Origin of the sequence: Paenibacillus sp. FSL W8-0919 (genome assembly GCF_038003785.1) — a bacterium.
GTDB classification, from domain to species: domain Bacteria; phylum Bacillota; class Bacilli; order Paenibacillales; family Paenibacillaceae; genus Paenibacillus_AQ; species Paenibacillus_AQ lactis.
This window is the reverse complement of record NZ_JBBOPV010000001.1, coordinates 807398-865068: the sequence shown is the minus strand read 5'-3', so window position 1 is coordinate 865068 and position 57671 is coordinate 807398. Positions and strand designations below refer to the sequence as shown.

Here is a 57671-nt window from a genome sequence, read left to right as displayed (position 1 = left end):
TGAAATCGCAAATGTTTTTCGAGAGAAGAAACTTATAACAGTTGCGAATAGCCAGCAAGAGATTCAGACCATCATAGAACATATGGACTCCATCCATCTTCAAAATTATGTCAGACCAGAGTCTGAGTTAGTTCTAGCGTTAAAACAATATGTGGATCAATTATGACGAAACAGGCGTAAGGAGGCATTTATGTCTAAGCCAACTGTCGTAGTCGTCGGTTCTTCTTTGAAAGATATGGGCGGCATCGTTACGGTGATTCAGAACATAGAGCAATCAGCCATATCCAGTTTTTATAGAATGTTTAGAGTGGAAACTTATATTACAGGAAATGTATTTCATAAGATAGTTTACTTTTTTTCTGGGCTTCTAAAGTTTCTGAAAATTCTTATATTCAAAAAACCGGATATTATTCATATTCATATGTCTGAGAGAGGGAGCTTTTACAGAAAAGCCATCTTTTTATTAATAGGAAAAACATTCGGAGTCCCGGTAATTATTCATCTTCACGGTGCAAATTTTGATGATTTTTATAATAGCAGCTCAGCACAAAGAAAGCTTTGCGACTATATCTTGAACAAGGCCGATAAACTTATCGTATTGTCTGTCCAATGGAAAAATTATTATTCCAGTATAGTGCCTTCCGAGAACATCGAAGTCCTATACAATGGGGTTTTTACTGATCCAAATAAGAGGACTTACAGGAGAAGCAATGCGCAGCCCATCTGCCTTTTCCTTGGAAGGCTTGGAAAGCGAAAAGGAACCTACGATCTGATTGATGCTGTAGACATCCTGAAAAATAAAGGGGTTAAGGCTAAATTTCTATTGGCAGGGGACGGCGAGATTGAAGAGGTCAAACAAACAGTGGAGAAAAAGTCCCTTCAGGATTATATCGAGGTTATGGGCTGGGTGAACAGCGAGAGAAGGGAAGAGCTTTTGCAAAGATCCGATGTTCTGGTGCTCCCCTCCTATAATGAGGGGTTGCCAATGGCCATTCTTGAGGCGATGAGTCATTCCCTTCCCATTGTTTCCACATTTGTGGGGGGGATTCCTGAAGTAATATCCAACGGAAAAAACGGATTTTTGATTCAAGCGGGGAACGTCCACGACCTTGCAAGATCTTTAGAGGAGCTAATCCATAATGAACAACTAAGGCAAAGTATGGGGGAAGAAAACAAGAATATAATTCATAACCGATTTGACATGAAGATGATTACCCAAGAATTGAGAGGCATTTACCAGCGTTTAATTTGCTGAGAAAATGACGATCAAAAAAGCAGGGCCAAGGTGGTGGTATTGTATCTTACATATAACAAATCAAAAGAGATTGATGTTCCTTTCATTATGCGCTGCCGCAGTTGTTGGATTTGCTGCACCGGATAATTTGAAGATATTGCTGTTAATCTTAGGTTTGATCGGATATGTGATTCTTGTTCTGGCAGCTACCCGCGAGAGCAACATTAAAAGGTGCATACCACCTTTTCTGCTGTTCATTCTTTTCCAAGACACGATTATAAATCTGTTGGGATCAATGGGCGTAATTTTCTCTTATTTGGATGAGTTGTTTGTCCTCATATGCGTACCTGCACTGATGATTAACTTTCTAAGGGGAAAAAAAATCGCTGGAGGTTACATATTCTTATCCATGGTGGGCATGGTGCTTTTCGGGATGGTCTCTTCCATCCTTCACAGCAACCCATTTAACATAACCTTCCAGGGTATGCAATTAATGATTAAAGGATTGTTATATGTTTTTGTCTTTGCCAATATATCGTTTACCAGGGCTGATTTATTGCACTATGTAAAGTGGGTCAAGGTTGCTGCAATAGGCGTTCTGATATTTTCAGTTGTTGATTTGGCAATGCCGAGTGCTTTCAGGGGACTATTGGGCATCACAGCCTCTGTTGATTACCGTGTGGGAGTGCCAAGTCTTCAGTCTCTATTTATTCATCCTGGAATTTATGGATGGTTTATGACGCTGGTTGGAATTTACTTGGCGGTAAACTACAAGATTAAAACCGATCCGCGATATTTCTATTGGGCCTGCGTATTCTTCTTTTTTGCGTTATTATCCTTCCGGTTTAAAACCATTGTTTCTATCTTAGTTATTGCTTTTATATTTTACTTGCTGTCAGGTATGAAAAAGATGTTAACGTTTATCATTCCTGCAGCTGTCGTGGTGGCGATCGTTTATTTATTTGCGGGGAATTACATTATGGAATTAACCGATCTTACATTCTCGAGGTATATCGAAGTCGATGTGATGAAATCAGCTAGAAAAGCAATGTATTATTTTGCTTTTATCATTGCTAACGAGAATTTTCCATTCGGAGTCGGTTTTGGACGTTACGGTGGATACATTGCGAAAGAATACTATTCTCCGGTTTATTATGAGTATGGAATGAATACGATTTACGGGTTGACGCCTGAGAATCCAATGTGGGCTATGGATACGTACTGGCCTTATGTATTAGGGGAATTAGGATATCTAGGGGCAGGAGTACTTTTGGCACTGTTCATATACTTAATAGTAAAACTTATCTCCAATTACAAATCGATGGTGGACCCAGTTGCAAGGCACTTTGTTTTGTTTGCCGGATTGGTATTGATTCACGCTTTGATTGAAAGTAGCGGTGAGCCCGTTTTCAACAGCTCTCCGCAAAACGTATTCATTTTTACTGCGTCAGGAATCGCATTATCAATAGTGAATGCCCGCAAGAAAGCAATGGATCTTAACACCTTAAAAAATCAATCAATGAGAGGTCATTTATTTGGGAACTAAAATCGACATGACAGGAACTTCGGTCGAATTGATGTTTATGTTAAAACTTCTTCGGAGGACTGAGTTTGAAGACGAACAATCCGTCCTTTTTTTTAGCTCCAATCTTGATTGGAATAAATTGTTGAAAACGATACAGTTTCACAGAATGTATCCAGTCTTATACCTGGAATTAAAAAAATTGGATTTGGATTGGATTCCGCCATGGTTCATGGAAGGACTGAGAGTTAAATACGAACGCAATGTCATCAAAATGCTCAGACTATGCTCTGATTTGGAGAAGCTGAACAGACGGTTTAGGGATAGCGGAATCCCGTCTCTACATTTAAAAGGGCCGGTATTAGCTCGGAAAATTTATGGTGATATCTCTCTTCGTACTTCCAAAGACTTGGATATCCTAGTTTGTCCGGAAGATGTCAGCAAAGCCGAGGAAGTTCTATTGGACCTGGGGTATACAACGGACGTGAAGATTTTAAACGTATTGAAATGGAAGAGCCATCATATTAGTTATAATCATTCCGGTACTCAAACCGAAGTGGAGCTTCATTGGCGAATAAATCCGGAAACGAGTGGGTCTGCATTTCATGAAGTATGGGAAAGGCGAAGCGATGAGGTCCTTTCAAGCCAACATATTTCTTTATTGGGTAATGAGGATCTGTTTGTTTATTTAGTGACGCATGGCTCCAGGCATGGATGGATGAGGTTGCGCTGGTTGTATGATATTGATCAAATGCTGAGAACAAAAAAGCTGGACTTCCCGTTTTTAAAGAGACTACTACAAAAGACACACAGCAGTCATTTAGTAGGCCAAGCGCTCCTATTATCCAACGAATTGCTAAACACACCCATCCCTAATGAACTGGCTGCGTTTGTACAGGGGAAACGTTCGGTTAAATTAGCACAGAAATCGTTCTACTATCTGAACCATGCCATCGAGATATCGCCGGAGGGAGATATTCTCGAGAACAAAGATTTCAAAAGGTACGTGTATTCTTTGTTTACAGGCAGACAAAAAATGCAGTATTTCATAAATAGGTTGTATCCAAGCTCAAAGGATGCTTTGCTGCTACCATTGCCTAAACCGCTCCGATTCCTCTATTTCCCGCTCCGTCCCTTTTTGTGGGCATGGAGACAAATGAGACGGCAATATTTATAACTCTGGAGAACTGGAATTTTTTTTATTGCCAACGATACATTTTGTATCAATAACGATACATCAGTTTGTACTCTATGTAAAAAATCGAATGGGTTTATCCCAAATAGGAGGTTCTTCCCATGAGCACGGAATTCATTACGGATGAGGTACTGATCATGCAGTCCGAAGGCTTTCTGGTCAGTGATATGGACGGCGAGAAGGTTATGCTGAGTATCGATAATGGAAAGTATTACAATCTGGGCCGGATTGGCGGCCGGATCTGGGAGTTGGCGTCTACGCCGATTACGGTCGGCGGTATGGTGGAGAGGCTCGTTGAGGAATACGATATCGAACCGGATGCGTGCGAGCAGCAGGTACAGCGGTTCCTGCGGCAGCTTGCCGATGAAGGGCTTGTGCAGGTGAAGAAGGCCTAATGAGTCTATACCGGAAAGCAAGGACGTATATGTCTTTTCCCGTTGCGATGAAGCTGATGTTCATCGAAGCCTATGTTTACTTGGCTTGGGGGAGAGTGTTCAAGCAGCTGCCTTTCGCGAAGGTGGCGCCCTCCTTGGGCGATTTTATGAAGGAAACGCCGTATACCTGCTCGGAGGAGGAGTTGAAGCAGCTCCGCCAAATTTCCAGAGCCGTACATGCGATGAGCCGAGTTACCTGGTGGGAAAGCCAGTGCTTGGTCAAAGCCGTTGCCGCCAAGAAAATGCTGGAGCGAAGAAGCATTCCCTATACACTGTATTTAGGAAGCGGGCGGGATGACCAAGGACAAATGGTGGCTCACGCCTGGCTCCGCAGCGGTTCTTACATTGTTACGGGCAAGGAAGGGCATGAGAAATATGCGATCGTCGGAATATTCGGCAAGGATATGCGGGCGGAGAAAATGAACTTTAATCGGTCATCCGGTAAGGAGTTTTTACGTTGAAGGATCTCATTTATTTTATCCGAAAAATGCACGGGATGGCCGGGTTCAAGCTCTACCTTAATATGTGCATGATCCTGGTCATCAGCATCCTGGACGGTATCGGCATCTACCTGATCGTCCCGCTTCTCGGCGTGATCGGCGTATTTCAGACCGATCTGAGCGGAGTCCCGCTCGTCTCGACCTTGATGGATCTTGCGGATTCGTGGTCCCTGCAGCTCAATTTGCCGGTGGTGCTGGCCATCTATGTCGTGATTGTGGGCGGGCAGGCCCTGCTACAGCGAAGCCAGACCTTGCTAAACGCCAAGATCCTGCAGCGATTTATCCGCAAGCTGCGCATGGAGACGTACCAGGGATTGCTGCATGCGAAATGGGAGTTTTTTCTCCGCCACCGCAAATCGGATTTCAATCATGTCATGACCAATGAGCTTGGGCGCGTGAACCAAGGCACCTTTCTGTTCTTCCAAATGATCTCGTCGTTGTTGTTCACGATCATTCAGATTGGCCTTGCCTTATGGCTGGCTCCGTTGTTAACCCTCATCGTGCTGGTCAGCGGAGGGGTCCTCGCCTTGTTCGGGCGCAAGTTCATCCGCAGCTCGAAGCGGATCGGCGAGCAGACGACCGAGCTTTCAAAATATTATTTTGCCGGCATCAGCGAGCATTTCAGCGGCATCAAGGACATCAAGAGCAACCGGCTTGAGCCGTCCCATATGGATTGGTTTGACAGGCTGTCGCGAAAAATGGAGCGGAACTTCATCCAATTCAATAAAGTGAACTCCCTGTCCCAGCTCATTTACCGGCTCTCGTCCGTCATCCTCGTTGCCGGGTTCGTATACCTTGCTCTTGAGGTGCTTCGCACCCCGGCTGAGCAGCTGCTGATGATTGTGCTTATTTTCTCACGGTTATGGCCAAGATTTATCAGTATTCAAACCAGTACCGAGCAGCTTGCTTCGAATTTCCCGGCGTTTCGGGCAATACGCGAGCTGCAAGCGGAATACGAGGCAGACCGGGAGCTTGCCGGAACGGCTGGAGTCCCGGATGGCGAGCGACTGCATCTGCAGCAGGGTATTACTTGCAGTGATGTGGACTACCGATATGACGCTTCTTCTCCGACCTACGCTTTGCGGGGCATTAACTTACATATTCCGGCCCGCCGCATGACGGCCATCGTCGGCAAATCCGGCGCGGGCAAGAGCACCCTGATCGATCTGCTCATGGGACTGATCCAGCCGGAGAGCGGGCAGGTTCTGGCGGACGGCGTGTCTATCCAGGATGAACGTCAGCTTCTGTCGCTCCGGGGGAGCATCGGTTATGTGGCGCAGGACCCTTTTCTCTTCAATGAGAGCATCCGGGATAACCTGAAGCTGGCCGCTCCCGAGACATCGGATGATGAGCTGTGGGAAGCGTTGAGGTTTTCGGCGTCGGACGAATTCGTGCGAAGGCTTCCGCAGGGGCTTGACACGGTCATTGGCGACCGCGGCGTGCGCTTGTCCGGCGGTGAGCGACAGCGGATCGTCCTGGCAAGAGCCATCTTGAAGCGGCCCTCGATTCTTGTGCTGGATGAAGCGACAAGCGCGCTGGACAGCGAGAATGAGCGGCAGATCCAGGAGGCGCTGGAGCAGCTGAAGGGAAGCATGACCATTATCGTGATCGCCCATCGGCTGTCCACGATCCGCCATGCCGATCAGGTCATCGTGATGGAGCAAGGGCGGATTATCCAGCAAGGAGGCTATCAGCAGCTGTCTCAGGATCAGAAGGGCACCTTCCGGCAGCTTCTCAGTTACCAAACAGGCGCCCAGATGTAAACAGTGTTCAACAGCCGTCCCTCGTTGAGGGGCGGCTGTTTTTTTGTTTTTAGTTTGCGGTGTTGGCACTCACCCGAATTCCTATTATCATTTGTACTAACGATGGCCGGTGTTTATCGGCCAATGTTCAATCTTTATATGTAGAGGGGGAAAGTGAATGGATGGCCAAAGCAACCTTTCACAGTGGATTCACATACGGCCGATTACCCTGGATGATTTTGAAAATGTCTTGGCATGGAGCAAGGATGACTCCTTCTGTGAAGCGAATGGATGGGAAATCAACAGAAGCTCTGAAGAATTATATAAATGGTGGCGCAATTGCGTAAATCATCCTGCCGAAGATTTTATTCGAATGGGAATTACGTTGAACGGGAAATTAATTGGATATGCAGATATGGCCTGCATGAAAGGTAATACGGCTGAACTGGGCATTGCAATTGGTGAGAGCAGGCTGTGGGGGCAGGGGATCGGATCTGCTTCGGCAAAGTGTATGATGGAATATGCATCGAAGAAGTTAGGAATTTCAATTTTTAACGCTGAAACTCACGAGGCCAACGCTCGTTCAAGAAAAATGCTTGAGAACTTAGGGTTCAAAGAAATAAGTCGAATAGGCAGTGAAGAATATCAAGGGATGAGGAGCGAACGAATTCAATATAGACTTATTTTTAATGGGGAAGCCTGAATGAAGAATCTACGCACAAGGCCTAAAACTCCTCCTTCAACCAGTAAAAATCCTTAAAGCTAGACGCTTTGATAACCTTTTGTCCAATTTGCCTTAACAACAATTCCTCGTCATATTTCCCAGAAATACTCAACATTCGACCAGGATAGACAATGGTTTCCCCGTTACGATCAACCACTAATGAAGCCCCGCCTAACTACCTCTCGCTACCTAATGTAAATTTTCGGAAAACATGCCATGAAATATCGAGAAATGAAACCCCTCCGGATGAATTCCGGTATTATTAGATAAACAAAGTTGCCAAGGAGGAACATGTCCATGGGAATGCTGTCGAGATTTACCGATATTATGCGAGCGAATGTGAACGCTTTGCTGGATCGGTCGGATGATCCGGAGAAGACGATTGATGAATATATGCGCAGCCTGCACAGCGACTTGGGCCAGGTGAAGGCGGAGACGGCCTCACTGCTTGCGGAGGAGCGGCGGGCCAAACGGACGCTGGATGAGTGCATTACGGAGGTCGCCAAGCTGCAGCGGTATGCCGAGAAGGCGGCGGAAGCAGGAAATGAAGCCGACGCCATCAAATTCCTGGAGCGTAAGGCGGAGACGGCCGTGAAGCTCGATGACTTGCAGCAGGCATATGAGCAGGCCGCTTCCGATGCGGCGAGCATGAAGCAGATGCAGGATAAGCTAGTCGCAGATATGGAGCGGCTCGAAGCAAGACGGTTGGAGCTCAAAGGGAAAATGGCCGAGGCGAGGCATCAGCAGCGCTTAAACGAGAGCGGCTCCTCCCGTGGCGACGTTGCTGGGGCGTTCCAATCGATGGAGGAGAAGGCGAACCGGACCCTGGACGAAGCGCTGGCGCTCGCGGAGCTACGGGCCGGATCGAAGGAAGACGATTTGGACGTGCTGATGGCGGAGCTTGAGGAACAGATGAAGCAACGCAGCGATGATAGCCATCCGGCAGCAAGTCCGGAAGCAGCCCCGGATGATCGCAGCGGCGAATCGAAACAGAAGGAGTAATGGTCTGATGGGAATTGAGGTGATCCGATGCCGGTAATTGAATACAAATGTCCGTACTGCGGCAGCGGGATGAGCTTTGATGCGGCGACGGGAACGCTGTCTTGCCCGGGCTGCGGAAACCAAGAACATATTGATCAGCTCCCCGATCCGATGAAGCAGCAGGTGTTTACGGAGGGTGAAGTCAAGGAATACCACTGCGGCAGCTGCGGGGCCGTGATCATGACGGATGCGGAGACCAGCGCAACGAGCTGCAGTTATTGCGGTTCCGCGGTAGTGCTCGCTGATCGGCTGACCGGAGAGCTTGCTCCGGCGATGGTCATTCCTTTTTCCATTAGCAAGGAGGAAGCGATCAAGGCTTTTCGAAAATGGTGCAGAAACGGCCTTCTCACGCCGCGGGGGTTCATGAACGCCAACCGGATCAAGAGCTTAACCGGCATGTATGTGCCGTTCTGGTTATATGAGCTGCATAACCGGGTGGAGGTACACGGTCACGCAACGAAGGTAAGAACATACACGCAAGGTGACTACGAATATACCGAAACGCAGCACTACGAGATCTACCGTAAGATGCGCTTGAATTACACGAAGCTTCCGCTTGATGCATCGGCGAAAATGGACGATGAGCTGATGGATAAGCTGGAGCCTTTTCCTTACGAGCAGCTGAAGGAATTCAAAACCCCGTATCTTGCCGGATATTTGGCGGAAAAATACAGCTACAACGACCAGGAGCTTCTCCCTCGGGCGAAAGAGAAGGTTCGCAGCTACATCGATGCGGCTATTTCGTCTGCAGTCGCCGGATATACAACGGTTAATTACACTAATAAACAGATTGATACAATGATGAAAAAAGCGGATTACGTCCTTCTTCCGGTATGGATGGTGCATTACGACTACAACAAAACCGTGTACACGTTCGCCATGAACGGTCAAACGGGCAAGGTGGTGGGCAGGCCGCCGCTCAGCAAGGCGAAGATCGCCGCGTGGTTCGCCGGGATATCCGGCGTGTCGTTCTTGTCCTTGAAGCTGATCGCCTGGATGATGGGAGGTGGGTTCTGGTGAGAAGACGACGGTCGTTGCTAAGGTTAGGATGGATTATGATGCTGGCGGTATTCCTTATGATGCCGCTTCGAACGGCAGCCGCTGCTGCCGAGGCCAAGCCGCTCATCTTTGATGACGCCGGGCTTTTGAGTTCGCAGGAGTATGAGGAGCTCAGCGCCTTGGCCCGCGAGTACGGAGCCGAACGGGAGACGGACTTTATCATTATTACTACAGACAATCCGGACAATGTGGATATCGAGATATTGATTGAGGATTTTTATGATACGTATGCGCCCGGGTATGACAGACCTCACGGCAACGCCGTAATTTTGGCGCTGGATATGCGCAACCGCGATGTGGAATTGCAAGGATATTACAAAGCCGAGGAATACCTCGACGATAACCGGCTGGATAAAATCCGCCGCAAGATCACGGGCGACTTATCGGATGGGGAGTATAAGAAGGCATTCGAAGCCTACATTATATCCGCGCATGAATATATGGGCTATGAGCCGGGATTCAATCCCGATAATCCGCTGTTCAATATATGGGTTCAGCTCGGCGGTGCTGTCCTGATCGGCGGATTGGCCGTCGGCCTGATGACGTACCGCGCCGGCGGCCGGGTGACGGTCAATCGCCGGACTTATGAGGATGCGAGCACCTCGGGCATTATTGATCAGGAAGATCGGTACATTCGAACGACGACAACAAGACGGGAGATACCCAAAAATGATGGAGGCAGCTCCGGCGGAGGCGTAACGAGCGGCGGCCATTCGCATAGCAGCAGCCGTGGGAAATTCTAAAGGAAGGGATGGAATCGTAGCATGGGATTTTTCAGAAATCAATTCTCCAACGTGGTGGAATGGGAAGAGTTTAGAGATGATATGATTTTTTGGAAGTGGAGCAACCGGGAGATCAAGAAAGGCAGCAGGCTGATCATTCGCGCCGGCCAAGACGCCATCTTTATGAACAACGGCAAGATTGAAGGGATCTTTGAAGATGAGGGCGAGTACAGTATCGATTCGGACATCATTCCGTTTCTGTCCACGCTGAAGGGCTTTCGGTTCGGGTTCAACAGCGGTATGCGGGTAGAGGTTCTGTTCGTCAACACGAAGGAGTTTACCGTCCGGTGGGGGACGCAAAATCCGATTCTGATTCCGACGCCCCAGCTTCCGGGCGGCATGCCGATCCGGGCTAACGGCACCTTCAATTTCAAAGTCACCGATTATGTGACGTTGATCGACAAGATTGCGGGCATGCGGGAGAGCTATCTGGTGGAGGATGTCAAAATCCGCATTACGTCCGTTTTGGATCAGCTCCTGATGAAATGGATCAGCCGTGAAGGCAAGAACATGTTCAATCTACAGGCGAATGCCTCCGAGATCGCCAAAGGCATCCGGGAGGACCTGGATATGGAAGTGATGGACAATGGAATCTCTATCACCGGCTTTCAGGTAATGAGCTTCAATTATCCGGCGGAAATCCAAGAGATGATCACGAAGACGGCATCCCATGAAATGATCGGCAATCTGCAGAAATACCAGCAGGTCAGCATAACGGACGGCATCGCTTCAGGTAAAATAAAGGGCGGAGGCGCTGCTTCGGATATGGCCGGCATGATGATGGGGATGAATATGGCCAATGAGATGATGCGAAACATGAATGCGAGCCCAAATCCGGGCCAGCGTGGCCCCGAGGGGGCGGAGGGCCAAGACCAAGCCCGGAACGACAAGCAGCATGCAGGCGGAGAATCCCAGTCATCGTCGCCGGCGTCTTCTTCCTCGGAAGGCAAGAGCAAACCGAACTTCTGCCCGAATTGCGGCGCGAAGAACGAGGGCTCCAACTTTTGTCCGAACTGCGGACATAAGCTGGGATAGTTTCAGGTAGAGCCTGGCGTAAAGTACAGCCATAAGCGGGAGGCTTTTGATAAGCGGCCAACTTATGGCTGTTTTTATCAGGATACCGCTATCTAATTAGTTGCTTGAATCTCATTGTAGATTCTACATTGGAGCTGCTTTCTAACCATTTTATAAAATGTATGCGCATACTTATTCATGGTATAATGTTTTTATGAAGACCATGATGCCTGGAAGCAGGATGCGTCTATCGACCTTGGGGGCAGGAGTGTTGCGGGGATGAGAGGATATAATGTGTGGCGGCCGTTAATCTTGATTGCGGGCGCGCTGCTGACAAACAGCTTGGTGACCAATTTATGCGTTTTGTTTGGCATGACGCCGGAATCGGCGAGTAATTTGGGGTTCATCGCGATGATTGCTGCTGCGTTCATCCTGTACAGCCGAATGACGAAGCATCAGCGTAGGAAATAAGAAGGTTCAGCTGTGAGCCGTATACGTACATATACAGAATGCATCATTATATATACTGAATGAGCACCTCGGAAGGGGTGCTCTTTTTGCTTTCAAATGAACGGAATAGGCGCATCCTAATGGAATGAGAGGATCAACTCTATTTTTTTCTTTCTCTATAAAATTCGTTGCTTCAACCACTGCATCACACCTCCTGTAATCCCTATGTTATCTATAAATGCGGATCTATTGCCTTCTTTCTGTTCAGGTGCTCTAAAATGCGGATGAAATGGCTATATACCAAGGCTTAAGCCATTCACCGCTTTACAGATGTACTTTGGCAAAAACACCCAAATTTTTGTTGAAAACGGTCTATATTATTAATATATTGTAAATAGCGCGAATCTACCATTCGGGCATATAAACCTAGGAGGGTCAACCTTAATGAAAAAAGGGGTCTTATCATTAATCAGTTTGGCGTTATCGGTCACCATGCTCGCGGGCTGCGGCGGCAAGCCAGCATCTGAGCCAACCGGAGGTGCCGGCTCGGACGCACCGAAGGCAAACTTCAAGGTCGGAATGGTTACCGACGCAGGCACCATTGACGACAAATCGTTCAACCAAGGGACGTATGAAGGTATTCTCAAGGCGAACAAGGACTTTAAAATCGAGTATAAATACCTGAAGCCGGCCGGAACAACGGAGGCCCAATATACCAATGAGATCGTCAACCTGTACGATGCCGGATTCAAATTCATCGTAACGCCTGGCTTCAAGTTCGAGACGGCTGTGCATAAGGCACAAGAGAAGTATAAGGACGCAAAATTCGTCCTGATCGACGGATCTCCTCGTCCTAATCCGGATGCGGATCCAGAACTTAAAGAGAACACCGTAGCCATCTACTTCGCCGAGCAGGAGTCCGGCTTCCTGGCGGGCGTTGCGACAGCCCTTCACGTGAAGGACGGACAGGCCGGCTTTATCGGCGGCATGAAAATTCCTCCGGTGCAGAAATTCAACTGGGGCTTCCAGCAGGGCGTGAAATACGCGAATGAGAGCCTGGGGACGAAAGTGACGATCAACAAGGAAAATGTCGTGTATCAGGGTACCTTTGATGATGTTGCCGCAGGCAGCCAGCTGGCCGCCCAAATGTACGACCGCGGCGTGAATGTCATCTTCGCTGCCGCAGGCGGCGTTGGCGTTGGGGCGATCAACGAAGCCAAGACGCGTGTGCAGAACGGCAATGACGTATGGGTTGTCGGCGTAGACGTCGACCAGTATCAAGACGGCGTGTATGAAGGCGACAAATCTGTGATCCTGACTTCCGCAGTGAAGAAGATTGACCAAGCGGCTTACGACATGATCAAAGCCGAAACCGAAGGCAAGTTCCCTGGCGGACAGACGATCACGCTGGATGCGAAGAATGACGGCGTCGGCCTTCCGGCTGAAAATCCAAACTTGAGCGAGGACATTCTCAAGCAAGTGGATGAAGTGTTCAATAAGATCAAAGCCGGCGAAATTACGGTGGCGGCAGAGCAAGGCGACCTGATCGAATAGTCAAGGGAGCGCCCTGCTCGGGGTTGCCGGGCACATTTGAATGGATAACCGCAATGCGTTAAAAAAAGACGGACTTCCCTCCGTCTTTTTTTAAGGTAAGTGGGAATAGGATTGGAACAACAGACGGCATCTACCAAATATGAAGGAGAGGACGCTAAACCATGGACTATGTTGTCGAGATGGTGGGCATCCGCAAGGAATTTCCGGGCATCGTGGCCAATGACGACATCACGCTTCAGTTGAAGAGAGGGGAGATCCATGCGCTGCTCGGCGAGAACGGCGCGGGGAAATCAACCCTGATGAGCATTCTGTTCGGCATGTACCAGCCCGACCGCGGAGTCATTAAGGTCAACGGCCGGGAAGTGAGGATTTCGAATCCGAACGTGGCGAACAGGCTCGGCATCGGGATGGTGCACCAGCACTTTAAGCTCGTTGAGGCGTTCACCGTGACGGAGAACATTATACTGGGCAGCGAGACGCGTCGAGTGGGGATGCTAGATATCAGGACCGCTGCCAACCGAGTGGAGGCGTTGTCCAAGCAGTACGGTCTGAACGTGGACCCGCACGCCAAAATCGAGGACATCTCGGTTGGCATGCAGCAGCGCGTGGAAATTCTCAAAATGCTGTACCGCGATGCGGAGGTGCTGATCTTCGACGAACCGACCGCGGTGCTGACGCCGCAGGAAATCGAGGATTTGCAGGGCATTATGAAAAATTTGGTTCAAGAGGGCAAATCGATCATCCTGATCACCCATAAGCTGAAGGAGATCAAGGCGGTGGCTGACCGCTGCACCGTCATCCGGCGCGGCCGGACGATCGGCACCGTCGACGTGGCTGATACGAGCCGGGAGACGATGGCCGAGATGATGGTCGGCCGCAGCGTTTCCTTTAAGGTCGACAAGCAGGAGAGTCGACCGGGAGAGACGGTGCTCGATATTCGCTCGCTGACCGTGAAGAACAGCAAGAAGGTCGATGCGCTTAAAGCCTTCTCGCTTGAGCTGCGTGCCGGCGAGATCGTCGGCATTGCCGGGGTGGACGGTAACGGGCAAACCGAGCTGATAGAGGCTATCACGGGTCTGCGGCAGGCAGAGAGCGGCAGCGTGATCCTGAATGGAAAGGATATTACCGGGCTGTCCGTGCGCCAGCGCAATGAGAGCGGCATCGGGCATATCCCCGAGGACCGTCAGAAGCGCGGGCTTGTACTGGACTATACGCTGGAAGAGAATTTGATTCTGGAAGTCTACAAGCGGCCCCCGTACTCCAAGAACGGGCTATTGCAGCGAGCGGCCATCCGCAAGCATGCGGAGCATATCATTCAGAGCTTCGATGTCCGTTCCGGGGAGGCCGGCCGCTCCATCGTCCGCTCCATGTCCGGGGGGAACCAGCAGAAGGCGATCATCGGCCGCGAGGTCGAGCGGGATCCGGATCTGCTGATCGCGGTTCAGCCGACGCGCGGTTTGGATGTCGGCTCGATCGAATATATTCACAGACGTCTTGTGGAGCAGCGGGACAAAGGAAAAGCGGTGCTGCTCGTATCCTTGGAGCTCGATGAGGTGCTGAACCTGTCCGACCGCATCGCGGTCATCAACAACGGCGAGCTGGTCGGCGTGGTCAACGCTTCCGAAACGAACGAACAAGAGCTGGGCCTCATGATGGCCGGGTATCATAAGGAGGAGGGCAGCGCATGAATAACAGCATAAAATCACTGCTGGCCGTCCTCTTCGGCCTCCTGGCTGGGGCGCTGCTGATGGCGGTGACCGGCCACAATCCGGTGGAAGGCTACAAATTCCTGATCCAGGGCGGGCTGAAGAGCCCGGAGAGGATCGGCAACACGCTGGCGACGGCAACCCCGCTTATCTTGACGGGCTTGTCGGTTGCTTTTGCCTTCCGGACGGGGCTGTTCAACATCGGGGCCGCAGGCCAGATGCTGTTCGGCGGCTTCTGCGCGACGGCAGTCGGCCTGTCGGTGGATCTGCCGCGGGCCTTGCTGCTGACGCTGATGGTGCTGGCCGGATTCATCGGCGGCGCTTTGTGGGCGCTGATCCCCGGCATTTTGAAGGCCCGTTACAACGTGCATGAGGTCGTATCGACCATCATGATGAACTGGACGGCGTATTGGACCGTGTATTACGTCATTCCGGGATATTTTAAAGGGGAAAGCCTGGAGACGGAATCCCGTCAGCTCCCGCCGGAGGCGATGCTTCACGCGTCCTGGCTGAGCGATATGTTCCAGGGCTCGTACATCAATCTCGGCTTTTTTATCGGGGTGGTGGCCGTTCTGGTCGTCGCCTTCCTGATCAATAAAACGACGCTCGGCTATGAGCTGAAGGCGGTCGGATTCAACCGCCACTCGGCCGAATACGCAGGGATTGCGGTGAAGCGCAGCATCGTGCTGTCGATGTTCATCGCCGGCGGCATTGCCGGCCTTGCGGGCGTGGCGCAGTACGCCGGGAATGCGTCGAGCCTTCAGATCGGCGTCTTGCCGAGCCAGGGCTTTGACGGCATTGCCGTTGCGCTGCTCGGGGCGAACGCGCCGCTTGGCGTGATGGTCTCCGCGCTCTTCTTCGGCGTGCTGTACTCGGGCCGGGGATTCATGAATGCGATGACGGAAATTCCGCCGGAGATCGCCGATTCGATTATTGCCATCATCATCTACTTTGCGGCGACAAGCATTCTGATCGAGCGCCTGTTCCGCAAGTGGAAAGTGCGCAAGTCACGAGCACCGCACAGCGCGGCAAATAAAAAGCAGGGGGAACGAGAACATGTGGACAACGCTTGAACAGATTTTTCCGTATGCCATCGTCTTCACCATCCCGCTGTTGATAACCGCCTTGGGCGCGCTGTTCAGTGAACGAAGCGGGGTCGTGAATATCGGCCTCGATGGACTGATGATCGTCGGTTCCTTTATTGGAGCCTTTGTCGTATCCAAAATGCAGGCGCAGTTCGGGGGAAGCTGGTGGGTGCTGTGGGTCGGACTTCTGGCCGCAGCGGCGGCAAGCGCCCTGTTCTCGCTCCTTCACGCCTTTGCGAGCATTAATCTTAGCGCCAACCAGATCATCAGCGGTACGGCAATCAATATGATTGCGGGCGCCCTGACGATCTTCCTGGCCCGGAATATTACGGGGAGCGGCAACATCCGCATTACGAGCGGCTTTAGACCGTTTGATTTTCCGATTTTGTCGGATATTCCGATCATCGGAGATCTGTTCTTTACGAACACTTACATTACGACGTGGCTCGTGCTGATCCTGCTATTGGTGAGCGCGTTTATCCTGTACAAGACGCCGTTCGGTCTGCGCCTAAGAGCTTGCGGCGAGCATCCGCACGCAGCGGAGGCTGCCGGAATTCGGGTACGCGCCATGCGGTATGTCGGCGTCATGATTTCCGGCGCTTTCGCCGGGCTTGGCGGTGCCGTTATCCTGATGACCTATTCCGGCGAATTTACCGGCAACGTCGCAGGTTTGGGCTTCCTCGCCCTGGCCTCGCTCATCTTCGGCCAATGGAAGCCGTTCGGCATTCTGGCGGCAACGTTCTTCTTCGGATTTGCGAGCACCGTGGCGAACGTCTCGCAGGTTATTCCGCAGCTGGCCGTGATCCCGCCGGTGATCCTGAAGATTTTCCCTTACGTGGTCACCTTGATCGCATTGGTCATTTTCTCGAAGTCCTCCAATGCGCCTAAGGCCGTCGGGGAGCCGTTCGACTCAGGCAAGCGATAGGATTTTGACGAAAAAAGAAACCTCCGATAGGACCTCCGCCTGGAAGGCTGGGTCTAACGGAGGTTTTTTTACATAGGATTCACTTTCTATTAGATCGGCCAAAACAATTCTGGTATATATAGTAAATAAGGCTGAAAATCTAATAGAGTTGAGGAGTGAATACCTGAATGCGCATTCGATTCCAGAAGGGCCGAAAACCACTTAGTGTACTTCTTGCTATTGCTATGCTGGTAAGTATTCTTGTTCCTTTCGGATCCGTGCAGGTAGCGGAAGCTTCGCCTCGGAATGATCAAGTGGTCATCAGCCAGGTTTATGGGGGCGGCGGGGGCAACGGGGCGGTCTATGCCAACGATTTCATCGAGTTGTTCAACCCTACGGGACAGGCCGTGGACCTTACAGGCTGGAAGGTACGTTATGCAAGTGCAGCAGGTGATTTTAATAACACAACCTCTTTAACAGGTAGCATCGAGCCTTACCAATATCTATTAATTCAGCAAAGCGGGGGCAACACAGGTCTGCCTCTTCCAACACCCGATCTGACAGGGAACTTGGCCCTAGCCGCCAGTAACGGCAAGGTAGACCTGGTGAACGCAGCAGGGGAGCGCGTCGATCTGATCGGCTACGGCTCCGCAAGCGATTCGGAAACCAAGCCGACGGCTGCGTTATCCGCCGGCACGGCGGCGATTCGGAAAGAATTGACCGCAGGTCAGCCAGGGAATCGCGGTTTGGATACGGACAACAATGCAGAAGATTTCTACGTTGGTTCACCGGACCCTCGAAACAAATCATATCAGGCTACGCCCGGAAATCCCGGCAGCGGCTTAGGCAGGGTAACGGCCTCCCCGGAACCGAATGCCTGGCCGGCAGGGACAGAGATTAAGCTGGCCCCGCCTACGGTAGGCGCCTCGGTCTATGCGGATGTGTACGTTTCGGGTAACGCCGGCAGAGGGTTTGAGCTCGTAGACGGTCCGATCGTCATCAACGAGCCGACCCGAATCGATGCGTTTGCCGCTATGGAAGGCGTTCCGGATGGGCCGGTAACGTCGTTCCAATATGATATTTTGAAGCAAACATCGGTTGCGGAAGCGAGAACCAAGTCTAAAGGCGAACACGTCTGGACGGAAGGCATCATCACGCATATCGAAGGCAGAGAAACTTATATCCAGGACGATACGGCCGGCATCGTGCTCTACGATTATCCGATTGGCGCAGGAGTGGGTGATCGGGTCAGCGTGGCCGGCGTGATGGAAATCTACAACAATTTGCAAGAGATCAAGCCGCATGCGCTGCTGCCGTATAACGTGACGGACAGCAACGTCGGACCGCCGCAGGCGGTACGGATTAGCGGAGCGGATCTTGCTGCAGACAAAGGGGAAGCTTACGAGGCAAGGCTGGTTTATTTGGAGGATGTGTCCATTAAGTCCGAGAATCGGGCGGGCGAGTTTACGGCCGAGCAAGGCGGGCACGAATTCATCATTTATTCCGGTCTGTCGAAGCTTGCTCCGGGTAAAACCTTCAGCCGGGTAACGGGCGTGGTGAAGCAGTACGACAATATCTACGAGCTGATCCCGCTAAGCAATGATGCCTTGATTGAAGACTTGTTCTCCGTGATCGCAAGCCCGGGGCCAGGCCCGATCATGATCGGAAGCACGGTAGAGCTGTCGAGTCCGACGACTGGAGCCAGCATCTATTATACGGTGGACGGAACGACTCCGACGACGGCAAGCACGCTGTACACCAAGCCGATTCAAGTGGACCGCGACATGACCATCAAGGCCATCGTGGTCTCTGGCACGAATGTGAGCAAAGTGTATGAGTTTGCTTACAAGGCGACACAGCAGCCGCGCATTGCGGACATTCAAGGCGAAGGACACGCCTCGCCGTATAATGGGCAAACCGTAAAGGGCATTGAGGGTATCGTTACGCAATACGGCTATACCTTCTCCAATGGCAGCATCAAGGGCTTCTATATCCAGGATGCAGAGCCGGATAATAATCCGAACACCTCCGATGCGATTTTCGTGTTTGGGACGGGCAGTACTAACCTGCCGGATGTAGGCGACCTTGTGTCCGTTACCGGCAAAGTGGCGGAATATAACGAAGGAAGCTCGTCCAATCTGACCTCAACCCAGATCGAGCTGCAATCGCTCACCGTAATCTCGGAAAATCAGCCGCTGCCGGAGCCGGTTACGCTGGGCAAGGGCGGGCGGCCGATCCCGGCATCGATCATCGATAATGACGGATTCCAGGTGTTCGATCCGGAAGAAGACGCTATCGATTTCTACGAATCGCTTGAAGGGATGCGGGTCAGACTGCCGGAGCCGACGATTATTAGTCCGTATTGGACGAGCAGCGGCACCTACAACATTCCGACCCGTGTCGAAAATAACGTTCCGGACGTCATTACGCCGGCAGGCGGTCTGGTGCTGAAGGAGCAAGGCAACTTCAACCCGCAGCGCCTGATCATCGCTTACGGGAATCCGGGGCAGGAAGTGAGCACGGGCGATACGTTTGCCGAGGATGTCATCGGCGTGATCGGATACAACAGCGGCAATTTCAAGGTCATTCCTCCAAAAGACGGGCTGCCTGCGATCGAAGGCGGTTCCTTTGAACAAGAGGTATCCACGATCGACGTGAAGGATGACCAGCTGCGCGTGGCGACCTATAATATCGAGAACTTTTACCCTGGCGTGGGCTCCGCCAAGATCAACAAGCTTGCGGATTCCATCGTGAGTCATTTGAAATCCCCGGACATCATTGGACTGGTCGAAGTTCAGGACAACAACGGGGAGAAGAATGACGGCACGACCGCGGCGGATCAAAGCTATCGGGCGCTGATCGAAGCGATCAAAGCGGCCGGCGGACCGGAGTACAACTTCACGGACATCGATCCGGTCAACAACAAAGATGGCGGTGCACCGGGTGCGAATATCCGGGTTGGCTTCCTCTATAACGCCGACCGCGTCAAGCTGTCGGAGAGCGTGAACGGCAAGAAAGGCTCCTCGACGGATGCGGTTGCCTATGATGCGGCCACGGATCAGCTTACCTACAATCCGGGCCGGATCGAACCGGAGAACAGCGCGTTCCATGCATCCCGCAAGCCGCTGGCCGCCCAGTTCGAATTCCGCGGCGAAAAAGTGATCGTCGTAGCGAATCACTTCAATTCGAAATCCGGAGACCAAGGGCCTTTCGGCAGCACGCAGCCGCCACTGCTATCCAGTGAGGCTCAGCGCCATCAGATTGCGGCTGTCGTGAACGGCTTCGTCAAGGATGTGCTGCAGGGCAATCCTGACGCGAATATCATCGTTCTGGGCGATTTGAATGATTTCCAGTTCACGCAGACCGGAACGATTCTGAAAGGCAATGAGCTCGACAATCTGATCGACATTCTGCCGCCGGGAGAGCGGTATACGTATACGTACGATGGCAACTCGCAGGTGCTTGACCATATTCTGGTCAGCAAGAATCTGACGAAGTCGGCTGAGGTTGACGTTGTCCATCTTAACGCCGATTTCCCGGCCTCCAAAGGCCGCGTGTCCGACCATGATCCGGTGGTCGCGCAGCTGGACCTGACGGGCGAGGCCGCTTCGGGCTTCCCGCTGACGATTCTGCATACGAACGATACGCACGCGAATCTGGATACCGTCAGCTCGCCCGACAACATCGCGCGCCGGGTGACGGCCATTAAAGAAGCGAAGGCTTCAGCGGTGAATCCGCTGCTTGTGGATGCGGGGGATGTATTCTCCGGGACGCTCTATTTTAATCAATATGAAGGACAAGCCGATCTGGCGTTCATGAATCTGGTTCAATACGATGCGATGACCTTCGGAAACCATGAATTCGACAAAGGATCCGAGGTGTTGAACGCATTCATCGAGAACGCAAAATTCCCGTTTGTGTCTTCGAATGTGAACTTCTCGGCAGATCCTGTGCTTCGGGAGAAATTCAACGATGGCGTCACGCGGGATGCCAAAGCCGCCAACATTTATCCGGCGGTCATCATGGAAGTGGACGGCCAGGAGGTCGGCCTGATCGGCCTGACCACCGAAGACACGGCGAACATTGCCTCTCCGGGGCCGGTCACGTTTGACGATGCCGTACAGAAGGCTAAGGATACCGTCGCGATGCTTCAGCAGGAAGGCATTAACAAAATCGTCGTGCTGTCGCACTTGGGCTACGACGTCGACGTAAACCTGGCCAAGGCCGTGGAAGGCATCGATATTATCGTGGGCGGGCACAGCCACACCAAGCTGGATCAAGCCGTCGTGGATCGTACGGACAGCGAGCCGAAGCTGATCGTACAGACCGGCGAGAAGGGTCAATTCCTAGGCAGGCTGGAAGTCGTGTTCGACGACGAGGGTGCTCTGCAGGATTGGAACAGCCGCTTGATCTCGGTTGATGAAAAAGATAGCAGCGGCCAGTACGTGATCCAGCCGGATGCCGAGGCGCTCAACCTTCTGAATACGAAATATAAGCCGGGCGTAGAGGAACTGAAGCAGACGGAGGTCGGCTATACGGAGGTTAAATTAAACGGTGTCCGGGCCGATGTGCGGACGAAGGAGACCAATCTTGGAAACCTGATTGCCGACGGCATGCTGGATGCGGCGCGGGCAGCGGGAACGAATGCGGTGATCGCGCTGCAGAACGGCGGAGGCATCCGGGAGTCGATCGAAGCCGGCAAGGTTACGATGGGCGACATCATGACGGTCCTGCCGTTCAACAACGATCTGGTTACCATCACCCTGACCGGTCAGGAAATTAAAGAGGCGCTGGAAAACGGAGTGTCCAAAATCCCTGCCCAGGACGGACGGTTCCCGCATATTGCCGGCATGAGGTTCTACTATGATTCCACGAAACCGGCCGGTGAGCGTGTGCTCCGCATGGAAGTGAAGGGCAAGAACGGCTATGAGCTGATCGATCCGAAGCAATCGTACGAGGTTGCTACGAACGCGTTTACCGCCAAGGGCGGCGATTTCTACGCATCGCTAGAGAAGGCCTATCAGGAAGGGCGCGTAAAGCTGCTTTATCTTCCGGACTATGAGGTTTTCTCGGGTTACGTGAAAAAGGTAGGCACGATTACGGACAAAACCTCGGCAGTCGAAGGCCGGATCGTTGACTTGAAGGGAGCACCGCTTCCTGGAGGACCGGATCCAGGGCAGCCAGGACAGCCAGGGCAGCCTGGCCAGCCGGGAAATCCAGGCACACCGGGTTCCCCTGGACCGGCAACCCCTCCGGTGAACCCGCCGGGTACCGGCACGCCATCGCCTGCAGAGCCGGGCAAAGTCAAGGTGCAGGTTCAAGTGAAGGATGGAGAAGCTTCCGGCACGGTGACCGGGTCTGCCTTGAAGGATGCGTTGAAGCAGCCGGCTGGCGGAAAAGTAACGGTCGAGGCCGTTAGCGCGCAGCCTTTCCAATCCACTTCGATTACGGTGGATAACGAAGCGTTGCAGGCTTGGCTTGCCCAAGCAGGCGTCCAGGTGCTGAGCGTCGTAACGCCTTACGGAAGCTTCGAACTGCCGAAGAAGGAGATTAACCTTCAGGAATTGGCGAAGCAGATTGGGACGGATACCGCCGGGATTCGCCTGGTTGTCCGGGTGGCCAAGGATACCGACGCGCTGAAGGCAGCTGCAGCCCAGGGCTATCGCCCGCTGCAAGCGGTGAACTACGCTGTAGAGGCGCATGCTTCCAGCGGCAAAACCGCGCAGTTGAATGAGTATGCCTCTTACGTGAAACGCTCGGTCGCGGTGGATCAGACCGGGCCGGCCAATTCGCTGGCGGTGGTGCGTCTGAACGAGGGACGCTACACACCGGTGCCGTTCAAAGTGAATGGGCAGCAGGTCGATATCTACAGCCGGGAGAGCGGGACTTATCTTGTTCTCCGGAATACGGCCACGTTCCCAGACATCGGTTCCCACTGGTCGAAGGGGGACGTTGAATCACTCGCTGCCAAGATGATCGTAACCGGACGTTCGGAGCAAGCCTTCGTGCCGGATGCTCCGATCACGCGGGCGGAGTTTGCAGCGCTGATTGTAAGGGCACTCGGTCTGAGTGCTGCTGCGGGACCGGGTTCCTTCGAGGATATATCGGTATACGATTGGCATGCCGGTTCGATCCGGGCGGCTGTGGAAGCGGGCATCGTCAATGGTTATTCGGACGGCACATTCCGGCCGGACCGGACGATTACGCGCGAAGAGATGGCGGCTATGGCGCATAAGGCGCTGGAATACGCCGGGTACGAGCAAGGCGGCGATGTGCCAATCCGCTTCGCTGATGAGGCTCATATCGGTGCTTGGGCCGAGGAAGCGGTGCAAGTTTTAGGCGAGCTTGATATTCTGAACGGCGATAACCGACAGCGGTTTGCGCCGAAGTCCCATGCAACGCGAGGCGAGAGCGCCGCGGTGCTGAACCGGATGCTGGGCAAGCTGACCTTTGCGAAGTAACATGGGCGCACATCATCGTGCGAAATGTACGGCAGCGTGTCGCGCTGCTGTGAGGATTGACCGCAAAAGAGCTGTTCCCTGTGGGAACGGCTCTTTTTTTTTTGTACCCAAATGTGACCCATCTGCGTCCATAACTGTGTTAAGGGTAAAAGGAGGTCTGAAACACCATGCAGACATATTCGCTCCGGCCGGGCGGGGATATTGCGGAAGCCTATGAACTTTACGGCGGCATGCTGTTCAAAATTGCGATGGTATACCTTGGAAACAAGCAGGATGCCGAGGAAGCCATGCAGGAAACGTTCATCAAGCTGATGAACAAAGCACCTGTGTTCACAGACAGGGAGCACGAGAAAGCCTGGCTGATCCGGGTGATTACAAACCAGTGCAAAAACATGCTGTCCAGTTTGTGGCGCAAACGGGTGACCCGAATGGAGCATATGGACGATTACTTCGAGGAGCCGTCGGAACGTCTGCTTATGGATCATGTGATGGGCCTGCCTTTTAAATACAAGTCGGTTATTCATCTGTTTTATTACGAGGATTATTCGGTGCGGCAAATCGCCGGCATTCTCCAGATCAGCGAATCTGCCGTCAAGATGCGTCTTCAGCGCGGCAGAAAGCTGCTGCGAATGGACCTGGAAGGGGAGGAGCGCCCATGAACCGGAATGATTACAAGAAATTGATAAATCGTATAGAACCTGATCAAGGATTGGAGGAACGTCTCATGAATGGAATCCGAGAAAAAGAGCAAGAGAAACATCCGCCGATAAGGAGAAGCCGGATCGGCATGGCTGGCGTTGGCGCTGCCGTTATGCTAGGCGTGGTGCTGGTGATATCGATCATCTGGCAGACAGAGAATACGCCTATAGCGGAAGCGCCTGCTGTGACGCCGACCGTGAGCGATGGCCAGGACGCACTGCCCGGGATGGAGGGTCCTCGGGATCCGGCCGAAGCCGGGCACGAGAAGGTGGAGCTTCCTGCGATCGAGCTTCCGAAAGACGACGGCGTCATGATGGATATGATCGGCCTGGTCGTCTATAAAGGCAACATTTACACCCAGACAGGGACGCAGATCACGGCCGAGACGGCCAAGGAGCTGCGCGGAGAGAAGCTCGGCAGGACGACGGCGGGCATTACGGAATGGAGCACGCAGGCGGATTATACGGAGCTTGCCTCCACCATCGGCGAGGCGGATATTTACGCGGTACAGGGGTACGATGAGACGTTTCGGATCATGTCCTATGAAGAGCACGACGGTCAGGTCTTTGCCGAGTTATATGAGCATTTGAATGGCATTACCGTTATGCGGGGTGAGGATATCGCGGGCAAGCTTAAGCTTGACGGCCGGATCGCCTCAGCGCAGTGGCAGGACTTTGACAGCTGGAATATGGGGGAGACCCGTCTCGAGGAGCTGCCCGCGGATGCTTCACTGGACGCTTTCATCAAGGCGTTATATGAGGCAAAGCCGGTTGCGGAGAACCAGCTGATGGAAGCCGGAATATACGATGCCGGTTCGGGTGAACAGAAATTCTTATATCTGAATCTGGAGGATGGAACCAAGGTAGAGCTGCGGCTGTTCAAAAGCGGGCCTTATGCAAAATACAGCCATGCGCAGGTGTTTTTCGAAATGGATGCCGAGGCCTTCGGCGCGCTATGGGATCGCATGGAGTAGCATAAATGGAGTGCCTTTGATTATAGGAAACGTTGACTTTATGAAAAAAGAGCGACCCTTGGGGCCGCTCTTTTTTTGGGTCACTCGTTGGATGAGCCAGCCGAGCTGATGCAAATGGGTTGAGTTACCGCGGATGAGACGCTGGGTTCAACGGATGAAGCCGGTTTAACTTTGATTCGAGGTGATTCCATGTTGGTCCAATGTTGGTCCAATGTTGGTTCAATGTTGATCCAATGTCGATTCCATGTTGGCTTGGTGGTTGGCCCATTGTTTGTTCGATGATGTTGGCTCATTGCTGCGACATGGACGAGAGGTACGACCTGGTAACCCGAGGGCCTTCGGCCTTCGGGTCCATTCGGAGTTTGCCGGATCAGAACGGATTCAGCACATGATAGAATACGTTTGGCGACGCCATCCGGTAATAGTGGCTGCACCAGCCGACGCCTTTGTGGTTGAAGCGGTTGGTGGTGCTGAACACGAGCCGCTCCTGCTCCAGCTCCTCGAGCCGCGGGATTCGTCCGTCCACATAATCAAGAATGCGGAGCGATGCGGTGTCCAGGCGGGTGAGGACGCCGCCGTAGCGGATATCGATGACCTCCCAGCCGAAAGGCTTGAACATCCGGTGCCACTGGATGCGGTGCGAGGCGCGCAGGTCACGGACGGCATCCGCGATGGCAGGAAGCACGCTTTTGGCGATTTGCCGCAGCGACTCGTGATCCTTGGCATCATAGGCATGCTTCAACGTAATGCCGATTTCGCTTTTGCGCTTCAATACGGCGCTCAGCTTTTCCGGCATGTCGAACAGATAATCCAGCCCGGCATCCGGGCAGCGCTTGTCGCGAATGCGCTGCTCCAGCTCCGCGTAATGGTTCGCGAGGTCCAAGCCCTCAATCTGCTTGTCGAATAAACCGAGAAGCACATCCTGGTACAGCAGAAATTTAGATGGATTACTTTGCTTCGCATTGTTCGGCTCCTGGCCCGGAATTTCGTCCAGATCTTTGAGCAGCAGAAAGGTGTCCATCTCGATGCCCGTGCAGAATTTTACCCGTTCGGCCAAGTGGGCCCAGGAGGGTTTTTGCTCCGAGTAGGCATGCTCTGCGTATAACTGAAGGCCCAGCAGGGCCGCGAACGGATTGCCCTCATTTCCGTCGTCTCCCCACATGGTTGCGTATACCTCGCGGATGCCCTCCTGCTTACACATCTGCAATGCGACATCGGATGCGTTAAGGGAGAGCCCGTAATTGACGCCGAACGTATTGAAAATCCAAACCGCGCCGGCAAAGACGAGGTTGCAGCCGAGAGGACGGTGATTTGCGATCAACTTCTCATAGTCCCCCGGCTCCATGTGGGTATAGTCCCAGTACACCATGTCCACGTCCTTCGGGATGCGGCGGGCCATCTCTTCCGGGATCGAGGTGTCCTTAGCGTAATATGCCGCATCGCCGCCTCCGCCTGAAGCGAGCTTGAGGAACATGTCGCTCCACATCATCGGCTTGAGTCCGCGCTTGCGGACGGCAGCCAGCACTTTGTCCAGGTGCGCGAGCATGATGTCGAAGCGGCTCTCATATCCGTTCAGGTCCAAATATTTGCCGCGGCCGAGCTCCTCCGCCTCGTCCATGCCGATGTGGATTTTCTTGCTGCGGAACGGGGCGGTGGCTGCTTCGATCATCCGTTCAATAAGGGAATCGGTTCGCTCGCTGCCAACGAGCAGCGCTCCCTTCGTATCGCGGTAATGCTTGATCGGCTCCCACTTCAGGAATTCCTCCAGATGTGCCAAGGTCTGGATGCTCGGGAACGCCTCAATGCCGAATTGATCGGCATAGTCGTCGATTTCCCGCAGCTCCTCCTGCGTATAGCGGCCCCGCATATATCCAAAATAGGGCTCATCATCGATCTCGTACGTATCCTCCATATACAGCATGACGGTATTCATGCCCATTAAGGCGAGTTTATTCAGCATCAGCTTGAAGCTCTCTACCGTGAGCACTGCATTGCGGGACAGGTCGAGCATAGGCCCGATCTGGTCGAATTGTTGTTGTTCCCGAATATGGAAGGCTTCGCGCTGGCGGCTGTGCTGAACGAGCAGGCCCAATCCACGGAAGAATTGATGCTTCGCCCCATAGCGGATGTAGGCATGGTCCGCTTCGCGGCCGACCACGAGTTCGCCCTCCGACTGTCCGATGCGGACAGGAAATCCGTCCTCACTCATCTCCACGCCAAGCTCATGCAACAATATCCGGGCACCGGATTCAATATCCGCGGTTAGGCCCTCGAAACGTAATTTCATCGAGATAATCCCCCTGTTTCACGATTTTTACGTCACAACATTATATCATTATAATGTTTAATGGTATTGCAATCGTGGGCGGAAAGCAATAAGGATTTTATCAAGCCGGGCTGAACCGGTTTCTTAACAGCAATCTGTAACTCATTCCAAATCCGCGGTATCGAATCGAGGAAAAAATTCTGTTGACACTGGTAAATTACGGGTGTATTTTAGATACAAATCGTTTTTGCAAAAACGTTTTGCATACCAAGCTACTACCCCAATCGATCGTTTATGTTATTATGATATCGCTTACACGGATTACATATGATTTCATTCGAGATAAGGAGATAACCATGGCAGCAACCATTAGAGACGTCGCCCGCGAAGCGGGAGTGGCAGTATGTACCGTATCCTTCGCGATGAATGGATCGGCCCATGTGGCCGAAGCGACGAAGAAACGCATTTTTGAAGCAATCGAGAAGCTGAATTACCGGCCGAATCAATCGGCGCGCGGATTAGTGACCAAGAAGACGAACAACATCGGCTTGGTCGTCGAGGACACCGTAGACGGGCTGGAGAACAGCATTCTTCTTGACGTGATCAAGGGTCTCGGGCAGGCGACGGGAGATAATAATTACGATCTGCTGCTCTCCTTCCAGAAGCCCAGCACAAGCAAGCTTGCGGATCATCTGCTCGACGTGTACCGGAAGCAGTCGGCCGACGGCCTGATTTTGATGGGGGCAGCCATCAATCAGCCATTCGATGAATTGATCAAGAACCGCTTCCCGTTCGTGCTGCTTGGAAGGCCCGCCATCCCGGGTCTATGCCACAGCGTTAACGCGGATAACGAACAAGGGGCATACGAAGCGGTGAAGTATTTAGTCGGCAAGGGCCACCGCCGCATTGCGCTTATTACGCCATGCACGCTGGAGGTGGATGCCTCGCTTGACCGGTATAACGGGTATCGTCTGGCGATGGAGGAATTCGTGGGCCGGTTCGACGAGCAGCTGGTTGCCATCGGTTCGTTCGAGCAGGACAGCGGATATGCGGAAACCGAGAAGCTGCTGAGCCTGAAGGACCGCCCAACCGCTATTATCGCAGGCCGGGACGTCATTGCCTCCCGCGTTGTGGAGCGGGCGCAGGAGCTCGGCTATGCAGTGCCGGACGACGTAGCGGTCATCGGCTTCGACAATACCGTCGTATCCCAGCTGGCCCGTCCGTCCATCACCTCGATCGAGCTGCCGATGCGACAGATGGGACTCGAAGCGGCGAAGCTGCTGATGAAGCTGATCGACGGCGAGATCGGCTTTGATGATATCCAGACCATTGTACTGCCTTGCACCGTGTGCGAAAGAGAATCGACCTGATAACGAATAGATTTCGTTGGACGGTTCTTTTTTTAAGCCATACAAAAACGTTTTTGTACCCCATCGTCATTGAAGGGAGTGATGCAGGTCAACTTGATCAGCTTAGACTTCACATAAATGTAAGCGAATACATTGAACGCTTAGGGGGAGTGAAAGTCATGTTTCCATTTCGAAGATTCGTTAGCCTCATCCTGATCACCTCGCTCATTACGCTGCTCGCCGCTTGTTCCGGCGGCAGCGCCAACCGTGCCGAACCGGCACCGACTCCCGTTAGTAACGACAATAACGACAATACGACACCCGCAGAACCTGCTACCGGCCAGCCGGCAGCACCATCAAAAAGCGGCACCATCCAGATCTCCTTGCGCGGAGCCTCCGCTGAAGTATGGGGCAAGGTAGCCGAAGCCTATATGGCGAAGCATCCTGACGTTAAAGTCGTCGTGGATATCAAGCCGGCCGAGGGGTACCGGGATTGGTTGCAGGCCCAGTTTGCCGCCGGGGAACCGGAGGCCGATTTTGTGAACACGAATGAGAACAGCGATCTGAATGAAGACCAGAAATTCGTCGATTTCAAGCCTTGGCTGGAGACGGAGAACCCCTATACGGGGAAGCTCTGGAAGGAAAGCTTCAATCTTGACGGCATGGGCGTCAATTTGGATGATCCTAACCTGCAAACGCTGCAAGCGCTGAACTTCGAATCGGTGCAAATTTTGTGGATGTACAACAAAGAGATGTTTGAGAAGGCCGGCATCACAGACACCCCGAAAACCTTTAACGAGCTGACCGCGGCTTTTGACAAGCTGAAGGCAGCAGGGTACATCCCGTTTACGATCGGCGGCAATGCGCTCTCCTTATGGAGCGGTCAGGCAGGTTGGCTGATGCGCATTTATCCGGACCAGTATTTCCGCGACTATGTGGAGCTGATCCGGTCCAAGCCGGAAGATTATACCTATATGCCGAGCATCGACGATAACTGGAAGTTCGATCTAAACGATCCGTACAACGATTCCCGTTCCAATGTGTCGACGAATGAGCTGCGGATGTATAAGGCAATCAAAGACAAGGTCGGTCCATACAAAGTCGAGGGCAATCCTGCTTGGCGCGAGGTGTTGACCAATCTGAAGACCTTGTTCAGCTACGCACCCGAGGGATTCATGGGCATGTCGGAGGAGCAGGCCTACAAGCTGTTCCTAACCGGCAAGGCCGCAACCATGGTTGCGCTGCCGTCCTCTTATTGGCAGCTTCCGAAGGATTTTGCCGATGCGGAGAAGACGGGCGAGAGCGGAGGCGTAAAATCATTCGATTTCGGATTCTTCAACATGCCTTCCATGGAAGGGGAGCTGGTGCAGGCGCCTGCTAGAACGATCCATATCTATACCGGTTTTTACGGCTTTGTCAAAAAGAATGCGGAGCAGACCGCACTGAACATTGATTTCATGATGTATCTGACCAGTCCGGAAGGATACAAGGTATACCTTGAGGCTGTTCAAAACTCCAAGGATGCTTCCTTAAGCGGCGCTCCGCTGTTAAACGATATCGAGCTGCCGGAGGAAATGAAGAAGACATTCGAGTCGTTCGACGCGATCGGAAACACGGAAGGACTGAACAGCCCGGGCAATGTGCTGGCGCGCGGTCTCCACGACTATCAGCCGTCCGTGCAGAGCTACATCGGCCTCATCTCCAAATATTTCAACGATGAAATCGATGTGGACCAATTGCTGAAGCAGTACCAGGCCGACATTGATGCCAAGTTTGAGGCTATGCTGAAGGAACGCAAGAAGGAGCTCTCCGACCTTGAGCATCCGGAGCGGCAGCCGCCGGTTAGGCAGTAGCATGCGAAATCGTGAAGCGCAGGGTACCGTTTTAAACAAAAAGGGGTACTCGTATCGAACGGTCCTGCGTTTCCACTTGGCATGGAAGGGAGTGTGAACATAAGGTTATGCGGGCAATCAAATCCATCCTATTAGTACTGCTGCTGCTATGTCTGTGGATCCCGCCGATTTATGCCTCCGTGCCGATCTGGACCATGGAGCAGGGGCTGACGATCAAAGCGGTGTCCATCTCCGAAGACGGCGAGCAGGTGGCGGTCGGCACGCAGAATGCAACCGCAATATTGCTTCAGCAAGATGGCACGCAGCAGTTCGAATTTGCGGCAAAAAACGTCGTTACCGGTGTCGCGCTTCTGAATGACGGGCAGATGCTGGTCTCCTCCGACGACCGGCATCTGTATAAGCTTGATGCGAAGGGCGAGGAGATCTGGAGCCGGGATTTCCGAAAAATGATCAAGAATTTATCGGCAACACCGGACGGCAAACGAGTGATCATAACGCTCCACAACGAAAGCGTGATTCGTTTGCTGGACGAACAGGGAGAGGTGCTGCAAGAGATCCCTGTGGGCATCGCCGTGAAGACAGCAGCCTTATCGCCGAATGGGCAATGGCTGGCAGCGGGTGCGGCCAATCAGTATGCTTATATGTTCGGCCCTTCCGGAGAGCAGCTATTTCAGATCCCCCTAGATGGTGATATCCAGCATGTGGCTGTCAGCGACAATGGCACGCTGGTCGTAGGATCGTCCAACAACAAGGCGGTCATCTACTCGTCCGAAGGCGACAGCCTTGGCGAATTGGTGACCAAGGACAAGGTCACATCTGTCCATATCACCAATGATGGAGCATTTGTTGCGGCCGCTGATTATTCCGGCAATTATTACGTGGCGGACGAGGGCGGCTCTCTGCTGTGGAGCACGAAGGAGGTTGGTGCCGGCCAGCAAATCCGATTCAGCGCTGACGGCACGAGGCTCTTTGCAGGATCGGATCAAGGAGCCGTTTTCCAATATGAAGTCGGAGCCGTGCTTGCGCAAGGCAAACAAGCGGCGATGACTCAGAAGATGCTTCAAATCGGGGCGGTCGTGGTCTCCATCGTGCTGATCGCACTGTTGTTCCTGTGGCTTTGGCGCAAGAAGCCCCACATCCTTCAGCGATTGTGGAGGAGCAAGCTGGCCTATGCCATGCTTCTGCCGAGCTTCACGCTTCTGATCATATTCCTGTATATCCCGGCTTTCTCCGGCTTGATTCATTCCTTATATGACTGGAATCCGGGGGCCAGGAGCGAATTCATCGGCCTGGACAATTTCAGGCGCATGCTGAATGATCCGTACGTCACTAAAGGCGTGGGCAATCTTCTGATCCTGATCGTGACCGGGCTGATTAAGGCTCTCATCCCTCCGCTGATTGTAGCGGAGCTGATCTACCATCTGAGAAGCAAGAGATCACAATACGTATTCCGTACGTTCTTTGTTATTTCCATGGTCATTCCATCCGTCGGCATGCTGCTGGTCTGGCAGGATATGTATGATCCGAACATCGGTCTCGTGAATCAGGTTCTGCGGATGATCGGGCTCGGATCGCTTAGCCATGCATGGCTGGGAGACCCGAATACCGCGCTGTGGGCTATCATCATGATGGGCTTCCCGTTCGTCGGCATTCTTCAGCTGCTGGTGCTCTACTCGGGGCTGATCGCCATTCCGGACGAGGTCATTGAAGCGGCCAGGATCGACGGGGCCAAATCCTTCCGGATTATCCGCACCATCCATCTGCCGCTGCTGGCCGGGCAATTCAAGCTGCTGATCGTGCTCGGGCTGATCGGCATCATCCAGGACTTCGGCTCGATTCTGATCGTAACGGGGGGCGGGCCGGCGGATTCAACCTACGTACCGGCGCTGCAGATGTATTTTGCCGCTACGAAATTCAATGATCTGGGGTATGCCTCGGCGCTCGGCGTCAGCATGTTTGCCATCATAATGATCATTACGGTCATCAATATGAAATTTATCAAAACGAATACGGACTAGGAGGGGAGCGGCATGAATACCAAGGCAAGGCTTGTTCAGCAGTCGGCGCTTTATGTGCTGCTTACGGTTTTTGTAGGATTAACCCTCGCCCCGATCGTCTTTACGCTGATCTCATCCTTCAAAAATAACGCCCAGATTCTAGGAGGCATCTGGACGCTGCCCGTCCCGGCGCAAATCGGCAATTATGCGGAAGCGTTCGCGGCCATTTGGCGCTACACCTTGAACACCGTGCTGTATGCGGCGGTGGGAGGCACGCTCGTGGTGGCCTTGTCCGCTGTGGCGGGCTACACCTTTGCCAAGAAGGAATTCCTCGGCAAGGAGTTGCTCTTCATGATGATGCTCGCGATCATGATGATCCCGGGCGTGATGACCCTTATCCCGTCGTACGTGCTGTATGCGAACCTGGGCCTGGTCAATACGCCCTGGGTTATTATTATCAGCGCCGCGGCTGGAGGACAAATCTTCGGCACGTTTCTGTGCAGAAGCTTCATGGCGGGGATTTCCAATGAGCTGTTTGATGCGGCCAAAATCGACGGCGCAGGCGAATTCGTCGTTTTTACGAGAATGGTGCTGCCGTTGTCGGTTCCGGTTCTCATGACCCTGATGATCATGCAATCGGTCGGTATTTACAACGACTATATTTGGCCGCTGCTCACGATCAAATCGAACAGCATTCAGATGATTGGCGTCGGTCTTACGCAGTTTACGAACCAGTTCGGCATATCCAACATGGGCGTGGAATTCGCAGCTTATATCATTTCGGCGATTCCGCTCGTGCTGCTGTTCAGCTTCGGGATGAAGTACTACATTCAAGGGGTTACGCAGGGTGCCTTGAAAATATAAACGACGGACCAAATGGAGAGAGATGGATGAATATACACAGACAAGCGGAGAAGATTCCCAGCTGGATCTGGCACCCGGAACGGGAAGGCAGACGACGGATCGTGCTGGAGAGATCCTTTGTTCTGCAAGAGGCGGAGCGGATAGAGATGAAGCTTGCCTGCACGGGAGAAGTGGAAATCATGCTGAACGGAGCGCCCGTTGGTCGCGTTGCGGAGCACGCCAGGCATACGTCGGCATTCTTCAAGGTAGAAGGATTGCCGGACCGGCTGGAGCCGGGGGCGTACACGATTCGTTTGGAAATCCGCAACACGGTATCGATGCCCATGCATCCGATCAACATGCATCTGCACGACCGCTCGGTCGGCTGTATCGCGTATATAAGCGGAAGTGAAGGATTGTGGCTGGCCACGGACGAGACCTGGAGCGCTGGCGATTCCCCCGCCGAAGTGGTGTGCGTATGGGGCGAGGAGCCCTTCGGTGATCTGGACGGGGCTCCCGGCTGGTTCATTGCCGGCGGTTACGGCGATATCGCTACCGAGCCGATCCATGGCGTGAACGTTATGTCGGTTAACGGCATGGTGGCGGACTCTGATCAGGATGGCGCCTTTCTTCTACAAGGGACTACAACCGGACCGATCCTCCTGGGGGAGGTAAAGGCCCGGAACGAGCGGCATATTTTCTACCATCTCCTGAAGCAGGGCGAGTGGAAGGAACGCCGGACGCAGCAGCGCCAGCTGGATTTAAGCCGGGTGCCGCAGCTGCTGCTTGAACTGCCTCAGGAGCTGAACGTGCGGTTTTGGGTCGAGAACAGGGGGGATACGGAGATCGGTCTGTTATGGAACGGCGCGGAATCTTTGCAAGAGCTGCTGCATTACGACGGATGCATGACCGAATGGCTGACCGTGCCTGCGGGGAGCGCCGTCGCAACCAATCCCCAAGGCATGCGCTACGTCAGGATGTACGTGAGCGGGGATTGCGGAGCGCCCTTCCAAGCCGAGATTCGGCTGGAGGCTGCCGGCGTTGCACTGAACCAGGTCGGGCAATTGCAGGTCGATCAGCCGTTGATGCGGCGAATCTATGATGTATCGGTCCATACAAGCCGGGTATGCCACCAAATCGGGCTGTGGGACGGCATCAAGCGGGACCGTCTGAATTGGGCGTACGATATTTATTTGGCAGCCAAAACCGAATATTCGCTGTGGGACGATTACTCCGTCCTGAAACGGTCGCTTCGCGAGCTGGGCCGGACGCCTTACGGCTATTGGATGAACAATCTGCCCTCCTATACGCTGTGGTGGCTCAGCAGCATTTGGGAGTACTACTTTGAGACGGGCGACCGTGCGTTTGTGCTGGAGCTCCGGGAGGAGCTGCTGCGGCATATCGCCTGGGTAAGGGCGAATGCGGATGCCGGCACCGGGGTGTTCATGCCGGAGGCCGAGGGGACTTACTCCTTCATCGAATGGTCGCCGATGGCCGAGTCCGAGTCCTGGGCGTGCTTGAATGCGATTTATAGCATGACGAAGAGCCAAATGCAGCAGCTGGCAGGGGATATACCGGAGCTTGGCATTCAGTGGGGTGAGCCGCGCGCGGAGCTTGACGAGAGCCGATTCATCGGCTCCTCCTACGCGTTGCTGACTTCGGTCATCGGCATTAAGAGCGGGTATGTCGGTAAAGAGCATGCACGCCGGTTTCTGCTTGGCTATCGGCTGAGGGACCCGCTCACCCCGCTTTCGGCTTATTGGCTGGCCGAGTGCTATTCGGAGCATGGAATGCACGAGCGGGCGTGGGAAGTGATTGCCACCGTGTGGGGGACGATGCTGGATGCGGGAGCAACGACCTTTTGGGAAGGCGTGAGGCTGACGCCGAGCAGCGATATTCACCACGCGCTGACCACATATACCGCGTACAGCTCCTACAGGATGAGTCTGTGCCATAGCTGGTCCAGTACGCCGGTCGTGTGGATCGCCAAGTATGTGCTCGGCATTCGGGCGCTTTCTCCCGGATATGAACGCATTGCGTTTGAACCTCATGCCATCGGAGGGCTAACGGCAGCAAGCGGCGTGATCCCGAGCCCGCGGGGACCCATTTCGGTGGAGTGGAGATTGGAGAAGGACGGTCGTATGATCAAATCGGCCCGCATCCGAGGGGCGGAGCTGGCAGGGAGGCTGGGATGAAAGCTGAATTGCACAAAAAGAAGGCGTCATGGCAGGCGAGCTGGATCTGGGGAGACATTCCCCCCAATACGCCGAATGTTTACCTGGAGGCTCGAAAGAGCTTTGATCTTGAAAAATCAGCTTCCCGAGCCCGGCTGTTCGTGTCGGCGAATCAAAAATATCAGGTGTACCTCAACGGAAGCTTTGCGGGAAGAGGCCCGTCTCCCGCTGACCTTCAGTGGAAATATTACGACGAAATCGACGTAACCGGCCTGATCCGCTCAGGAAGGAATGCGCTCGCGATCGTCGCCTACAACTTCGGAACCTCCGATATCGTGACAGGACAGATGCAGGGTCCGGGCGGCCTCATCGCTGAGCTGGAAATAGAGATGGGCGACGGGACACTGGCTGTTATTGCAACGGATACCGACTGGAAGGTCCGCCGTTCGCCAAGGTGGATGGCCCAGGTCTCCAGGCAGCATTTGTGGAACGGTTTCCGCGAAATTTACTTGGCGGAGAAAGAGGATGGCTGGGAGGAGCCCGATTATCACGATGCTTCATGGGCCGGAGCATCCGTAGTCGCCGCTGCGCTGGATCCGGACTCCCCTTGGCCGCGGCTGCTTCCCCGGGAGATTCCGCCGCTGGAACGGGTATTGGCGAAGCCGGCTGCGATCGTCCGGACGGACTCCAATTTCGGGGTCAGCGCCGGAGAATGCCGAATGCTGGCCGAAGCAGCGCAAGCATCGGCCGGAGCCGGCGGCAGCGGCTGGGATAGCTGGACGCTGGATGCAAGCGCCCCCGGATCGCTCCCCGGGGTGGTGTTCGACTTCGGCAAGGAAACGGTAGGGTACCCCGAGCTGGAGGTTCATGCCCCGGAAGGCGGCGTCATCCAGCTGTCGTATGGGGAATCGCTGGAGCTGCAGCTGTACGATACGTTTATTCTGCGTCCAGGGATGAACCGGCTTAAGCCGTTCGGTCGGCGGGCATTCCGGTTTCTGCAGGTGTCGTGCCAGGCGACGCCGGTTCCGTTGAAGGTGGCGAATTTTGCCGTCGAATCCGTGCATTATCCGTTTGACCGGTCCGGTTATTTCCGAAGCAGTGATGAGCGGCTCAACCGGATCTGGGAGGTCGGCGTCTACACGACCCTCGTCAACAGCCAGGATCATCTGCTGGATTGCCCGCTGCGGGAGGAGGCGCTATGGGTAGCGGATGCCGTGGTAATGGGCAAAGTGATTTACCATGCTTTCGGCGACGAACGGCTGCTTCGTAAATGCTTGCTGCAAGGAGCGCGCATTCAGAATCCGGACGGCTCCATTCCGGGTACGGGACCGGAGCGAAATTCGTTCCTGCTGCCGGATTTCTGTGCGCACTGGCTGTTCGGCGTGCACGCCCATTGGCTCTACACGAAGGACCGCGGGTTTCTCGGCGAAATCTGGCCAGCGGTCGAGCGGCTCATGGCGTGGTTCCGGGACCAGGAGGATTCCAGCGGCTTGTTTGCACGGGCCGACAGGCCAGGCTGGTGGTGCTTTATCGACTGGGCCGATTACATCGATCGGCGGGACCGGGTGACGGCCGTTTCCTGCTTCTATTACAAGGCGCTGGGATTGGCGGCGGATCTGGCTGCCGAGATGGATCTCCACGATTTGGCAAGGCAGTGGCGGGAGCATGCGGCCCGGCTGAGGACGGCGATCCGGGGGCAGATGCGGAAGCCCGGCGATATCGTATTCGCTGATTGCATCGGTCCGGAAGGGTTGTCGGCTCAGATCACGGCTCAGACCAATTTTGCTGCCGTCTGGTCGGGCGTTATGGATCCGCAGGAAGCCGATCGGTTTCTGGATGAATGGTATGAGGCCGGGAAGCTTCCTCCTTTAAAGGGCGCTTTCTTCTATCATGTGGTCCTTGAAACGCTAATCGGCAAAGGGAGAACCCGGCGCGCGCTGGACCTTATTCGCGAATACTGGGGCGGAATGCTGGACCGCGGAGCGACGACCTGGTGGGAGACGTTCGATCCAGCCCTGCCGTTCAGCACGGTGCCGAGTCCGTATCAGGGACACACGCCGACCTATCTGATCGATCATATCCCTGTGAGCTTCAGCCATGGTTGGGGGGCGTCGCCCAGCTATATTTTGACCCAATATGTGCTGGGATTGGATTTGAGACGGCTTGGCGATCGGGAGGTGCGAATTGAATTCGATCCGGGTGATTTGTCCGAGGCGGAAGGAGCAGTGCCAACCCGTTACGGGCTGATTGAAGCCCGCTGGAATCGAAAGGAAGGGGGAGGTTTGCGCTATGAGCTGACGATTCCGCAATGCCTGACGGTGAAGGCTGAGCAAGGAACGGAGCTTGTTGTGAGCACACGAGAAGGGATGATTGTGTAACGGATCCGGAACAATGCGGAGGAGAGCGGAAAGGGGGTGAATGGTGAAGCAGCAGTAATATCCGTGTGTGAACATATTCATAGCCATGCGAGGAGGATTGAACGTGAATAAGCTGAAGAGGTTCATGAAACCGCTGCTCGTTGCCGCCATGGCGGCGATTGCCCTGCAATCATTCCCTGCGGGGATTGCCCTTGCAGGTACGTATGACCCTGACCTGACAGCATCTGCCCATGTCAGAAGCGTCTCGGGTTACACGCCGTCCATCATCATCGATGATTTTAATCAGCCTGACGAGGTGAACCAGCCGGGGAAATGGAGCGCGGGAGCCGGTGCGGAGAACGTTACCTATGCCGACCGGTATGCGAACGGCCCGAATACGCCTTATGAGGGAAGCCATACGCTGGAGATTTGGTCGGACCAAGTCAAAGCCTATGAATGGAGAACCGTATCCAAGGAGTTTGAACAGCCCATTGACTTATCGGGAGTAAACTATTTAACGTTTGCGGCAAACAGCTATGGCTGGCAGACGGAGGATTATCTCATTAAGGCGACGTTGTTTAACGGAGACGAAGCCTACGAGAGCATTGCCAAGATCAACCCGAACAGCTGGAACAAAATCGCGGTATCCATCGAGGATTGGGCGCATCGGGATGCGATCACGAAGATCGAATTCGCGTTCATGCTCAATTTTGACCACGGCGGCTTGAAGCCAGGAGATCCCGGCTATGAATATTGGGGAGGCAATTATCAAATCGATTATCTCAGCGGGTCGAACGCGATCGGCATGGACTTCAGCATCGACGGTGAAACGGAAGGATTTACCGCGCAGGGGGCGGCCGTGAGCGCGGCCGGCGGCGAGCTGCTGCTGGATGTGTCGGATGCTGCTCCGGTGCTGCAGTCTCCCATGATCATTCAGGACATCGAGCATTACAATACGCTCAGCGTAAAGCTTCGGAATGATGCTTCGTTCCATAAAGTAAGGGTCGAATGGGTGACGGAGGAGAGCCCGGCCTGGGACACCGCCAAATCGGAGGAATTCGATATTGCGGCTAATCACGCCTCGTCCGCCGAGTATGAGTTCAATCTGTCGCTGAGTCCCGACTGGACCGGTACCTTAAAACAGTTCAGGCTGTCGTTCATAAGCGAGGACGGAGCAAGCGGGGGACAGATCGGCATCGATCAGATCCGGTTCAAGCAGCTGGCGCCGATCGAGCGTTTCCCGGGAGAGCTGACCAGGCATGAGATCGCCTCCTCTCTCGACCGGATCATCATCGAAGGAGTGCTCGACCCGGAAACGGTCGATTCCTATGAGAGCGCAAAGCTACAATTGTTTCAGCTCCAGCCTTACGAATCGGATCGAGACCTGCAGAACCGGGCGCCGTTAGCCGAGCAGGATTTGTCCGAAAGATTCACGTTCGACATCGGCTTGGCGGACGACGCGGGCCATACCCGGATATATTCCAAATTCGCCGTTGCCATCGTCCGGCAGGACGGGACGATCGACCTTGTAGACCGAGCCAAGTATGTGAGCAATCCGGATGCGCTCGCGCTCGGAACTTATCCGTTCCCGGTTGCGAAGAGCAAAAAGGGGCTCCAGGTGCAAATGGTGGGCGATGCGGAGGATTTGGGCATAAGTCACGCGGCGCTGAACGTGGACTACAATAACGCCTTATATATCGATGGCACGGTTAACCCGGCCAATACGTTCGAGTACGTGCATGAGGGAGAGACTTTTTACTTCAAGAAGGATTGGATCGAAGAGAGGGATAATTCCATTAAGAGCTTGTCGGATAACGGGGTGACGGTATCCCTGATCCTGTTGATGTATAAGACCGGGATGGACGCCACAACGCCAAACCGGTATCTCCTCCATCCGGATGCGACCGACGGCATTGTGTATGCCTTCAATACAACGGATGAGCTCGGCATGAAGTACTATAAAGCGATTACCGCCTTCCTGGCGGAACGCTACACGCGCGAGGACGAGAAATACGGAAGGGCCGTGAACTACATCGTCGGCAACGAGGTGGACGCGGGCGAGACATGGTACAACATGGGCAATGACAAGACGGTGCGAGAGTTCGTATCGGACTATGCCCGGACGGTGCGTCTGACGAATACGATCGTAAAAAGCTACTACAGCAACGCCAGGGTATACATCTCGCTCACGCATAACTGGGACCAGCAGCTGCCGCCGACACAGATCGGCTCGTTTGACGGCCGCTCGATTATCGACACGCTGCAGGCGGAGATTGCTGCGGAAGGCGATATTCCATGGCATATCGCTTATCACCCATACCCGGAGAACCTGTTCGATCCGCGGGCATGGATTGCACCCCAGTCGCTGGAGCAATTCGATACGCCAAAAATCACGTTCAAGAACCTGCACGTCCTTGTAGAATACATGAACCAGCCGAAGTTCCTGTACGGTGATGAGGCGCGCCGGATCATCCTTTCGGAGCAGGGCTTTCATAGCGGCGACAATTCGCCGGAGAGCCAGCGGGTGCAGGCGGCCGCTTATGCGTATGCCTATTACATTACCGATTTTCTGGACGGGATTGACTCCTTCATCTTGCACAGGCATGTGGATCATGCCGGAGAATACGGCTTGAACCTCGGTCTGTGGACGCATGATCCAGACACGAGTAAAGGCTTAAACATCCCTGACGAGCACAAGCTCGTATACGATGTGTTCAAATATATCGATACCGAGCGCTCGCTCGAGGTGACGGAATTCGCAAAACCGATCATCGGCATCGGCGATTGGACGGAGATCGCGCCGGCTTTTGATGCCAGCAAGCTCGCGCGGCGGGAAATGCCGGATGCAGCCCAGGCCGAGGCGATTCAGGTCGGCCAGCTGGAAGGGGCCGAGGTCAGGTTTGATTTCGAACAAGACGATCAAGGCTGGACCAAAGCGGAATACGTCTCCCAGGTCGGAATGGATGATTCCATCGCCGCCAGCGGCAGCCGGTCACTGAAGGCATCCGTGATGGGGAGAGCACAGCTGGGCGACAGCAAAGGGATTGCCAAGACGTTCGATCAGCCATGGAGCGCCGAAGGCAAGCGGTACCTGTTCTTCGGCATTCATCCTTCGCAAGGTCCGGCGTCGGCCGAAGCTTATACTGTACGGGTGAAGATCTACAGCGATCAGCATATACTTGAAGCGGAAGAGAATGTCCCGGCGAAGCAGTGGACCCAAGTGGCAGTCGATCTTGGAGAATGGGCGCATAAGGACCGCATAACGAAAATTAAAATCTGGATTGCCCCGGAGAACCGGATTCCTTGGTCTGGCGGTTCCTTCCATGTCGACGGCATCGGTCTTGCGGACAGCATCGAACGGGTGAAGCTTGCCGCAGCTGTATCGCCCGAGCAGCCGGATGGACGCGGGGACTGGTACCTTCAGCCGGTGAACGTGTCCATCGAGGCGGAAGGCGGCGTACCTGAAGGCTTGAGCATTCAATATCGCGTCAACGGCGGAGAGTGGCAGGCTTACGACGCCGCATTTACGATCGATACGGACGGTGTCAATACGGTCGAATACCGCGCCGTCCATACTTCGGGTGAAACTGGAAAGTCCACATTGCTGGCCATTCCGATCGACCGGACTGCGCCGAGCGTGAATGTTACGCTTGATCAAGCGGTGCTGTGGCCGCCGAATCAGAAGCTCGCGCAGGTGAATGTGGTCGTGGAAGCAAGCGACGAAGCTTCGGATATCGACTCGGTTGTTCTCACGTCGATTACGAGCAATGAAGAACTGCAGCCTGAGGATATTCAGGATGCGGACTACGGCACGCCCGATACCGCCTTCCTGCTGCGGGCAGCAAGGTCAGGCCAGGGCTCCGGCCGAATCTACACGATAACGTATACCGTTACCGATCAGGCAGGCAATGAGACGGTGGTCACGGCTGAAGTACAGGTCCCGCATGACGGGTCAGAGATGAAAGAGAGTGGTTTGGCAGAGGTCGAATGAATAGGGGATGGACGACATGCTTAGGATACAAAATCCAAGGGTCAACGGGCTCAATGCGCCGCCGGGGCTGGATGAGCGGGTTCCTGTATTCTCCTGGCAGTTGACCGGCACTAGGCGGGGAGAGGAGCCGGCTGCCTGCCGGGTGAAGGTAGCCTCAACGAAGGCGGGTCTTCGCAGCGAGGATGGGGAAGTCTTATGGGATAGCGGGAAGCGCTGCGGTCATGAGCTGTCCCTGTCTTATGAAGGACCCGCGCTTCGCGGAAACCGGCGCTATTGGTGGCAGGCCGAGGTGTGGGACTGCGACGGGAGCCGTTATGCGATGGAACCTGCCTGGTGGGAGACGGGACTATTCTCTGGCGACTGGCAGGCGGAGTGGATCTGGCGAGCAGGCGACATTGTGATCAATGATTTCGTCTATTTCCGCAAAACCTTCGAGCTTGGCGCACCGGTCGTTCGCGCAAAATTATTCGTCTCGGCTCATCATATTGTGCAGTTGTATGTAAATGGGCAGCGGGTAAGCGGCTTCGGGTCGCCTGCGCCGACGGGAGTTCCCCGCCGCAAGTTTTACCTGGCGTATGACGTCACCTCCTTGTTGTCCCATGGCGCCAATTGTATCGGGGCATGCGTCCATTATCTGGGGGGCAGCGGCCAGAACTATGTCGACGGCTCCCCGGGACTTCTGCTGCAGCTTCATGCGGAGCATGCGGACGGCAGCGAGTCGCTCGTCGCCTCCGATCGGAGCTGGCGGACGCTTCGGCGCATCCCGCATCGGATCGGGACTTCTTATCAACAGAACCGCCGTCTGTCCGCCGTGGAGGATTACGACGGGGGCCAGCTGGATCCGAGGTGGCTTACTCCGGCTTACGACGATTCATTATGCGATCCTGCCGTGGCGGCCAGCCCGGATTGCCGAGCGTGGCCGCTGATGTGGCAGCGGCTTCCGGAAGGCGCGGAGCTGGAGCTAATCCAGCCGACCGCCGCAGGGCAGCCGAGGAAGGGGGCAGAAGGCTGGGTTCAGGTGTTCGATGCGGGGAAAATCGTCTCCGGTTGGCCGCGGATCACGCTTCCCGGCAAGGCCGGGGTGACGGTGCAGCTGCGTTACGCGGAATCGCTGGACCCGGACGGCCGGGTGCCGCATCAGGTCTGCAATGAAATCTCGCATAGCTATTTCGACCTTTATACGATGCACGGCCGGGGAGGTCCCGAGTGCTGGCAGCCGGATTTCAGCTACAAGGCCTTTCGCTATGTCGAGGTGAGCGGATATCCAGCTCCTCTGGAGAAGGGGCAGCTGACCATCTGCGCAGCGGGAACGGACATGGAGCGAACGGGACATTTCCGCTGTTCCTCCGCTTTCATCAACAAGCTGTATGACGTTTGCATGCAAACCCAGCGCAACAACGTGCTGGGCCAGGTCGTGGACTGCCCGCATCGCGAGCAGGCGCAGTATTTGGCCGATACCGATCTGCAGGCCGAGGCCTTGCTGTATAATTTCGAAGCGGTTCCGGTGCTGGACAAAACGCTGGGGGATTTCGCGGACGGGCAGCTTCCGGATGGCACCTTTCCGTTCGTGTTCCCGTCGAACTACTTGCATCCGGACTTTAATCTTCGTATTCCGGAGTGGGATTTGCATTATGCGACGCTGCTTTGGAAGCTGTACCGTTTTACCGGGGATCGGCAGCTGCTTCTCCGCCATTACGGGCCGATGCGGCAAATGATTGACGCCTACATCTCCGGGGCGTCGCCGGAGACCCGCTTAATACCGGTCGGAGATGGCTGGCATATCAGCGATTGGCCATATCCAACGGTTGAGCATGAGGGCGAGTTCCTGACGGTGCAGCAGATTAAAGCTTGGCAGGCGCTCCGGATTGCGGCGGAAGCGGCGGATGTGCTGGGCAAGGCGGAGGACCAGGAAATGTATGAACGACAGGCTGCGGCATTGCGCTCAGGTATTCTGACTTTACTGTACGATCCGTTCCGAAAGCTGCTTCGCGACAGCTCCGGCTCGCAGGCCTTCCACCAAGGCGTGAATGCGTTGGCGATCTATGCCGGACTGCTGCCGGAGGAGGACCGGGAAGCTGCGGTGGAAGCCGTTGCGGGTATGCCATGGGAGAGCAGAACCGTGCTTTCGCTGCCGCTGGTGCGCTTGTTGTTTGAGGAAGGACGGTCTGAATTGGCTTATCAGCTGCTTAGTAAATCCGATAACCCAGGTTGGGGGTATATGATTGCCCAAGGCGCAGAGACGCTGTGGGAGGGCTGGGACGACATCGAGTCCCACTGCCATGCGTGGAACGGGTATCCCGCCAGACTGCTGCAAGAATATATATGCGGTATCCAGAGCGGCAAGCCGGGATTTGCGGAGGCTCGAATCCGTCCCTTTTTCCCGGATGAGCTTGAGTTCGCCGAGGCTGCGGTGCCAACTGTGAGGGGAAGCATCAATGTGCGCTGGGAGCGGGTTCTGCGCGGCGGGATTCGGCTGCGAGTTACACTGCCCTGCACGATGAAGGGGCTTGTTGTCCTTGATTCGCGGCCTGATCGTCCCATAGCAAGCATAGCGGACCGGGATGAGCCGGTCTGGGAGGATGGGGCCATCCTTAGGGACGTTCCGGGGATCGCGGGGTGCCGGCTTTACGGAACGCGGCTGGAATTGGAGCTTCTGTCGGGGGACTATGAGCTGATGATTCGATATGCCGGTGAGGGCTTGTAGCGATTTTTGGCGATTTTCCAAGAGAGTACGCTCTGGACGGCGAAGCGGAAAGTAGGATTTCGGACATAAGGTAACCGAGAAATCATGAAACGCTGGAATACGGCAGAAATGGTGTAGCGGCTAAACGCCGGAATGGAACGGGAAATTGAAGGGAGAGGTCCGCTATCGTCGCGGGATCTCCCTTTTTTATGAAGTGTTATAGGCTGCCAACGAAACCAGCACTCCTCACATTTTGTTGATGAAGTCAAGAGAAGGGAGAAATGAAGGAAAAAGGGTGGTTGACGTTAACTTGGAGCGATACTACAATAGAGAATGCAAACGTTTACATTGTAATCGCTTTCGGTTAATTAGCCTATGACAACGCATCTGAAGGTTCAGCATCTTTCACCAGACTTTGTCGGGGAATGTCGTCAGTTTCGAAGAATTGAAAGCCCTTACCCATTTATGCAAGCGTTTGCGCAAACGATAGCACTCAATCAGTATTGTACATTTAACGAAAAAAGGAGGCTTTTGATGATGAGTAGGGCCGTAATGAATCCGGCAATGAAGCGAGCATGGTCCATCCTGGTGATTCTATCCTTGGTGCTGTCCATGCTGGGCATCTCTCCTGCAACGGTACATGCGAACCAGGCGCCAAGCAAGGTTGTCTTCGTCGGCAGCCTGCAAACCAAGCTGGGCCATGACAAGGATTGGGACCCTGCGGCGGCGGTTACCGAAATGACCGCTACCGCTGACGGCGAATACCGTCTGACGGGGGTACTGCCGGCAGGAACGTATGAGTACAAAATCGCGATTAATGGCGATTGGAACGAAAGCTACGGATTCGACAATTACTCGAACCGCAATGGTGTCAAGAAGGGCGATAACATTGAGATTACACTCGATAAGGAGACCGAGGTAACCTTCTACTATCATCACGGTACACATCGGATTGCCGATTCTACATATTACAAGCCGCTTGCCGCGGACAAGCTTCCGCGGGTCATTGGCAGCTTCCAGACTGGCATTGGTGAAGCCGCCGATTGGTCTGCTTCAGATTCGCGGCTCTTGCTGCAGGATACGGATTATGACGATGTTTATACCGTGACGGCAGATGTTTACGGCGGCGATCATGAATACCAGATCGCGCTCGGGGCGGATTCAGCCGCCGAGGTCTATCCGGCAAGCAAAGAAACGCTCAAGCTGCCAGAGGACGCTGCGGTCACCTTTGCTTACAACGCGCTGGATCACAGTGTATCCGCAACCTATCAAATTCCGCAGCAGCCGGCCAACCCGGCGGATCCGATCCCGGTCGATCATGTTCGGGTTCATTACCAACGGATGGACGGCAATTACCGCAATATGGGGCTGTGGATTTTTGGCGATGTCGCGTCACCGTCTGCAAATTGGCCGGCAGGTGCGACACCATTTCCTGACGGGCAAGTCGACGAATACGGCGCCTTCGTGGACATTCCGCTGAAAGCGGACGCCAAGAAGGCCGGCATCGTGGTCGTTGACCGGGTCAGCGGCAACAAGGACGGCGGGGACAAAAACTTCGCCGTTACGTCTCCGGAGATGAACGAGGTATGGCTCAAGGAAGGCTCCGATACGGTATACCTCTTCGAGCCGGTGGATCTGCCAGCGGACACCGTACGGGTTCATTATCAAAGACAGGACGGTAACTATTCTTCATACGGCCTATGGCTGTGGGGAGATGTGGCCGCGCCTTCGGAGAACTGGCCTACCGGCGCAACCATGTTCCCTGCGGGTCAGACAGACCGTTACGGGGCTTACGTCGACATTCCGATGAAGGCCGATGCGCAGAAGATTAACTTGATCGTGCTGGATCCGTCGAAGGGGGATGCAGGCAAGGACGGAGGCGATCGCGGCTTTGCTTTAGTCGATCGTTACCAGCATCTGTTCTTGAAAGAGGGAGACAATACGGTGTATGTATCTCCTTACGGAGAGGTTGCAACCGGGCTGGTCTCGGCCGAAGTGCTGGCTCCAGGCAAGCTGCGTCTTGGCTTTACAATGACGGACGGGCTGGAAGCCGGCGCTGTCCAAACCGAGCTGCAGATCCGCGACAAAGACGGCAGCACGGTCAATGTCGGCAAGGTGAGCATCCTTGATGGCACGACGGTGGAAGTGGAGGCTGATTTTACGCTGGACCAGGTGCCGCTTCAGGTCACCTATGCCGGGAAGACCGTAACGGCCTCCACCGGCTGGCGCATGCTGGACGAGATGTACGCCTACGAAGGCGATGATCTCGGCGCGACCTATCAAGGCGGAGGTGCTGTACTGAAGCTGTGGGCGCCGACGGCGGACAATGTGGCGGTGAATGTGTACGATAAAGGCGACGCGACAAAGCTGATTGGAAATGTCCCGCTGCATAAGGGCGATCGCGGCGTATGGTCGGTGGAGCTGAAGCCGGGAGACCTCGGGATTGCCGACTTTAGAGGCTATTACTACCAGTATGAAGTGACCAACCAAGGCGTTACGAAGAAGGTACTGGATCCTTACGCCAGATCGATGGCGGAGTTTCGGGTCAACACGAAGGGCGAAGCAGGACCGGACGGCGACACCGTCGGCAAGGCTGCGATTGTGGACTTGAGCGGGACAGACCCGGCCGGCTTCGACTTCGCGAATATCCCGGGATATCAGCAGCGCGAAGATGCGATTATTTGGGAAATCCATGTCCGGGATTTCACGTCCGATCCTTCGATCGAGCATGATCTGAACAATGCGACATGGGGATCCTACGATGCCTTCAAAGAGAAGCTTGAGTACATTAAATCCCTCGGCGTGACGCATGTTCAGCTTCTGCCCGTCATGGCATGGTATTACGGCGACGAGGCCGCCATGAAGAACCGGGAGCTGGGATACTCCGCGAAGGACAACGAATACAACTGGGGCTATGACCCGCACAGCTATTTCTCGCCGGACGGCGCTTACTCGGAGAATCCGGCCGATCCGGAGCTACGGATCAAAGAGCTGAAAGCGATGATTCATGCGATCCATGAAGCGGACATGGGCGTCGTTCTCGACGTCGTGTACACGCATATGGCCAAGGCCGATTTCCTGAACGATATCGTGCCGAATTATTATGCCTTCCAGGATGCCAACGGCAATTTCATCGGCGGGTTCGGCAATAACCTGGCCACCAACCGCAAAATGGCCGAGAAGCTGATGGTGGATTCGGTGAAATACTGGTTTAAGGAATACAAAATCGACGGCATGCGCTGGGACATGATGGGTGATGCCACATATGAGGCCGTCCAGAATGCGTATGACGCTGCAGCCGCGATCAATCCGAACGCGCTGTTCATCGGCGAAGGCTGGGTGACATTCGGCGGGCATCTATCCGATCCATCCCTGGCAGGCAAAGGCGCAGACCAGAACTGGATGGATAAAACGGATGACGTCGGCGTATTTTCCGATGAGTTCCGCAATGAGCTGAAATCGGGCTTCGGACACGAAGGGGAGCCGAGATTCATTACCGGCGGAGCCCGCGACATCCAGACGATTTTTAACAATATCAAGGCACAGCCTAGCAATACGAAGGAAGACGATCCGGGCGATATCGTGCAGTATATCGAAGCTCATGATAATCTGCCGTTATATGACATCATCGCGCAGTCTATCAGGAAGGATCCTTCCGATCCGTCGAATGATCTGGAGATCCATAGGCGGATCCGGCTTGGCAACCTGATCACGTTAACATCCCAGGGAACGGCGTTCCTCCATGCCGGGCAGGAATACGGCCGCACCAAGCAATGGAAGGGGCAGGGGATTCCGGAGCAGAAATATCATGAATTGTTTGATGAGAACGGCAAGAGCTTCGGCTATTTTATTCATGACTCCTACGATTCCTCGGATGCGATCAATATGTTCGACTGGGCGAAGGCGACGGATGAAGTCCAGTTTCCGGAGAACAACAAGACGCGGGAGTATACCACAGGCCTGATTGAGCTTCGGAAATCAACCGACGCATTCCGGCTCGGCGATCGCGGCTTGGTGGATTCCAATGTGACGTTGCTGCAGATTCCGGAAGTGAAGGCGCAGGACTTGGTGATCGCGTACAAAAATAAGGCAACGGACGGCACCGGATCCTATTATGTGTTCGTGAATGCCGACAATCGGGAGCGTTCGCTGACGCTGAGCGAGGACTTGACCTCCGGGCAAGTCCTCGTGGACGACGATGAAGCCGGCACGAGCGGGGTCACAACGAAGTCGGGCTTCACGCTGACATCCGGCTCCATTACGATGGAGCCGTTGACCGCGGTCGTTATTAAGATGAACCCTGCCACGAACCCAGGAGGCAACGACGGCGGCAGCCCTGGCGCAGGCTCCGGCGGCGGTTCAGGCAACGGAGATGGAGGTGCCGGTGGCATTGCTCCGCCGACGAATCCGGCGAAGCCGCAGCAACCGGAGACCGGTCAGCGAATCCTTACCGAGGACATGTTGAAGAGCGGACAGGGCAGCGTAACGATCGGACTGCAAGCAGGGGACAAGGAGATCCTGCTGCCGCTTCAGGCAGGCGATTTGCTGGGCACGAAGGCACTGGAGCTCAAACGGGAAGGCTTGGTGGTCCGACTTCCTGCCTCACTGCTAAGTTCGCTGCAGAAGCTGGTACCGGCAGGCCAGGGGAAGAATGCCGTGATCTCCTTTACGCTGGAGGAGATCGCGCAGCAGAACGCGGATGCAATGACGACTAAGGCGGCATCGTCCGTGAAGGCCAAGATCAAGCGCGGCGGCAAGATGTACGACGTTCAGCTTGCCGTTAAGCTGGCCGACGGCACGGAATACAAGCCGGAAGCGTTCGCTTCTCCGATTACGTTCGGGTTGGCCCTGGAAGCGGGCATCAATGCCAAGTGGGCAGGAATCTACCGGATCGCAACCGATGGAGGTTTGACGTATATCGGCGGCAAGTCGGGTGACGGCTTCCTGCCTGCGGAGCTTCGCCAATCCGGCATCTATGCCGCCTACGAGTACGACAAGTCGTTTGCCGACCTTGCCGGACATTGGGCGGAGCAGGCGGTTAAGGAGCTGGCGGCCAAGCATATCGTGAAAGGCACCAGCGAATCGACATTCAGCCCGCAGCAGCCGCTGACACGGGCGGAATTCGCGGCTATGCTCGCACGTGCATTGCATTTGGAAGCCGATCATACCGAGGCTGTCTTCCGTGACGTCGACAGTTCGGCGTGGTATGCTTCCGCCCTCGCCGCCGCGAGCCAGCATGGACTGGTGAATGGCAAGGGCAACGGGATGTTTGCACCTCATGCGGCGGTGACCCGTCAAGAAATGGCGGCCATGCTCCTGCGTGCTTACGAAGCGAACGGAACAGCTCCTAAAGCGCCGGCTCCTAAGGATCAGGAGCAAATCTCGGCGTGGGCAGCAGAGATGGTGGAAGAGGCGCTGGCGCACGGCCTGATGAAGGGCCGCACGGACGGCAGCTTCGCACCGAAGGATGCAACGACCCGGGCGGAGAGCGCTCAGGCGATCTTGAACCTGCTGAGCAAACGGCAATAAGCAGAATTGGAATTGGGGAATTCAAGCAATCCTGCTCATGCAGGGGAGCGTTGGCGATGACCGAGCGGACGTAATATTAAAACAGGCGATTAACGGACAACGGACACCCCTCGGGGTGTCCGTGTCTATTCGTCATACAAAATAGGCGATATCCGCATTAGGGAAGTATTCCTTAATGGCCCGTTCGAATAACTGCTGGAACTCCTCAACCGTTTCGTCCTTATATATGAGCATTAAGGGCGTCGATCATGCATGTTTTGAGTGGCAAGGCAGGAGCTTGGTTTCGTATGCTCTGCTTGTCGATCGAAGCAATAGCGCGGAAATTCTTGCTTAATCCCAATCCATGAAAAAGGCAACCTAACCCCCGGTGGCGGGTCAGGTTGCCTTAAGTTGTCTTGCTTTAAATCTTCTTATTAGACTTTAATTACGCCTGTCGTATGCAGCAGAACGAGGACAACCAGAATCGGTGCAATGTATCTGAGCATGAACAGCCACACGCGGAACCATCCGGCTTTGAGGCCGGCGGCATCGGCTGCTTTTTTCCAGAAGTAGCCTGCAAACAAGGTTGTAATCAAGCCGCCTACCGGAAGCAGGATATTGGACGTAATGAAATCAAGCCAGTCAAAGAAATTTTTGCCGCCGATGTCTTCAAGGCCGGGTACGATCCCGAAGGACAATGCGGATGGAATACCCAGCAGCAGCACCAGCGAGCCTACGATAGCAACGGCTTTCGTCCGCCCCCAATGCCAGCGGTCCATGACATACGACACGGGCACCTCCAGCAAGGAGACGGCCGAGGTCAATGCGGCGATAGCAAGAAGGATGAAGAACAATCCGCCGAAGAATGCGCCGAGCGGCATTGCCGAGAAGGCAGCCGGCAGTGCAATAAATACGAGCGACGGACCGGCATCCGGTGCGATTCCGAAGGACGCGGTCGTTGGGAAAATAATCAGGCCGGCGATAAACGCATAGATCAAGTCTCCGGCGCCAATGGCAAGGGTAGCTTGTCCAAGCGACTGCCGCTTGTCGACATAGGCCCCATAAGTCAGCAGTATTCCCATTCCAAGCGACAAGGAGAAGAAGGCATGGCCGAGAGCGACCAGTGCAGCCTCTGCACTCAGCTTCGAGAAGTCCGGGTTCAGGAAGAAGGATACCCCCGCGCCGGATCCCGGAAGAGTGACCGCCCGTATCATCAATACGATCAGCAGGATGACTAGTCCCGGAATCAGAATTTTATTGAATTTCTCAATCCCGCCGGAGACGCCTTTGGCGACAACCCATCCGGTGAGTGCAATCGCAACGACCTGCCATACAATCGGCATATAGCCTGCCGTGAAGGAGCCGAACTGTCCGGTAAAATCGGTGCTCTCATACAGTGCTCCGCTAAAGGACATGACCGCATAATGGAGCGTCCAGCCCGCCACAATGACATAGAACGTCAGAATCAGGAATGGAGCGATGACCTGCAGCAATCCGAGATGGCCGAATATTTTGGCTCCTCCAGCTTTCACGAAGGAAGTGGCCGCACTGCCGCGACCGGCTCGTCCAATCGCGAGTTCAGCGAGCAGGACCGGCAAACCGATCAGGATGAGACAGATGATAAAGAGCAAGAAGAAGGCGGCGCCGCCATGCTCACCCGTAATATACGGAAACTTCCACATGTTGCCGAGTCCGACGGAGCTTCCGATGGCCGCCAGTATGAAACCCGCTGAAGAAAAACGATCCTGTTTTCCGGATGCAGCTGGGTCGTTTAGCTGTTTTTTCATAGATGTTCCCCCAGTAGACTTTTTATTTAAGTTTCTCTATTATATTTCAAGTTTGCCTATAAGACATAAGTAAATTTTCCTAATACGTCCGAGTGCGCAGGCCACGTCCGCTAAATTGGGAGTTTCGTCACAACTCCGCGTTACCCGAAACGGCTTTGTTTTGTACCATGTGCGCCGCTTGTTCCATGCCTGCCAACCCATATCTTATTGAATAATTGCCCGATTGTCGATAGATTTATTGGTTTTGGAGCAGCTAAAGTCTTCAAGCAGGCCATTGCCCTACAAGACTATCCGCTAAAAATCATTGAAAACTGACCCTTTAAAAGCGATGAGCCCTCAGCTAGAGTAGGAGATAATTTGGGGAGACAAAAACACTGAACGAAAGGAAGGTGCAAAATGGATAGAAAAGAGCTGCGCCAGGTGCTTCGGCTTCCGCATATTATTGCGTTATACGTCGGTTCGGTGATCGGGTCCGGCATTCTGCTCATCCCCGGCTTAACGGCAGAGCTGGCAGGTCCCGCATCGCTCATAGCCTGGCTGGCCATGTCCATCCTGGTTGTTCCGATGGCCGTAACAATGGGGCTGTTGGCGTCAAGGCACCCGAGTTCCGGCGGCGTATCCCATTTTGTCAGGCTGGCCTTTGGCCGCCATTACGGCAATCTGGTCGGTTGGCTGTTCCTATTGTCGGTGCCGATCGGGGGACCGGTCCTTGCGGTAACGGGAGCACAGTACGTGGCTGTTTTGCTTGGGTGGGGCAGTATGGAGACGTATATCCTTGCCCTGCTCATATTCATCCTGCCTTTGGTTATGAACGGGTTTGGGCTAAAATTAGCCGGGAGGGTGCAAATGATCGTCGTAGCCTTAATCCTCGGCATCCTGCTGCTGGCAATCTGCACGTCGGTTCCGCATTATGACGCCGCTCATTTCACGCCTTTTCTTCCGCACGGCGGGCTGAGCGTGTTTCAGGCAGCTGCTTTAATGTTCTGGTGCTTTATCGGCTGGGAGGCGGTGACCCACCTGTCGGCCGAGTTCGTTGACCCGAAGCGGAATGCTCTTCGCGGTGTGATATGGAGCGCCGGCATCGTAGCGATCATTTATTTTGCCGTGGCATTCATGAACGTGGCAACCCGAAGCTACGGCCAAGAGGAGGGCTCGGCAACTTCCCTGAGCGCCATGGTGCAGCTGACGCTTGGCCCGGCGGGCGGGTGGATTGTTGCCGCGGCCGCGCTCTTTATTTGCTTCGCTGCACATAATGCGTATTCCAGCGCAGCCTCCCGCATTGCGTTAACGCTGGCTCGGGAAGGGGCCGCACCGCGGTGGATGGGTACGTTGAACGGCAAATACGGGACGCCTGTCGGCGGACTTGGTTTTATCGCAGCCGGCGGAATTCTCGCTTTGTGCGTCTTGGGGAGCGGTGCGGTAACGTTAAACGAATTGATTGCGCTGCCCAATGCGACATTTATAGCAACGTATGTCGGCGGCTGCCTTGCCGGATTCAAGCTGCTGCGGGACGATCGCATAGGAAGGCTGGCTTCCGGGGTATCGCTTGTCGTGACGGTGGCTCTTTATCCGTTCCTGGGATGGCCGGCCGTCTATCCGCTTGCCGTCGTCGCCGTTGCGGCGTTTTGGAGAAAGCGTCACACGGGTTGGCTTGCACGGAAGAAGGGCACAGATTTTATAGCCGCCCCTGAAGACGGGGAGGCCCCAAAGTTGTGATAGCTGGTCACAGCTTCGCAATTTCGCAGTTTCGGGACACCCTAATCATGACAGCCCGCAGGTGACGTCACAAATGCGGCAGCTGAATTGTCTTCATTATGAGGTAAGGATAAAGAAATGCAGAAGTGACGAGGAGGGAGCTTATGCTGCTGGAACAAATTTATACCGCCTATCGACCGCTTCTGTTCAGTCTCGCATACCGAATGCTGGGAAGTGCCGCCGATGCGGAGGATATTGTACAGGATGTCTTTTCCCAATTTGTTGCGATGGACCAAGGTGAGGTATCGAATGTAAAGGCGTACTTGGCAAAAATGACCACGAATCGCTGCATCAATCTCCTGCGCTCCTCCCGCCGGCAGCGCGAGACTTATACAGGACCTTGGCTGCCGGAGCCGCTGCCGATTGACGGGCCGGTGATGCCGGCCGATCCCGCCGAGCGCCGAGAAAATATAGGCTATGCTTACCTGGTGCTCCTTCAGCAGCTGACGCCGCTGGAACGTGCAGTTTACGTATGCAAGGAAACGCTAGGGCTGGAATACAAGGATCTGGTGGAGATGCTCGGCAAGACGGAGCCCGGCTGCCGGAAAATCTTCAGCAGGGCCAAGCAGAAGATTGGCCGAATCTCATGGAATACGGACACGCGGCAGCACCGGATAGAAGCGCAGGAGCGTTTTGTCGAGGCATTCTTGAAAGCTTCCGATGAGGGCAATTTCAAACCTCTGCTGGCATTTTTGACGGATGAGGTAACGCTCTTCTCGGATGGAGGGGGCAAGGCAAGAGCTGCGCTTAAGCCCATACTGGGGGTCGATCGGGTACGCGCCTTTTTCGAGGGCCTTTCGGCAAAGGGTAGATTCCGTGAAGGCTTTGAGCCGGTTGCGGTGAATGGGGAGCCCGGGCTTCAGCTGAAACAGAACGGCCGGGTTGCGATGGTGCTGACCGTAGAGTGGGAGCCTGACGGCTCCCGCATCAGACGGATCTTTCTTATGGTAAATCCCGATAAACTGCTCCGATTTAATCAAAGCAGCCGGGGAACATGCCTGTAGACACGCCGATCCGGTTCCAGGCATTGATCGTGCTGATGGCCAGGATCAGATCGACGTATTCCTTCTCGTCGAAATGCTCCCGCACGCGCGCATAGACGTCATCGGGAACGCCGGCCTCATGGAGCTTCGTCACGCATTCGGTCAGTTCCAGAACGGCGCGCTCTTGCCTCTGAATAGATCGGTACCTCCCGCCACATCGGTAGGAGAAGCAGCCGCTCGGTGCTTTCCCCCATGGACAGCAAGTCCTTGGCATGCATATCGACGCAATACGAGCAGCCGTTGACTTGGGATGCCCGAAGCTTGATCAGTTCGTACAGCTTGTGGTCAAGGCCGCTGTTTTTGGCGGACTGCTCTAAGGCAAGCAGCGACTTAAAGACATTCGGATTGACGGATCTGTGATTCATTCTAAGAGTCATGGGAAGGCCTCCTTTACGGTTGTTTTATTTCGTGTTCACCCTTATGACAACCGGGCCATTGGAATTGTGACGTCCATCCGAAAAAAAGTTTTGACCAAGCAAATCCAGCAACTTCTAGTGGATCTTAGAGCTGTGGGCCTTAGCTGACGACTACCCTATCTAAGGCAGTTTAAGGGATATAGCAGCGGCATGACTGTGCCAGCTCGAAGAACCATCCGACAGAACCGGATTATCGGCAGTGAAAAAACAGCAGCCCATCCTGGGCAGAGATTCTGCCAGAATGGCTGCTGTTTTTGTGGGCGAGAGCCCGCTTAGGCTGTCAGCCGTGAAAAATGAGGGAGCGGCCGGATTGTGGGCTTCGCGCAGCCGCTAAATGGTTGGCTGCACACGAATTGGCTGCACACGAATTGGCTGCGACGTGCGTTAATGGCTTGTCGTACCAGCGTGGACGCTAAGCAACGCACCGGTGGTGTCATCATGACTTATTTTCCCTGTCTAATTGGAACGCGAAGCTCGTCATCAGGCTGGGTGGTCGTATAGTTATAGATATACAGCTCTTGCTCGGTTCCGGTATAGTTCTCATAAACGTCCATATGCTGATTATTTCCGTCTCCGAATACCCCGAGGATGGCAGGTCTTCCGTATTCCCGATCCTTGCCGTCCAAATAATAGGTTTGATTCACTCCGCCGAACGCAGAATCCGTGCTGCTGGATTCTACGTACAGATTGCCGTCCTTCATGTAGTAGGTCCAGGTGACCGGATAACCCCCAATGCTGGAGCTTACCGTTTGCCGCTCTGTGGAGATCCCGGTTAGCCGGACTACCGGATTATCATCGCCCTTGTGCTCATCGACCCGATGGTTAGCAATCAGCGTTAATGGTTGTTGGGCCAAGCTTTCAGGCGTAAGGCCGGCCATTTCGAACCGAAGCTCCGTTTTGTTTGATTGATTCGGCACAGTCCACACGTTGCCATTGAGAAGCTTGCCGCCCACATCCAGCTTGTAGTTCATATAGTGGGCCCTTGTAAATTTCTCTTCATGGGTCAAGACGAGCCGAACCTGAGTTGGCGTGACGATCATCTCTGTGATTTTCGTTCCCCCTGGTACCTCGGTGAATGGAATATTCAACTCTTCCTTAAACGAGCTGTCCTCCAGCTGCTTCTTCGAAAGGGAGGTGCCCAGGCTCCAAGTTCCATCGGCCGTTCCGAGCGTACGCTCGTATTTGAGCTGGAACGTCGTTCCTTCGGCGCGCAAGGAGGCTGCGGAAAACACCTGTTGGCTCGTATAGTTGCCGGATGCACCTGGTGCGCCGAATACCGGAGTTTCCGTCTCCTTTATGCCTGCCCCTTCCTTATCCGTTGCTTCGATCCGAACCCAGCTGTTAGACTGAACGGCCGGATCGGTAAAGGTAATGACGGAATTCAGCAGAACCTTGTCTCCGGGCTGATCGAAGGATTGCAGCGTAACCGTGCCGATCCCGTCCTTCTGGATCTCGAATGTTTGCGTCTCCGGATGGTCGGGACGGAAAGCGATGGTTTGGCTGCCGTCTCCGATAAAACGGATGTTTTCCACGACAAACTCCATCTCGGCTTGGCGCTCATTCAGCACCCAATCGGTTTCGAAATATCCCTGGAAGACCTGAAGCTCCTCATTCCACTGGTGATAGTAGTAACCTTTAATCAGCTTGCCGTTGGCATCTTTAAGCCCGATGTTTTCGAAGCTGACAGATTTCCCTTTCGCGGACGCTCCAGGATCGAGACTGTATAAAAGAAAGGTCCGGTTCTCATCCGTAAAGGCGGTATGCAGCGTCAACGTGATGCCGTCCCGGGTGACCGATTGCTCGATCGTTTGGCCGAGCCCCTGCTCCAGGGCAGTCTCAATACCGGCTCTGAAGGACAGAAGATTGGACCAATCATAGGTCACTGCTGCGTATACGGGCGTTGCCATAAGGGCGACAGACAACGAGACTGCAATTGCGGTCCGCTTTCGGCTGCGCGAACGGGGGGCTGCTAATTCTCCTCCGGCGGCTGTCCGCAGCTCGCCCTGCTGGATGCTGCTCCACATCCGGTCGAAATCCGGATAAGGCACCGTGTTCGAGTGTTTCATTTGGTCTTTCATTTGATTCTCAAGACGTTCCAAGTCGTTCCTCTCCCTTCAACCATACGGAATGATTTTGTTCCAGCTTCTTGCGCATCAGCTTCAATGCTTTATGGAGCCTTGACTTCACGGTTCCTTGCGGAATATGCAAGGTATCGGCGATTTCCGCCACCGACAGCTCGCCGATAAAGCGGAGGGTTACCACCGCAAGCAGCTTATCGGGAAGCTGCTTCAGCAGTTTCTCCCATTCGGCCGAGGTCTCTCTCTCGAGCACGACTGCGTCGGCCGATTTGATCGATGCGGCCTTGTGTTCATGGAGCCACTGAACCTGGGGCTGCTTCTCACGTTTCGTCTGGTTTTTCCTAAGCAGATTCAGGCAGTGATTCATCGTGATGCGCATAATCCATGCCCGGATATTCTCGATACGCTTCCAGTCCTGCCGAAATACGGTGACGAATACGTCATGGCATACATCCTCCGCATCCTGCGCGTTTCGGAGCATGTAATAACAAG

Annotated in this window: 35 protein-coding genes and 1 pseudogene (2 of these 36 running past the window's edge); 31 read left to right on the top strand and 5 right to left on the bottom strand. The window is 54.2% G+C overall.

The window, feature by feature from the left end:
• The 20 genes from pssE to NST44_RS03510 form a co-directional block, all read left to right on the top strand.
• A protein-coding gene (gene pssE / locus NST44_RS03605; RefSeq protein WP_244152790.1) for a PssE/Cps14G family polysaccharide biosynthesis glycosyltransferase crosses the window boundary here: on the top strand, window positions 1-166 show its final stretch. 305 nt of this gene lie to the left of the window's left edge; only the last 166 of its 471 coding nucleotides appear in the window; its start codon lies off the left edge, out of view; its stop codon occupies window positions 164-166.
• Window positions 167-190: 24 nt separating this feature from the next.
• On the top strand, window positions 191-1255 hold the full coding sequence (locus tag NST44_RS03600) for a glycosyltransferase family 4 protein (RefSeq protein ID WP_007132654.1): 1065 nt from the start codon (window positions 191-193) through the stop codon (window positions 1253-1255).
• Between the two features lie 4 nt (window positions 1256-1259).
• Window positions 1260-2780, top strand: a complete 1521-nt coding sequence (locus NST44_RS03595; protein ID WP_138919360.1) for an O-antigen ligase family protein — start codon at window positions 1260-1262, stop codon at window positions 2778-2780.
• Window positions 2770-3933, top strand: a complete 1164-nt coding sequence (locus NST44_RS03590) for a nucleotidyltransferase domain-containing protein (protein WP_007132652.1) — start codon at window positions 2770-2772, stop codon at window positions 3931-3933. Before NST44_RS03595 ends, NST44_RS03590 begins: the two co-directional genes overlap by 11 nt.
• 119 nt (window positions 3934-4052) lie before the next feature.
• Window positions 4053-4346, top strand: coding sequence for a lasso peptide biosynthesis PqqD family chaperone (locus NST44_RS03585; RefSeq protein ID WP_007132651.1), 294 nt, complete (start codon window positions 4053-4055; stop codon window positions 4344-4346).
• Window positions 4346-4846 carry a lasso peptide biosynthesis B2 protein gene (locus tag NST44_RS03580; RefSeq protein WP_007132650.1) on the top strand — a complete coding sequence of 167 codons (501 nt, stop codon included), beginning with the start codon at window positions 4346-4348 and terminating at the stop codon, window positions 4844-4846. Before NST44_RS03585 ends, NST44_RS03580 begins: the two co-directional genes overlap by 1 nt.
• A complete protein-coding gene (locus tag NST44_RS03575; RefSeq protein WP_007132649.1) occupies window positions 4843-6648 on the top strand; it encodes an ABC transporter ATP-binding protein in 1806 nt (601 codons plus the stop codon). Before NST44_RS03580 ends, NST44_RS03575 begins: the two co-directional genes overlap by 4 nt.
• A gap of 157 nt (window positions 6649-6805) precedes the next feature.
• A complete protein-coding gene (locus NST44_RS03570; RefSeq protein ID WP_340897847.1) occupies window positions 6806-7330 on the top strand; it encodes a GNAT family N-acetyltransferase in 525 nt (174 codons plus the stop codon).
• Between the two features lie 318 nt (window positions 7331-7648).
• Entirely contained in the window at window positions 7649-8353 is a 705-nt protein-coding gene (locus NST44_RS03565) for a PspA/IM30 family protein (RefSeq protein ID WP_340897846.1), read from the top strand.
• A 27-nt stretch (window positions 8354-8380) separates the two neighbouring features.
• Window positions 8381-9412: a TFIIB-type zinc ribbon-containing protein gene (locus NST44_RS03560; RefSeq protein WP_007132645.1), complete on the top strand. Its 1032-nt coding sequence runs from the start codon at window positions 8381-8383 to the stop codon at window positions 9410-9412.
• Complete coding sequence (locus tag NST44_RS03555) at window positions 9409-10194, top strand: TPM domain-containing protein (RefSeq protein ID WP_040740253.1); 786 nt, start codon at window positions 9409-9411, stop codon at window positions 10192-10194. The genes NST44_RS03560 and NST44_RS03555 overlap by 4 nt, the downstream gene beginning before the upstream one ends.
• A gap of 21 nt (window positions 10195-10215) precedes the next feature.
• Window positions 10216-11268 (top strand): SPFH domain-containing protein, encoded by a 1053-nt coding sequence (locus NST44_RS03550; protein WP_007132643.1) that lies wholly within the window; start codon window positions 10216-10218, stop codon window positions 11266-11268.
• 258 nt (window positions 11269-11526) lie between these two features.
• Window positions 11527-11718: a hypothetical protein gene (locus tag NST44_RS03545; protein WP_007132642.1), complete on the top strand. Its 192-nt coding sequence runs from the start codon at window positions 11527-11529 to the stop codon at window positions 11716-11718.
• A gap of 423 nt (window positions 11719-12141) precedes the next feature.
• Window positions 12142-13251: a BMP family lipoprotein gene (locus NST44_RS03540; protein ID WP_007132641.1), complete on the top strand. Its 1110-nt coding sequence runs from the start codon at window positions 12142-12144 to the stop codon at window positions 13249-13251.
• A 161-nt stretch (window positions 13252-13412) separates the two neighbouring features.
• Window positions 13413-14939, top strand: coding sequence for an ABC transporter ATP-binding protein (locus NST44_RS03535; RefSeq protein WP_007132640.1), 1527 nt, complete (start codon window positions 13413-13415; stop codon window positions 14937-14939).
• Window positions 14936-16030, top strand: a complete 1095-nt coding sequence (locus NST44_RS03530; protein WP_007132639.1) for an ABC transporter permease — start codon at window positions 14936-14938, stop codon at window positions 16028-16030. The genes NST44_RS03535 and NST44_RS03530 overlap by 4 nt, the downstream gene beginning before the upstream one ends.
• Window positions 16014-16967 carry an ABC transporter permease gene (locus tag NST44_RS03525; RefSeq protein ID WP_007132638.1) on the top strand — a complete coding sequence of 318 codons (954 nt, stop codon included), beginning with the start codon at window positions 16014-16016 and terminating at the stop codon, window positions 16965-16967. Before NST44_RS03530 ends, NST44_RS03525 begins: the two co-directional genes overlap by 17 nt.
• Window positions 16968-17134: 167 nt before the next feature.
• Entirely contained in the window at window positions 17135-23407 is a 6273-nt protein-coding gene (locus tag NST44_RS03520; protein ID WP_340897840.1) for a 5'-nucleotidase C-terminal domain-containing protein, read from the top strand.
• Between the two features lie 167 nt (window positions 23408-23574).
• Complete coding sequence (locus tag NST44_RS03515; protein ID WP_210094271.1) at window positions 23575-24066, top strand: RNA polymerase sigma factor; 492 nt, start codon at window positions 23575-23577, stop codon at window positions 24064-24066.
• Window positions 24067-24131: 65 nt separating this feature from the next.
• Window positions 24132-25079, top strand: a complete 948-nt coding sequence (locus NST44_RS03510; RefSeq protein WP_244869055.1) for a hypothetical protein — start codon at window positions 24132-24134, stop codon at window positions 25077-25079.
• 370 nt (window positions 25080-25449) lie between these two features.
• Here NST44_RS03510 and NST44_RS03505 read toward each other — a convergent pair whose 3' ends face one another.
• Complete coding sequence (locus NST44_RS03505; protein WP_210094269.1) at window positions 25450-27366, bottom strand: beta-N-acetylhexosaminidase; 1917 nt, start codon at window positions 27364-27366, stop codon at window positions 25450-25452.
• A gap of 335 nt (window positions 27367-27701) precedes the next feature.
• Here NST44_RS03505 and NST44_RS03500 point away from each other — a divergent pair, with 335 nt between their 5' ends.
• The 9 genes from NST44_RS03500 to NST44_RS03460 all read left to right on the top strand — a co-directional run bounded on the left by NST44_RS03500 (window position 27702) and on the right by NST44_RS03460 (window position 50121).
• A complete protein-coding gene (locus tag NST44_RS03500) occupies window positions 27702-28715 on the top strand; it encodes a LacI family DNA-binding transcriptional regulator (protein WP_007132633.1) in 1014 nt (337 codons plus the stop codon).
• Between the two features lie 158 nt (window positions 28716-28873).
• Window positions 28874-30547 (top strand): ABC transporter substrate-binding protein, encoded by a 1674-nt coding sequence (locus tag NST44_RS03495; RefSeq protein WP_028404137.1) that lies wholly within the window; start codon window positions 28874-28876, stop codon window positions 30545-30547.
• A 107-nt stretch (window positions 30548-30654) separates the two neighbouring features.
• Window positions 30655-32565: an ABC transporter permease subunit gene (locus NST44_RS03490; protein WP_340897837.1), complete on the top strand. Its 1911-nt coding sequence runs from the start codon at window positions 30655-30657 to the stop codon at window positions 32563-32565.
• Window positions 32566-32577: 12 nt separating this feature from the next.
• Window positions 32578-33408: a carbohydrate ABC transporter permease gene (locus tag NST44_RS03485; RefSeq protein WP_007132630.1), complete on the top strand. Its 831-nt coding sequence runs from the start codon at window positions 32578-32580 to the stop codon at window positions 33406-33408.
• A 26-nt stretch (window positions 33409-33434) separates the two neighbouring features.
• A complete protein-coding gene (locus tag NST44_RS03480) occupies window positions 33435-35582 on the top strand; it encodes an alpha-L-rhamnosidase C-terminal domain-containing protein (protein WP_210094267.1) in 2148 nt (715 codons plus the stop codon).
• A complete protein-coding gene (locus tag NST44_RS03475) occupies window positions 35579-37939 on the top strand; it encodes a family 78 glycoside hydrolase catalytic domain (RefSeq protein WP_210094266.1) in 2361 nt (786 codons plus the stop codon). Before NST44_RS03480 ends, NST44_RS03475 begins: the two co-directional genes overlap by 4 nt.
• 103 nt (window positions 37940-38042) lie before the next feature.
• Window positions 38043-41909, top strand: coding sequence for a DUF5722 domain-containing protein (locus tag NST44_RS03470; protein WP_340897835.1), 3867 nt, complete (start codon window positions 38043-38045; stop codon window positions 41907-41909).
• Between the two features lie 16 nt (window positions 41910-41925).
• Window positions 41926-44613, top strand: a complete 2688-nt coding sequence (locus NST44_RS03465) for a family 78 glycoside hydrolase catalytic domain (RefSeq protein WP_340897833.1) — start codon at window positions 41926-41928, stop codon at window positions 44611-44613.
• A 513-nt stretch (window positions 44614-45126) separates the two neighbouring features.
• Window positions 45127-50121: a pullulanase gene (locus NST44_RS03460; RefSeq protein WP_340897832.1), complete on the top strand. Its 4995-nt coding sequence runs from the start codon at window positions 45127-45129 to the stop codon at window positions 50119-50121.
• A 413-nt stretch (window positions 50122-50534) separates the two neighbouring features.
• On the opposite strand, the gene NST44_RS03455 is transcribed toward NST44_RS03460, so the two are convergent.
• Window positions 50535-51887, bottom strand: coding sequence for a sodium-dependent transporter (locus NST44_RS03455; RefSeq protein ID WP_007130704.1), 1353 nt, complete (start codon window positions 51885-51887; stop codon window positions 50535-50537).
• Window positions 51888-52283: 396 nt separating this feature from the next.
• Here NST44_RS03455 and NST44_RS03450 point away from each other — a divergent pair, with 396 nt between their 5' ends.
• Together NST44_RS03450 and NST44_RS03445 are read left to right on the top strand one after the other, a co-directional pair.
• Window positions 52284-53603 carry an APC family permease gene (locus tag NST44_RS03450; RefSeq protein ID WP_007130703.1) on the top strand — a complete coding sequence of 440 codons (1320 nt, stop codon included), beginning with the start codon at window positions 52284-52286 and terminating at the stop codon, window positions 53601-53603.
• Window positions 53604-53746: 143 nt separating this feature from the next.
• Window positions 53747-54646: a sigma-70 family RNA polymerase sigma factor gene (locus NST44_RS03445; protein WP_007130702.1), complete on the top strand. Its 900-nt coding sequence runs from the start codon at window positions 53747-53749 to the stop codon at window positions 54644-54646.
• On the opposite strand, the pseudogene NST44_RS03440 reads toward NST44_RS03445, so the two are convergent.
• From NST44_RS03440 to NST44_RS03430, 3 genes and pseudogenes are all read right to left on the bottom strand, one after another.
• Window positions 54615-55062: pseudogene (locus NST44_RS03440) on the bottom strand (carboxymuconolactone decarboxylase family protein). The gene NST44_RS03445 and the pseudogene NST44_RS03440 sit on opposite strands and share 32 nt — an antisense overlap.
• A gap of 482 nt (window positions 55063-55544) precedes the next feature.
• The gene (locus NST44_RS03435) at window positions 55545-57200 is read right to left on the bottom strand and encodes a DUF4179 domain-containing protein (protein ID WP_007130700.1); all 1656 of its coding nucleotides are present in this window, start codon (window positions 57198-57200) and stop codon (window positions 55545-55547) included.
• Window positions 57187-57671: the 3' portion of an RNA polymerase sigma factor gene (locus NST44_RS03430; RefSeq protein WP_007130699.1), read on the bottom strand. It continues 49 nt past the right edge of the window; 485 of the gene's 534 nt are visible here — the last part of the coding sequence; the start codon falls outside the window, past its right edge; it ends in the stop codon at window positions 57187-57189. The genes NST44_RS03435 and NST44_RS03430 overlap by 14 nt, the downstream gene beginning before the upstream one ends.

Coding starts and splice junctions, on each gene's coding strand:
- NST44_RS03515 (WP_210094271.1), top strand. CDS start 23,575: ATGCAGACATATTCGCTCCGGCCGGGCGGGGATATTGCGGAAGCCTAT.
- NST44_RS03570 (WP_340897847.1), top strand. CDS start 6,806: ATGGATGGCCAAAGCAACCTTTCACAGTGGATTCACATACGGCCGATT.
- NST44_RS03550 (WP_007132643.1), top strand. CDS start 10,216: ATGGGATTTTTCAGAAATCAATTCTCCAACGTGGTGGAATGGGAAGAG.
- NST44_RS03540 (WP_007132641.1), top strand. CDS start 12,142: ATGAAAAAAGGGGTCTTATCATTAATCAGTTTGGCGTTATCGGTCACC.
- NST44_RS03465 (WP_340897833.1), top strand. CDS start 41,926: ATGCTTAGGATACAAAATCCAAGGGTCAACGGGCTCAATGCGCCGCCG.
- NST44_RS03600 (WP_007132654.1), top strand. CDS start 191: ATGTCTAAGCCAACTGTCGTAGTCGTCGGTTCTTCTTTGAAAGATATG.
- NST44_RS03565 (WP_340897846.1), top strand. CDS start 7,649: ATGGGAATGCTGTCGAGATTTACCGATATTATGCGAGCGAATGTGAAC.
- NST44_RS03495 (WP_028404137.1), top strand. CDS start 28,874: ATGTTTCCATTTCGAAGATTCGTTAGCCTCATCCTGATCACCTCGCTC.
- NST44_RS03560 (WP_007132645.1), top strand. CDS start 8,381: ATGCCGGTAATTGAATACAAATGTCCGTACTGCGGCAGCGGGATGAGC.
- NST44_RS03520 (WP_340897840.1), top strand. CDS start 17,135: ATGCGCATTCGATTCCAGAAGGGCCGAAAACCACTTAGTGTACTTCTT.
- NST44_RS03485 (WP_007132630.1), top strand. CDS start 32,578: ATGAATACCAAGGCAAGGCTTGTTCAGCAGTCGGCGCTTTATGTGCTG.
- NST44_RS03500 (WP_007132633.1), top strand. CDS start 27,702: ATGGCAGCAACCATTAGAGACGTCGCCCGCGAAGCGGGAGTGGCAGTA.
- NST44_RS03480 (WP_210094267.1), top strand. CDS start 33,435: ATGAATATACACAGACAAGCGGAGAAGATTCCCAGCTGGATCTGGCAC.
- NST44_RS03595 (WP_138919360.1), top strand. CDS start 1,260: ATGACGATCAAAAAAGCAGGGCCAAGGTGGTGGTATTGTATCTTACAT.
- NST44_RS03530 (WP_007132639.1), top strand. CDS start 14,936: ATGAATAACAGCATAAAATCACTGCTGGCCGTCCTCTTCGGCCTCCTG.
- NST44_RS03475 (WP_210094266.1), top strand. CDS start 35,579: ATGAAAGCTGAATTGCACAAAAAGAAGGCGTCATGGCAGGCGAGCTGG.
- NST44_RS03585 (WP_007132651.1), top strand. CDS start 4,053: ATGAGCACGGAATTCATTACGGATGAGGTACTGATCATGCAGTCCGAA.
- NST44_RS03510 (WP_244869055.1), top strand. CDS start 24,132: ATGAATGGAATCCGAGAAAAAGAGCAAGAGAAACATCCGCCGATAAGG.
- NST44_RS03505 (WP_210094269.1), bottom strand. CDS start 27,366: ATGAAATTACGTTTCGAGGGCCTAACCGCGGATATTGAATCCGGTGCC.
- NST44_RS03580 (WP_007132650.1), top strand. CDS start 4,346: ATGAGTCTATACCGGAAAGCAAGGACGTATATGTCTTTTCCCGTTGCG.
- NST44_RS03525 (WP_007132638.1), top strand. CDS start 16,014: ATGTGGACAACGCTTGAACAGATTTTTCCGTATGCCATCGTCTTCACC.
- NST44_RS03545 (WP_007132642.1), top strand. CDS start 11,527: ATGAGAGGATATAATGTGTGGCGGCCGTTAATCTTGATTGCGGGCGCG.
- NST44_RS03455 (WP_007130704.1), bottom strand. CDS start 51,887: ATGAAAAAACAGCTAAACGACCCAGCTGCATCCGGAAAACAGGATCGT.
- NST44_RS03535 (WP_007132640.1), top strand. CDS start 13,413: ATGGACTATGTTGTCGAGATGGTGGGCATCCGCAAGGAATTTCCGGGC.
- NST44_RS03490 (WP_340897837.1), top strand. CDS start 30,655: ATGCGGGCAATCAAATCCATCCTATTAGTACTGCTGCTGCTATGTCTG.
- NST44_RS03460 (WP_340897832.1), top strand. CDS start 45,127: ATGATGAGTAGGGCCGTAATGAATCCGGCAATGAAGCGAGCATGGTCC.
- NST44_RS03450 (WP_007130703.1), top strand. CDS start 52,284: ATGGATAGAAAAGAGCTGCGCCAGGTGCTTCGGCTTCCGCATATTATT.
- NST44_RS03445 (WP_007130702.1), top strand. CDS start 53,747: ATGCTGCTGGAACAAATTTATACCGCCTATCGACCGCTTCTGTTCAGT.